The sequence below is a fragment of the Pseudonocardia broussonetiae genome (genome assembly GCF_013155125.1).
Classification (GTDB): domain Bacteria; phylum Actinomycetota; class Actinomycetes; order Mycobacteriales; family Pseudonocardiaceae; genus Pseudonocardia; species Pseudonocardia broussonetiae.
The window spans coordinates 453219-508531 of sequence record NZ_CP053564.1 but is presented as its reverse complement, the minus strand read 5'-3'; the positions used below and the strand labels follow the sequence as shown (position 1 = coordinate 508531).

At 73.2% G+C, this 55313-nt stretch carries 58 protein-coding genes, 1 tRNA gene, 1 other RNA gene and 1 pseudogene (2 of these 61 cut by a window edge); 24 read left to right on the top strand and 37 right to left on the bottom strand.

Going from position 1 to position 55313, the window contains the following annotated elements; all coding sequences use genetic code 11:
• The 7 genes from HOP40_RS02520 to HOP40_RS02490 form a co-directional block, all read right to left on the bottom strand.
• A protein-coding gene (locus tag HOP40_RS02520) for a cytochrome P450 (RefSeq protein WP_172167704.1) crosses the window boundary here: on the bottom strand, positions 1-47 show its 5' portion. Its footprint begins 1129 nt before the window's first position; the window shows 47 of its 1176 coding nt (coding positions 1-47); the start codon lies at positions 45-47; its stop codon lies beyond the left edge, outside the window.
• A 66-nt stretch (positions 48-113) separates the two neighbouring features.
• Entirely contained in the window at positions 114-896 is a 783-nt protein-coding gene (locus HOP40_RS02515; protein ID WP_172154262.1) for an ABC transporter permease, read from the bottom strand.
• Complete coding sequence (locus tag HOP40_RS02510; RefSeq protein WP_172154260.1) at positions 893-1828, bottom strand: ATP-binding cassette domain-containing protein; 936 nt, start codon at positions 1826-1828, stop codon at positions 893-895. Before HOP40_RS02510 ends, HOP40_RS02515 begins: the two co-directional genes overlap by 4 nt.
• Before the next feature lie 19 nt (positions 1829-1847).
• Positions 1848-2696, bottom strand: a complete 849-nt coding sequence (locus tag HOP40_RS02505; protein WP_172154258.1) for a DUF4097 family beta strand repeat-containing protein — start codon at positions 2694-2696, stop codon at positions 1848-1850.
• 55 nt (positions 2697-2751) lie between these two features.
• Positions 2752-3258: a hypothetical protein gene (locus tag HOP40_RS02500; protein WP_172154256.1), complete on the bottom strand. Its 507-nt coding sequence runs from the start codon at positions 3256-3258 to the stop codon at positions 2752-2754.
• 100 nt (positions 3259-3358) lie between these two features.
• Positions 3359-3988, bottom strand: coding sequence for a class I SAM-dependent DNA methyltransferase (locus tag HOP40_RS02495; protein ID WP_172154254.1), 630 nt, complete (start codon positions 3986-3988; stop codon positions 3359-3361).
• A 19-nt stretch (positions 3989-4007) separates the two neighbouring features.
• Positions 4008-5993, bottom strand: coding sequence for an acyltransferase family protein (locus HOP40_RS02490; protein ID WP_172154252.1), 1986 nt, complete (start codon positions 5991-5993; stop codon positions 4008-4010).
• A gap of 47 nt (positions 5994-6040) precedes the next feature.
• Between HOP40_RS02490 and HOP40_RS02485 the strand changes: the two genes are divergently transcribed.
• Entirely contained in the window at positions 6041-6262 is a 222-nt protein-coding gene (locus tag HOP40_RS02485; protein ID WP_172154250.1) for an RNA-binding S4 domain-containing protein, read from the top strand.
• Here the strand turns inward: HOP40_RS02485 and HOP40_RS35355 are convergent.
• The 3 genes from HOP40_RS35355 to HOP40_RS02470 form a co-directional block, all read right to left on the bottom strand.
• Positions 6256-6936 (bottom strand): transglycosylase SLT domain-containing protein, encoded by a 681-nt coding sequence (locus HOP40_RS35355; RefSeq protein WP_205347057.1) that lies wholly within the window; start codon positions 6934-6936, stop codon positions 6256-6258. The two genes, HOP40_RS02485 and HOP40_RS35355, sit on opposite strands and share 7 nt — an antisense overlap.
• Positions 6937-7286: 350 nt before the next feature.
• A complete protein-coding gene (locus HOP40_RS02475) occupies positions 7287-8342 on the bottom strand; it encodes an S-adenosylmethionine:tRNA ribosyltransferase-isomerase (protein ID WP_172154248.1) in 1056 nt (351 codons plus the stop codon).
• Positions 8339-9064: an SDR family NAD(P)-dependent oxidoreductase gene (locus HOP40_RS02470; RefSeq protein ID WP_172154247.1), complete on the bottom strand. Its 726-nt coding sequence runs from the start codon at positions 9062-9064 to the stop codon at positions 8339-8341. Before HOP40_RS02470 ends, HOP40_RS02475 begins: the two co-directional genes overlap by 4 nt.
• Positions 9065-9126: 62 nt before the next feature.
• On the opposite strand from HOP40_RS02470, the gene soxR reads away from it, so the two are divergent.
• Positions 9127-9597 (top strand): redox-sensitive transcriptional activator SoxR, encoded by a 471-nt coding sequence (gene soxR, locus HOP40_RS02465; protein ID WP_172154245.1) that lies wholly within the window; start codon positions 9127-9129, stop codon positions 9595-9597.
• A 97-nt stretch (positions 9598-9694) separates the two neighbouring features.
• Here the strand turns inward: soxR and HOP40_RS02460 are convergent, their stop codons facing one another.
• Both HOP40_RS02460 and HOP40_RS02455 read right to left on the bottom strand, forming a co-directional pair.
• Complete coding sequence (locus tag HOP40_RS02460) at positions 9695-10786, bottom strand: alpha/beta hydrolase (protein WP_172154243.1); 1092 nt, start codon at positions 10784-10786, stop codon at positions 9695-9697.
• Between the two features lie 117 nt (positions 10787-10903).
• Positions 10904-12355 carry an AMP-binding protein gene (locus tag HOP40_RS02455; protein ID WP_172154241.1) on the bottom strand — a complete coding sequence of 484 codons (1452 nt, stop codon included), beginning with the start codon at positions 12353-12355 and terminating at the stop codon, positions 10904-10906.
• 25 nt (positions 12356-12380) lie between these two features.
• Between HOP40_RS02455 and HOP40_RS02450 the strand changes: the two genes are divergently transcribed.
• Positions 12381-13142, top strand: a complete 762-nt coding sequence (locus HOP40_RS02450; RefSeq protein ID WP_240157471.1) for a tyrosine-protein phosphatase — start codon at positions 12381-12383, stop codon at positions 13140-13142.
• Positions 13143-13185: 43 nt separating this feature from the next.
• On the opposite strand, the gene HOP40_RS02445 is transcribed toward HOP40_RS02450, so the two are convergent.
• Positions 13186-13578: a PIN domain-containing protein gene (locus tag HOP40_RS02445; RefSeq protein WP_172154237.1), complete on the bottom strand. Its 393-nt coding sequence runs from the start codon at positions 13576-13578 to the stop codon at positions 13186-13188.
• Between the two features lie 26 nt (positions 13579-13604).
• Positions 13605-13847 (bottom strand): hypothetical protein, encoded by a 243-nt coding sequence (locus HOP40_RS02440; protein WP_172154235.1) that lies wholly within the window; start codon positions 13845-13847, stop codon positions 13605-13607.
• Positions 13848-13947: 100 nt separating this feature from the next.
• Between HOP40_RS02440 and HOP40_RS02435 the strand changes: the two genes are divergently transcribed.
• The 9 genes from HOP40_RS02435 to ssrA all read left to right on the top strand — a co-directional run bounded on the left by HOP40_RS02435 (position 13948) and on the right by ssrA (position 21565).
• A complete protein-coding gene (locus HOP40_RS02435) occupies positions 13948-15117 on the top strand; it encodes an acyl-CoA dehydrogenase family protein (RefSeq protein ID WP_172154233.1) in 1170 nt (389 codons plus the stop codon).
• Between the two features lie 8 nt (positions 15118-15125).
• Positions 15126-16142, top strand: coding sequence for an acyl-CoA dehydrogenase family protein (locus HOP40_RS02430; protein ID WP_172154231.1), 1017 nt, complete (start codon positions 15126-15128; stop codon positions 16140-16142).
• A gap of 138 nt (positions 16143-16280) precedes the next feature.
• Positions 16281-16796 carry a PadR family transcriptional regulator gene (locus tag HOP40_RS02425; protein ID WP_172154229.1) on the top strand — a complete coding sequence of 172 codons (516 nt, stop codon included), beginning with the start codon at positions 16281-16283 and terminating at the stop codon, positions 16794-16796.
• A 24-nt stretch (positions 16797-16820) separates the two neighbouring features.
• On the top strand, positions 16821-17933 hold the full coding sequence (gene prfB / locus HOP40_RS02420) for a peptide chain release factor 2 (protein ID WP_172154227.1): 1113 nt from the start codon (positions 16821-16823) through the stop codon (positions 17931-17933).
• A 51-nt stretch (positions 17934-17984) separates the two neighbouring features.
• Entirely contained in the window at positions 17985-18674 is a 690-nt protein-coding gene (gene ftsE, locus HOP40_RS02415) for a cell division ATP-binding protein FtsE (RefSeq protein ID WP_172154225.1), read from the top strand.
• Positions 18671-19573 carry a permease-like cell division protein FtsX gene (gene ftsX, locus HOP40_RS02410; protein WP_172154223.1) on the top strand — a complete coding sequence of 301 codons (903 nt, stop codon included), beginning with the start codon at positions 18671-18673 and terminating at the stop codon, positions 19571-19573. The genes ftsE and ftsX overlap by 4 nt, the downstream gene beginning before the upstream one ends.
• A 38-nt stretch (positions 19574-19611) precedes the next feature.
• Positions 19612-20100, top strand: coding sequence for an SsrA-binding protein SmpB (gene smpB, locus HOP40_RS02405; protein ID WP_172154221.1), 489 nt, complete (start codon positions 19612-19614; stop codon positions 20098-20100).
• Positions 20097-21011 (top strand): amidohydrolase family protein, encoded by a 915-nt coding sequence (locus HOP40_RS02400; RefSeq protein ID WP_172154211.1) that lies wholly within the window; start codon positions 20097-20099, stop codon positions 21009-21011. The genes smpB and HOP40_RS02400 overlap by 4 nt, the downstream gene beginning before the upstream one ends.
• Positions 21012-21193: 182 nt before the next feature.
• Positions 21194-21565, top strand: a transfer-messenger RNA (tmRNA) gene (ssrA, locus tag HOP40_RS02395).
• Positions 21566-21616: 51 nt separating this feature from the next.
• On the opposite strand, the gene HOP40_RS02390 is transcribed toward ssrA, so the two are convergent.
• Positions 21617-22069: an SRPBCC family protein gene (locus tag HOP40_RS02390; protein WP_172154209.1), complete on the bottom strand. Its 453-nt coding sequence runs from the start codon at positions 22067-22069 to the stop codon at positions 21617-21619.
• A 106-nt stretch (positions 22070-22175) separates the two neighbouring features.
• On the opposite strand from HOP40_RS02390, the gene HOP40_RS02385 reads away from it, so the two are divergent.
• Together HOP40_RS02385 and HOP40_RS02380 are read left to right on the top strand one after the other, a co-directional pair.
• The gene (locus HOP40_RS02385) at positions 22176-23732 is read left to right on the top strand and encodes an AIM24 family protein (protein ID WP_205347056.1); all 1557 of its coding nucleotides are present in this window, start codon (positions 22176-22178) and stop codon (positions 23730-23732) included.
• Positions 23733-23781: 49 nt separating this feature from the next.
• On the top strand, positions 23782-24996 hold the full coding sequence (locus HOP40_RS02380) for a saccharopine dehydrogenase family protein (protein ID WP_240157470.1): 1215 nt from the start codon (positions 23782-23784) through the stop codon (positions 24994-24996).
• 40 nt (positions 24997-25036) lie between these two features.
• On the opposite strand, the gene HOP40_RS02375 is transcribed toward HOP40_RS02380, so the two are convergent.
• From HOP40_RS02375 to HOP40_RS02345, 7 genes are all read right to left on the bottom strand, one after another.
• The gene (locus HOP40_RS02375) at positions 25037-25477 is read right to left on the bottom strand and encodes an allophanate hydrolase-related protein (protein WP_172154203.1); all 441 of its coding nucleotides are present in this window, start codon (positions 25475-25477) and stop codon (positions 25037-25039) included.
• On the bottom strand, positions 25474-25899 hold the full coding sequence (locus HOP40_RS02370; RefSeq protein WP_172154201.1) for an AtzH-like domain-containing protein: 426 nt from the start codon (positions 25897-25899) through the stop codon (positions 25474-25476). The genes HOP40_RS02375 and HOP40_RS02370 overlap by 4 nt, the downstream gene beginning before the upstream one ends.
• 17 nt (positions 25900-25916) lie before the next feature.
• Entirely contained in the window at positions 25917-27551 is a 1635-nt protein-coding gene (locus HOP40_RS02365) for a regulator (protein ID WP_172154200.1), read from the bottom strand.
• Entirely contained in the window at positions 27548-28228 is a 681-nt protein-coding gene (locus HOP40_RS02360; protein WP_205347055.1) for a cysteine hydrolase family protein, read from the bottom strand. The genes HOP40_RS02365 and HOP40_RS02360 overlap by 4 nt, the downstream gene beginning before the upstream one ends.
• Entirely contained in the window at positions 28225-28935 is a 711-nt protein-coding gene (gene biuH, locus HOP40_RS02355; RefSeq protein WP_172154199.1) for a biuret amidohydrolase, read from the bottom strand. Before biuH ends, HOP40_RS02360 begins: the two co-directional genes overlap by 4 nt.
• Positions 28932-30260 (bottom strand): allophanate hydrolase, encoded by a 1329-nt coding sequence (atzF, locus tag HOP40_RS02350; RefSeq protein ID WP_172154198.1) that lies wholly within the window; start codon positions 30258-30260, stop codon positions 28932-28934. Before atzF ends, biuH begins: the two co-directional genes overlap by 4 nt.
• Before the next feature lie 67 nt (positions 30261-30327).
• Positions 30328-31008 (bottom strand): GntR family transcriptional regulator, encoded by a 681-nt coding sequence (locus HOP40_RS02345; RefSeq protein WP_240157469.1) that lies wholly within the window; start codon positions 31006-31008, stop codon positions 30328-30330.
• A gap of 130 nt (positions 31009-31138) precedes the next feature.
• On the opposite strand from HOP40_RS02345, the gene HOP40_RS02340 reads away from it, so the two are divergent.
• Positions 31139-32380, top strand: coding sequence for an MFS transporter (locus tag HOP40_RS02340; RefSeq protein ID WP_172154196.1), 1242 nt, complete (start codon positions 31139-31141; stop codon positions 32378-32380).
• A 7-nt stretch (positions 32381-32387) separates the two neighbouring features.
• On the opposite strand, the gene HOP40_RS02335 is transcribed toward HOP40_RS02340, so the two are convergent.
• The gene (locus tag HOP40_RS02335; RefSeq protein ID WP_172154195.1) at positions 32388-33116 is read right to left on the bottom strand and encodes a VIT1/CCC1 transporter family protein; all 729 of its coding nucleotides are present in this window, start codon (positions 33114-33116) and stop codon (positions 32388-32390) included.
• A 53-nt stretch (positions 33117-33169) separates the two neighbouring features.
• On the opposite strand from HOP40_RS02335, the gene HOP40_RS02330 reads away from it, so the two are divergent.
• The 3 genes from HOP40_RS02330 to HOP40_RS02320 are packed head-to-tail and all read left to right on the top strand — an operon-like array spanning position 33170 to position 35883.
• Positions 33170-34648 (top strand): cryptochrome/photolyase family protein, encoded by a 1479-nt coding sequence (locus HOP40_RS02330; protein ID WP_172154194.1) that lies wholly within the window; start codon positions 33170-33172, stop codon positions 34646-34648.
• 21 nt (positions 34649-34669) lie between these two features.
• A complete protein-coding gene (locus tag HOP40_RS02325; RefSeq protein ID WP_172154193.1) occupies positions 34670-35122 on the top strand; it encodes a MauE/DoxX family redox-associated membrane protein in 453 nt (150 codons plus the stop codon).
• An 8-nt stretch (positions 35123-35130) separates the two neighbouring features.
• On the top strand, positions 35131-35883 hold the full coding sequence (locus HOP40_RS02320; protein ID WP_172154192.1) for a DsbA family protein: 753 nt from the start codon (positions 35131-35133) through the stop codon (positions 35881-35883).
• A gap of 7 nt (positions 35884-35890) precedes the next feature.
• Here HOP40_RS02320 and HOP40_RS02315 read toward each other — a convergent pair whose 3' ends face one another.
• The gene (locus HOP40_RS02315) at positions 35891-36295 is read right to left on the bottom strand and encodes a MarR family winged helix-turn-helix transcriptional regulator (RefSeq protein ID WP_240157738.1); all 405 of its coding nucleotides are present in this window, start codon (positions 36293-36295) and stop codon (positions 35891-35893) included.
• A 151-nt stretch (positions 36296-36446) separates the two neighbouring features.
• Between HOP40_RS02315 and HOP40_RS02310 the strand changes: the two genes are divergently transcribed.
• Complete coding sequence (locus tag HOP40_RS02310) at positions 36447-36851, top strand: RidA family protein (RefSeq protein ID WP_172154191.1); 405 nt, start codon at positions 36447-36449, stop codon at positions 36849-36851.
• Position 36852: 1 nt separating this feature from the next.
• Here HOP40_RS02310 and HOP40_RS02305 read toward each other — a convergent pair whose 3' ends face one another.
• A complete protein-coding gene (locus HOP40_RS02305; protein WP_172154190.1) occupies positions 36853-38817 on the bottom strand; it encodes a S9 family peptidase in 1965 nt (654 codons plus the stop codon).
• An 82-nt stretch (positions 38818-38899) separates the two neighbouring features.
• On the opposite strand from HOP40_RS02305, the gene HOP40_RS02300 reads away from it, so the two are divergent.
• Together HOP40_RS02300 and HOP40_RS02295 are read left to right on the top strand one after the other, a co-directional pair.
• Positions 38900-38972 (top strand) — tRNA-Ala (locus HOP40_RS02300).
• A 92-nt stretch (positions 38973-39064) separates the two neighbouring features.
• Complete coding sequence (locus HOP40_RS02295) at positions 39065-40882, top strand: tyrosine-type recombinase/integrase (protein WP_172154189.1); 1818 nt, start codon at positions 39065-39067, stop codon at positions 40880-40882.
• 362 nt (positions 40883-41244) lie between these two features.
• Here the strand turns inward: HOP40_RS02295 and HOP40_RS35350 are convergent, their stop codons facing one another.
• Positions 41245-42258, bottom strand: a complete 1014-nt coding sequence (locus HOP40_RS35350; protein ID WP_205347054.1) for a pentapeptide repeat-containing protein — start codon at positions 42256-42258, stop codon at positions 41245-41247.
• Between the two features lie 437 nt (positions 42259-42695).
• Here HOP40_RS35350 and HOP40_RS02285 point away from each other — a divergent pair, with 437 nt between their 5' ends.
• Positions 42696-43472, top strand: coding sequence for a DUF5131 family protein (locus HOP40_RS02285; RefSeq protein WP_172154188.1), 777 nt, complete (start codon positions 42696-42698; stop codon positions 43470-43472).
• Here HOP40_RS02285 and tcmP read toward each other — a convergent pair.
• Positions 43463-44710, bottom strand: coding sequence for a three-Cys-motif partner protein TcmP (gene tcmP / locus HOP40_RS02280; protein ID WP_172154187.1), 1248 nt, complete (start codon positions 44708-44710; stop codon positions 43463-43465). The two genes, HOP40_RS02285 and tcmP, sit on opposite strands and share 10 nt — an antisense overlap.
• A gap of 473 nt (positions 44711-45183) precedes the next feature.
• Here tcmP and HOP40_RS02275 point away from each other — a divergent pair, with 473 nt between their 5' ends.
• On the top strand, positions 45184-45678 hold the full coding sequence (locus tag HOP40_RS02275) for a hypothetical protein (protein ID WP_172154186.1): 495 nt from the start codon (positions 45184-45186) through the stop codon (positions 45676-45678).
• 6 nt (positions 45679-45684) lie between these two features.
• Here the strand turns inward: HOP40_RS02275 and mobF are convergent, their stop codons facing one another.
• The 10 genes and pseudogenes from mobF to HOP40_RS02225 all read right to left on the bottom strand — a co-directional run bounded on the left by mobF (position 45685) and on the right by HOP40_RS02225 (position 55015).
• A complete protein-coding gene (mobF, locus tag HOP40_RS02270; protein ID WP_172154185.1) occupies positions 45685-50031 on the bottom strand; it encodes a MobF family relaxase in 4347 nt (1448 codons plus the stop codon).
• Positions 50032-50293: 262 nt separating this feature from the next.
• A complete protein-coding gene (locus HOP40_RS02265; RefSeq protein ID WP_172154184.1) occupies positions 50294-50926 on the bottom strand; it encodes a hypothetical protein in 633 nt (210 codons plus the stop codon).
• Positions 50923-51159: a hypothetical protein gene (locus HOP40_RS02260; protein ID WP_172154183.1), complete on the bottom strand. Its 237-nt coding sequence runs from the start codon at positions 51157-51159 to the stop codon at positions 50923-50925. The genes HOP40_RS02265 and HOP40_RS02260 overlap by 4 nt, the downstream gene beginning before the upstream one ends.
• Entirely contained in the window at positions 51159-52928 is a 1770-nt protein-coding gene (locus HOP40_RS02255; RefSeq protein ID WP_172154182.1) for a type IV secretory system conjugative DNA transfer family protein, read from the bottom strand. Before HOP40_RS02255 ends, HOP40_RS02260 begins: the two co-directional genes overlap by 1 nt.
• On the bottom strand, positions 52925-53497 hold the full coding sequence (locus HOP40_RS02250; protein WP_172154181.1) for a DUF2637 domain-containing protein: 573 nt from the start codon (positions 53495-53497) through the stop codon (positions 52925-52927). The genes HOP40_RS02255 and HOP40_RS02250 overlap by 4 nt, the downstream gene beginning before the upstream one ends.
• Positions 53494-53841, bottom strand: coding sequence for a hypothetical protein (locus tag HOP40_RS02245; RefSeq protein ID WP_172154180.1), 348 nt, complete (start codon positions 53839-53841; stop codon positions 53494-53496). Before HOP40_RS02245 ends, HOP40_RS02250 begins: the two co-directional genes overlap by 4 nt.
• A gap of 155 nt (positions 53842-53996) precedes the next feature.
• Positions 53997-54242 (bottom strand): annotated as a pseudogene (locus HOP40_RS35750) (WhiB family transcriptional regulator); the annotation flags it as partial.
• On the bottom strand, positions 54239-54472 hold the full coding sequence (locus HOP40_RS02235) for a hypothetical protein (protein ID WP_172154178.1): 234 nt from the start codon (positions 54470-54472) through the stop codon (positions 54239-54241). The pseudogene HOP40_RS35750 and the gene HOP40_RS02235, both read right to left, overlap by 4 nt.
• Before the next feature lie 7 nt (positions 54473-54479).
• On the bottom strand, positions 54480-54800 hold the full coding sequence (locus HOP40_RS02230; protein ID WP_172154177.1) for a hypothetical protein: 321 nt from the start codon (positions 54798-54800) through the stop codon (positions 54480-54482).
• Complete coding sequence (locus HOP40_RS02225; RefSeq protein WP_240157468.1) at positions 54797-55015, bottom strand: helix-turn-helix domain-containing protein; 219 nt, start codon at positions 55013-55015, stop codon at positions 54797-54799. The genes HOP40_RS02230 and HOP40_RS02225 overlap by 4 nt, the downstream gene beginning before the upstream one ends.
• Positions 55016-55281: 266 nt before the next feature.
• Between HOP40_RS02225 and HOP40_RS02220 the strand changes: the two genes are divergently transcribed.
• A protein-coding gene (locus HOP40_RS02220; RefSeq protein ID WP_240157467.1) for an XRE family transcriptional regulator crosses the window boundary here: on the top strand, positions 55282-55313 show its 5' end (the start). The gene runs 670 nt beyond the window's last position; 32 of the gene's 702 nt are visible here — the first part of the coding sequence; the start codon lies at positions 55282-55284; its stop codon lies beyond the right edge, outside the window.

Here is a 55313-nt window from a genome sequence, read left to right as displayed (position 1 = left end):
TCCTCGGGCGGGTCGAAGGGGCGGTCGGGACGGCGGGTGGTCGGCATCGTCGTGACGGTGTGGTCCACGGTCGTTCCTCTCAGAAAGTGGAGTCCCTCAGTGGGTGGAGTCCCTCAGCGGGTGGAGTCGCGGGCGAAGAGCCGGATCGACCAGACGAAGCCGCCGAGGGCGATGACCAGGCACCACCCGACGGCGACCGCGGCGGTGCCGCCCGACGGCGTGCCCGCCAGGAGGCCGCGGACGGTCTCGATGAGCGGCGTGAACGGCTGGTGCTCGGCGAACCAGCGCAGTCCGGCGGGCATCGAGTCGGTCGGGACGAACCCGCTGCCCAGGAACGGCAGCAGGACCAGCGGCAGGCCGACGTTGCTCGCCGACTCCACCGTCCTGCTGGCCAGGCCGAGCGCGACCGACAGCCAGATGAACGCGAGCGACATCAGGGCGAGGAACCCGACGAGGGCGAGCCAGTGCCCGGGCCCCGCGGACGGCCGGAACCCGATGAGCACGGCCACCCCGAGCACGGCGGCGACGCTGAGCATCGTCTGCACCAGGCTGCCGACGACGTGCCCGGTCAGGATGGAGGCGCGGGCGATCGCCATCGTGCGGAGCCGGTCGACGATGCCGCCGGTCATGTCCATGGCGACCGAGATCGAGGTGCCCTGGACGGCGGCGGTGATCGCCATGAGCAGGATCGCCGGCGTCACGTACGCGACGTACTCCGCGCGGCCGCCGCCGAGCCCGGCGCCGAGCGTGCCGCCCAGGACGTAGACGAACAGCAGCAGGAAGACCACCGGCATGACGAGGAGCTGGAACGTCAGCGACGGGTAGCGGACCATCCGCCGGAGGTCGCGGCGCACCATCGTCGCCGAGTCGGTCAGGGCGAGGGACGCGGTGCTCATCGGGCAGCCGCCTTCCGGTCGGTGAGGGACAGGAACACGTCGTCGAGGTCCGGGGTGTGCGTGCTCAGCGCGTCGACGGCGACGCCGTTCCCGTCGAGCCGGTCGAGCAGCGCCTTCAGCGACCGGACGTCGCCGTCGTGGGGGACGCGCAGGGCGAGCGCGTCGCCCTCGCGCGAGGACGGGCCGACGACGCGCGCGGCGGCGTCGAGGTGGCGGGCGTCGGTGAAGCGCAGCAGGACGTGGCCGCCGGGGATGCGCCGCTTGAGCTCGTCGGAGGTGCCCTCGGCGACGATGCGGCCGCCGTCGAGCACGGCGATCCGGTCGGCGAGCTCGTCGGCCTCCTCCAGGTACTGGGTGGTGAGCAGGATCGTGACGCCGTCGGCCACGAGCCCCCGCACGACGTCCCACATCGCGCGGCGGCTGCGCGGGTCGAGCCCGGTGGTGGGCTCGTCGAGGAAGATCACCTGCGGCGTGCCGACGAGGGTCATCGCGAGGTCGAGCCGGCGCCGCATCCCGCCCGAGTACGTCGAGGCGGGCTTCCCGGCGGCGTCGACGAGGTCGAAGCGCTCGAGCAGCTCGGCGACCCGGCGCCGCCCCTCCGCGCGGCCGAGGTGGTGCAGGTCGGCCATGAGGACGAGGTTCTCGTGGCCGGTGAGCAGGTCGTCGACCGCCGAGAACTGGCCGGTCACGCCGATCGCGGCGCGGACCGCCCCGGGCTCGGCGTCGAGGTCGTGGCCCGCGATCCGGGCGCTGCCGGCGTCGGCGCGGATCAGCGTCGAGAGGATCTTCACGACGGTGGTCTTGCCGGCGCCGTTGGCGCCGAGCAGGGCGAGGACGCTGCCGCGGGGCACGTCGAGGTCGATCCCGTCGAGCACGACGCGGTCGCCGAACGAGCGGCGCAGCCCGCTCGCGGTGATGGCTGGTGCGGTCATCGCTGGTCTCCTCCGGGAGTCAGGAACGGTGGACGGTGATGTCGCCGAAGGAGGTCCGCGCGCGGACCTCGACGGTCCGGGCGGACGGGTCCGGGGCGCGGCCGGTGTCGTCGAGCTCGTTGACCACGCGCCCGTGGCCGGTCGTGAGGTCGAGCCAGGCGGTGGTGCCGTCGGCGACGCCGATCTCGAGGTCGCCGCTGGCGGTCTGCAGGCTGACGGCGTCGCGCACGGCCTCGCCGACGCGGATGCTGCCGTTGGACGTCCGGGCCTCGACCCGGGCGCCGGCGCGGTCGACGCCGATGTCGCCGTTGGCCGAGCGCACCCGCAGGTCCCCGTCGACGGTGCCGATCTCGGTGTCGCCGTTGGAGTTCTCGACGACCGCGGTGCCGGTGACCCCGCCGATCCGCACCCGTCCGCTGCCGGTCGTGACCTCGGCGTCGCCGTCGACCGCCTCCACCGAGACGTGGCCCCCGGAGGTGCGCAGGCGCAGCGGGCCGGTCCGGTCGAGGCGGAAGTGCCCGACCGACGCCGACAGCCGGCACTGCGCGAGCACACCGGTGCTGCGGACGTCGGCGGCCGACAGGGTGGCGTGCACCTGCGAGCCGGTGGGGAGCTCGACGAGGACGTGCACCGAGCGCGACTTCCTCGAGAAGTCCAGCGCCCGGCCCCGCGGGCCGCGGACGGTGAGCACGCCGTCGGCGTACTCGACGCGGGTCTGCCGCGCGGCCGTCACGTCGGAGTCGTCGGACGCGTCGGTCGGGCCCACCTCGACGGAGGTGTCGGTGCGGTCGGTCGCGACGATCTGGACGTCGCCGGCGGCGAGCTCGATGGTCGCGGAGATCGGTCCTGGTGTGGCGAAAACAGGCATGGCTGTCCCCTCGGAGGGTGTCGCGTCGACGTTCGTGCTGGTGGTGGGCTCGGCGCTAGCGCGCCCAGCCGGTGTAGCGCTGGGAGCCGCGGGCCGTGCGGCTCGTGGGGGCCGGGTCGCGCTGCGGGGCCCGCAGCGCGGTCGAGCCGGCCCGGACGAGCCAGGCGTTGAGCGAGCGGCCCTCCCGCCCGGCGGCCTCCTCGAACGCGGCCTTGAGCTGCTCGGGGAGGCGGAGGTTGACGCGCACGGCCGGGCCGTCCTCCAGGTCGTCGGCCGGGGCGTCGTCTGCGGCCGGGGCCTGCGGGGGCGGCTGCTCCGCGGGCGGCGGCGTCACGACGAACCGCGGGTCACGCCCGCGCAGCTGCACCTGGACCGCGCCGGGGGCGAGCTCGCGGGTGATCTCGTCCGCGGCGGCCGACAGCGCCTCCAGCAGCGCGAGCCGGATCGCCGACTCCATCGACGCCGTGAGCCGGTCGATCACCGCGCCGGCGTCCTCGCCGCCCGCCTCGACGGCGGTCAGCAGCTCGCGGCCGAGGGAGGCCACGTACGGGGTCAGGTCCATGGCACCACTGTGGCACAACACGGTGCCACTAGCAAGAACTACGGCACCACTCTGGCTCAGAAACGGCTCAGGCGTGGCTCAGAAATGGCTCAAGGGTGGCTCAGGTTCGCTCCGCCACCACGTAGCCCTGCGGCTGCGGCTCGTCGGGCCGCGCCGGCCGGGTGGCCGTGAAGACGACCCGGAACCCGGCGTCGGCGAGGCGGCGCTCGACCTCCGCCATCGAGAGCCACCAGATGTCGAACGCGACGCCGACGGCCGCCCCGCCGCGCCGGTGCGCGTCGTCGCCCATCTTGAAGGCGACCGCGACGACGCCGCCCGGTCGCACGACGCGCGCCACCTCCCCGAACGCGCGCTCCCGCTCCTCGGGCGGCAGGTACATGAGCGAGTACCAGCACAGCGCGCCCGCGAGCTCGCCGTCGGCGTAGGGGAGCCGGCGCAGGTCACCGACCTCGAACGGGATGCCGGGGTGGTCGCGACGGGCCACGCGCACCATCTCCGGGGAGAGGTCGACGCCGCGCGGCTCCAGCCCGAGCCGGGCGAGGTGGCCCGCCATCCGCCCCGTCCCGCACCCGATGTCCGCGACCTGCGTGCGCCCGTCGAGCAGCTCGTGGAACAGCGCGAGCACCGCCCGGTCCTGCGGGATCTCGTCGACGACCGAGTGCAACAGCTCGGCGTAGAGCTCCGCGAGCGAGTCGTGGGCGTGGCGCAGCTCGTCGGTCCGGTCGTCCACGGGGTGACCGTAGCGGGACCTACCAGCCCAGCGACCCGCGGATCCGGTCCTCCAGCAGCGGGGCCATCGAGGTGCTGAAGGTGGCGGTGAGGTGGTTGTCGTCCATGTAGACCAGGACGTTGCCGCGCTCCGCGGGGCACAGGGCGTCGTCGCAGACGGCGTCGGCGATGTCGAGGAACGAGACGTTCGGCGGCACGTCGCCGAGCTGCGCGTAGGGCGGCTCCGGGGAGTAGACCTCCTCGCGGGCCACTCCGCACACGACGCTGCCGCGCCCGAGCTGCTGGATGCAGTCGGCGGGGGAGTAGTCGAAGCGGGGGTTGTCGCGCACGGCGAGGACCGGGATGCCGAGGTCGTCGAGCTGGCGCCAGCGCTCCACGAAGCCGACGGGGGTCTGCTCGGTGAGGCCGGGGCGGACGTCGCGGCTGGCCAGGGTGACGACCGCGTCGGGTCGCAGGTCGGCGATCTCGGCGGCGGCGGCCTCGTTCCAGTCGAGGCAGGCCTGCTCGCCCGCGCCCTTGTCGACCTCCGACGCCGTCGAGTACGGGCAGGCGCCGAGCACCATCGAGATGAGCTGCCAGCCCGAGCGCTCGGCGATCGGGACGAGCGCGCCCGCGAGCTGCTGCACGTGCGAGTCGCCGACCAGCACGATCCGCCGCTCCGGCTCGTCCTCGACGGGGAGCCGGCACGCGTCCCACGCGATGCCGCGCAGCGGGGCGCAGTCCCACTGCTCCAGGCGCACCCAGTCCTCGGTGACGCCGGCGGGTGCGGGCAGCAGGTCGGCGAGCGGCACGTCGCCGCCCACGGCGCCCGGGTGCAGGTCGCTGCCCACGACGGCGTCGGAGGTGGTGCGGGAGACGGCCACGAACTGCCAGCACCCCGTGACGGCCAGGACGACCGCGAGCCCGGCCACTCCCACCCGGAACGGGTCCCTCGCGAGCTCCACGAGCCGCTCGGTGACCACCGACAGGCCCAGCGCCACCGCGATGACGGCCAGCCCGGCGCCGACGCCCAGCTGGTCCTCGCGCGACCACACCAGCGCGAGCACCAGCAGCGGCCAGTGCCACAGGTAGAGGGCGTAGCTGAGGTCGCCGAGGCGCCGCAGCGGCGCGCTCGCGAGGAACCGGTCGGCCCCCGAGCGCGATCCGGTGTCGCCCGCCAGCAGCACCAGCGCGGCGCACGTCGTCGGCCAGAGCGCGGCGTAGCCGGGGAACACGGCGTCGACCTGCAGGACCATCCCGCACGCCACCAGCCCGACGAGGCCGATCCAGCCCAGCCGCACCCGCAGCCGGGCGCCGAGCGGGACGCGGTCGATCACCAGCGCCAGCAGGCCGCCGAGCGCGAACTCCCACAACCGCGTGAGGGTGTGGAAGTAGGCGAAGGGCTGGTCGGTGGCCGTCAGCAGGACGGAGCAGCAGAGCGAGCCGAGCAGGACCGCGCCGAGCAGGGCCGCCAGCAGGCGGCGCGGCGACGTGCCGCGGGCCCGGGCCAGTGCCACGACGCCCAGCATCACCACCGGCGCGGCCAGCATGACCTGCACCTGGATCGACAGCGACCAGAAGTGCTGGACGATGCTCGCCCCGTCGTTGCGGGCGGCGTAGTCGACGGAGTCGGCCGCGAGCCGCCAGTTCTGCAGGAACAGCGACGACGCCAGCACCTCGCGCACGGCCTGCATCCAGCGCGACTCCGGCAGGACCAGCGCGCCGCCGACGACGGTGCCCAGGAGCACGACCAGCGCCGCCGGCAGCAGGCGCCCGAGCGTGCGCGCCCACTGCCGCAGCACCGGGACGGCGGTGCGGCCCGTCGCGCGCAGCAGCTGCCCGGTGAGCAGGAAGCCGGTGATGACGAAGAAGACGTCGACGCCGCCGGAGACCCGGTTGAACCAGACGTGGTAGACGACGACGAGGGCGACGGCGACCGCGCGCAGCCCCTGCAGTTCGGGGCGGAACCGCCGCGGCGCCGCGACGGAGGGCCCGGGCGCCGCGGGGGCGGGTCCGGTGCTGGTCATGCCGTGCGGAGTTCCTTCACTGCGTGGGGGGCGGGCACCATGGTCTCATGCGCATCGACGACGTCCCGCTCAGCGGTGAGCCCATCCGCCTGGGTCAGTTCCTCAAGCTGGCCGGGCTCGCCGAGGACGGCAGCCACGCGCGCGAGCTGATCGAGGCGGGAGAGGTGCAGGTCAACGGCCGTCCCGAGGCGCGCCGGGGCGCGCAGCTCAAGGCCGGTGACGTCGTGGCGGTCGGCGGGCGCAAGGCCCGCCCGGTGGCGGCTCAGTAGCCGACGTACCCGCCGCTGGAGTTGGTGCGGCCGCCGGCCTCGAGGGTGTCGAGGCCGTAGGTGTCGATCATGTAGCGGATGCCGGCGGTGATGTTCGCGACCGGGTGCGTGATCGACTCGTCGGCGAGGCTCGGGTGCACGTAGTGCTCGAAGGTCGAGGGGATCGTCTGCATGAGCCCCTGCGACGGCGTGCCGGCGCGGGCGTTGGAGTCCCAGTTGTTGATCGCGCGGGGGTTGCCGCCCGACTCCTTCATGATGATGTTCTTGACCGACGGGGCGAGCGACTGCGACAGGTCGAGGATGTCGAGCGCCTGCGCGATCCAGCCGTCGAGCCCGCCGCTGGCGATCAGCGCGTCGAGCTCGGCCCGCTCGGCGGCGATGCGCTGCTCCTCGGCCTGCCGCTCCGCGAGCTCCTGCGCCATCGCGTGGCCCTTGTCCAGGAACGCGAGCTCGGCGATCTCGGCGCCGTCGGCGGCGGTCGCGAAGGAGACCGGGGCGAGCATCCCGGTGGCCGTGGCCGGCAGGTCGGCGATGAAGGCCGAGTCGGCGGAGACGAGCGTGGCGTCGATGGTCTCCGCGGCGCCCGCGGTGGTGGCCGTGTCGCCGGGGGTGGGGAGCAGGGCGGTGAAGGTGCCGGTGGCGACCGCGCCGACGGCGGCGGCCGAGGCGACCACGGTGTTGCGGAGCGAGGGGCCGGTGGGCGCGGGGCGCTCGGCGGCGTGGTGCCGGGCCGCGCCGGAGGCGCGACGGGCGCGTGCGCCATGCGGAGAACGATGTCCAGCCACGGTCCAGCCTCTCAGCGCTCGGGGGAGCGAACCGATCACGACGGCCCGGTCGGGGGTCCGGTGGGCCGGATGGGGAGTTCCGGCCCGTGGCGTCGTGATCGGTTCGTAACGCTGAGGCAGGACCTTACGAGGTCCCGTTACGGCCCCACAAGGTGACACGCTGCCTGTCGGCGCAGCTGACGTGCCGTTCGTCGTGCCCGACAGGGTTGCGATGTGTGCCGGGCGGCGACGGCCAACGGTCACCGAGCGCGACGAGTGACGCTGCGTGGCGGAAGGAGCAGGCAGGAGTCGCCGAACTCGTGCCACCGGTACGGCCGCTCGGCGGAAGCCGCGTACGCCCGTCCCACGAGCTCCGGACCGGCCACCGCCTCGAGCAGCAGCAGGTGCGAGGCCTCCGGCTCGTGCCACCCGGTGACCAGCCCGTCGACGACCCGGGCCGGGCGGTCCGGGCCGAGCACCAGGTCGGTCCATCCCCCGGCCGCGACGACGGTGCCGTCCGGTCCGGCGGCCGACTCCAGCGCGCGGGTCGTGGTCGTGCCCACGGCGACCACCCGCCCGCCCGCCGCACGCGTCCGGCCCACGGCGTCGGCGGTGGCGGCGGGCACGCGGTACCGCTCGGGCAGCGGCACCTCGTCGGCCTCCGGGGACGAGAGGCCCGTGTGCAGCACGATCTCCGCGGTCCGCACGCCGCGGGCGCGCAGGGCGTCGAGGACGGCGCGGGTGAACGGGCGCCCGGCGCTCGGCATCTCGGCGCTGCCGAACTCGCCGGGGACGGGCCGCGCGAACACCGTGCGGTACTCGGCGAGCGGCCACGGCCGCGGCACGTAGGAGTAGCGGACGGGCGCGCCGACGGCCCCCAGGTAGGCGCGCAGCCCGCCCTCGACCGGGACCGTCGCCCGCCACATGCGCCCGGGCGTCGCCCCGGCGACGGGGGAGTGCAGCACCGCGACCACCCCGGCCGGCAGCGCCACGGCCTCGCCCGCGACGACGTCGGTGACGCGGCCGCCGTCGGGCGTGCGGAGCTCGACCACCAGGCCGCCCTCGCGGCCGGGCCCGGCGACGTGCAGCACGACCGGGCGCCCGTCGGCGCGGCGGCCGGGCACGGCGGCGGGCTCGGTGTCGGAGGTGTTGACGACGAGGAGGTCGCCCGGCTGCAGGGCGTCGGGCAGGTCGCGGAAGCGGCGGTGTGCGACGGCGTCGCCGGCGACCATCAGGCGCACCCCGTCGCGGACGGCGGGCGGGCGGGTCGCGGACGGCCCGGGGGTGAACCGGGTTGCCGGCTGCGCGCGGGTCACCGGGCCACCGCCCCGGCGGCCGGTGCCACCACGAGGTCCGCCGCCCGGTAGCGGCCGCTGGGCGGGCGCTCGTCGAGCAGGCGCAGGAACGCCGGCACGGCGGTCCCGGGCTCGGGCCGGTCGGAGATGTCCTCGCCGGGGAACGCGCGCTGGTGCATGGCCGTGCGCATGTCCCCGGGGTCGACGGCCCAGACCCGCACGCCGGGCTCCTCGACGCCGAGCACGGCGGCGAGGTGGTCGAGCGCGGCCTTCGCGCTGCCGTAGCCGCCCCAGCCCGGGTAGGCCTCGACGGCGGCGTCGGAGCTGAGGGTCACGACCGCGGGCGCCGCGGCGGTGCGCAGGAGCGGCAGCGCGAGCTGGGTGAGTGCGAGCGCGGCGACGACGGTGGTCTCGTGGACCGCGCGCAGGGCGTCGAGGGGGTAGGCGGCGAGGGGCGGCAGCGGCGACGGGCCGAGCTCGCCCGCGTTGTGCACCAGGAGGTCGAGCCCGCCCAGGCGGCGCGCGGTGGCGACCAGGTCGGCGCGGTGCGCGGGGTCGGTGACGTCGCCCGGGACGGCGACGACGCGGGGGAGGTCGGCGACGGCGGCGCGCAGGCGGGCGGCGTCGCGGCCGGTGGCGAGGACGGTGGTGCCGCGGGCGGCGAGCGCGGTGGCGAGGGCGAGCCCGAAGCCGGCGCCCGCGCCGGTGACGATGGCGGTGCCTGTGGTGGTCGTGGGTGTCATGGAGCTACCGTGCAAGCTGAAGTCAGCTTCAGGTCAAGTCGGGTTTCGTGATCGGGGGACGGATGGACGGGCACGACCTGCTCACGATCGGCGAGGTGGTGGCGCGCAGCGGCTTCCCGGCGTCGGCGCTGCGGTTCTACGAGCGGGAGGGGCTGCTGCGGACGACGCGGACATCGGGCGGGCAGCGGCGCTACGAGCGGTCGGTGCTGCGGCGGCTCGCGTTCATCCGCGCGGCCCGGACGATCGGGGTGGGGCTGGAGGAGGTGCGCGAGGGCCTCGACCGCCTGCCCGACGGCCGGACGCCGACGAAGGCCGACTGGTCGCGGCTGTCGAAGGCGTGGCGGGGGCGCCTGGACGAGCAGATCGACGCGCTCGTGGCGCTGCGCGACGGGCTCGACTCGTGCATCGGGTGCGGCTGCCTGTCCCTGGCCCGCTGCCGGCTCTACAACCCCGACGACCGGGCCGCCGCGGCCGGCCCCGGCGCCCGCCTGCTGCCCCCGATGCTGCGGAGGACGCCGGCGGAGGGGGTGTGAGCGCGACTCACGCGCAACGAGACCCCGACTCGCGGGGGAAAGCCCGCGAGTCGGGGTCTCGTGGTGACCGTGTCGGGGTCCGGTCGTGCCTGCTGGGCTAGCGGCAGGAGGGCAGTGCGCCGGGGCGGGCGGTGATCCAGTCCGCGACGTCCTGCGTGATCTCCGGGCCGTTGCGGTGGAACTCCACCCCGTGGCCGATGCCCGGGTAGCTGTTGAACGTGACGTCGTCGCTGCTCAGGAACGTCGCCTCGTCGATCGGGGCGCCGGCGGCGTTGAAGATCTCGTCCGCCTCCGCGATGAGGGTGAGCACCGGGACGTCGATGAGCGGCGCGACGGCGCGCGAGGGCTGCGGTCCGATCGAGAGGATCTCGCCGGCGGGGGTCTCGTTCACGAGCGGGTGCAGGGCCTTCACGAGCTCGGGGTCGGCGAGGTCGGTGAACAGGAAGCTGTCGCGGGTCTCGTGGTCGCCGAAGAAGAAGGGGTAGTCGTCGGTGAGGGTCCGCGGCACCTCCTGCGTGGCGATCTGCGCGGTGAAGCGCTCGGTGGCGAGGTGGGTGAACCCGGAGAGGATCAGGGCGTCGACGTCCTGGTAGAGCCCGGCCTGCAGCTCCGACTCCTCGCTGCCCGCGGAGTGCCCGATCAGGCCGACGTGCTCGTAGCCGTCCTCGCGCAGCTGCTGGGTGACCTGGTGGCTGGCGTCGGCCAGCGCCTCGACCGTGACGGTGTAGCCGTTGGGCCGGTCCGACGAGCGGTAGGGGTGGTCGGGCTGGCCGTAGCCGAGCTTGTTGAGCGCGAGGAACGAGATCCCCGACTCCTTCACGATGGTGCGGGCGATCGAGTAGCGGTCCTGCTCGAAAGGGATGTCCCAGTACCAGGCGCCGGTGGTGAGCGCGTGGTTCGCCTGCAGCACCGTGGTGCAGCCCTTTGCGTCCGCGGGCTCGTAGAGGAACCCGCGCAGCGTGTACGACGAGCCGGGCTCGAGCTGGTTGGAGACCTGGAAGTCGATCGGGGTGACCGTCACGTCCTCGTCGGACTCGGGGGCGCTGTAGTCCGACAGCGACGGGTCGCCGGGCAGCGCGTCCTCGGGGAGGGCGGACGCGGTGCCGGCGAAGACCGCCAGGGGGATCGCGGTGGCGCAGACGGTGAAGGCAGCGGCCATGAGGCGCAGCCGGGATCGCGAGGGGGACACGTGTTACTCCGAACGGACGCGGGGAGCGCGGACTCATCCACCATATGGAGTAACAAGTTGCCGAAGACGTCGACACGATGACAGCGCCGTAAATAAAGTCACACACCGTCACACTGGCTACTGTGAGTGCAACCGCGCCGCCCGCAGCGCCGACCGCCGGACCTTCCCCGTGTCCTCCCGCAGCGGCCCGTCCACCCGCTCCCACGTCCGCGGCACCTTGTTCGCGGTGAGCCGGGCGGCGACGTGGGCGCGCAGGTCCTCGTCGGTCACCTCCCCGTCCACCTGCACCAGCGCGTGCACCCGCGCCCCGAGGTCCTCGTCGGGCAGGCCGATGACGCAGCACGACAGCACCTGCGGGTGGTCGGCCAGCGCCGCCTCGACCTCGGCCGGGTATACGTTCGAGCCGCCGACGAGGATGAGGTCGCTGCGGCGGTCGGCGAGGTAGAGGTAGCCCTCCTCGTCGACGTGCCCGAGGTCGCCGATCGTCTCCCAGCCGTCGTGGGCCCGCGCCGTCGCCCCGAGGTAGCGGTAGGGCACGGCGTCGGGCGGGTAGCGCATCCACACCTCGCCGACCTCGCCCACCGGCAGCGGCCGCGCCTCCTCGTCGCCGATGCGGATCTCGCCCCACGTCGTGCGGCCGACCGAGCCCGGGTGTGCCAGCCACTCGACGCCGTCGATCTGGCAGCCGGCCTGTGACTCGGTCCCCGCGTACAGCTCGACCACCTTCTCCGGCCCCAGCCACGCGATCCAGGCGCGCTTCACCGGCTCCGGGCACGGCGCGCCGACGTGCAGCAGCGTCTGCACGCTCGACAGGTCGGCGGCCGCCCGCACCTCCTCGGGCAGGCGCAGGATCCGCCCCATCAGCGTCGGCACGGCGTAGAACCAGTGGACGCGGTGGCGGCTCACGGCCTCGAGCACGTGCGCCCCGTCGAACCGGTCGAGCACCAGCAGCGGGCACCCGCGCAGCAGCGCGATCAGCGAGAACATGAACGGCGCGTTGTGGTAGAGCGGGGCCGTCACGGCGAAGACGTCGCCCGGACCGCCGATCCGCAGGCGCTCCGCGCGCTCGGTCACGGCGTCGGTCCAGCCGGGCTGGCCCGCGACGATGATCTTCGGACGCCCGGTGCTGCCGCCCGACGTCGGCGCCTTCCAGCTGGGCGGCAGCGCCGGGGGGAGCGGGTCGGCCGACTGCGCCGGGTCGGGCCTCCAGTTCGGGGGCAGCGACGGGCGGTCGGCCGCCGCCAGCCCGACGACGACGGGCGAGTCCGCGATCTCCAGCAGCGCGGCGAGCTCCGCGGGCGGCAGCTTCGCCGACACCGGCTGCGGCACCGCCCCGAGCTTCCACGCCCCGAGCACGGCGGCGTAGAAGGGGAAGCCGTTGCCCAGGCCGATCGTGACCAGGTCGTCCTGCCGCACGCCGAGGGAGCGGAACTCCCGCGCGGCCCGGTTCGACGCGGCCGCCAGCTCCGCGCGGGTGACGTCGCCGTCGGGCGCGTGCAGGGCGACGGCGTCGGGGTCCAGCGCGGCGAGGCGGTCGAAACCCTGGCCCACGGGGATGTGGTCGTCCATCGTCCCTCCGGTTAGCGTTGAGCAAGTGATCGACGAGACGCCCGAGTACACCACGCGCACCCTGCCGTTCGAGGGCATCGACAACGTCCGCGACGTCGGCGGCCTCCCGCTCGCCGACGGCGGCACGACGCGCTCCGGCGTCCTGCTGCGCAGCGGGTCGCTGCACCACGCCACCGCCGACGACGTCACCCGCCTCGTCGACGGCTTCGGCCTGACGCTGGTCCTCGACCTCCGCACGCCCCGCGAGATCGACCGCGACGGCCCGACCCCGGTGTCGGCCGCGGGTGTCGAGACGGTGCCGCTGACGTTCATCGGCGAGAGCCGCGACTACCTGCCCGAGACCGGGGACGACACCGACCCGCTGCTGCGCAACTACCTCGGCTACCTGGGCGACCACCCGGCCAACGTCGCCGAGGCCGTGCGCCGCCTGGCCGCGGAGGACGCCGGGCCCGCGCTCGTGCACTGCGCCGCGGGCAAGGACCGCACCGGCGTCCTCGTCGCGCTCGTGCTCGACGCGGTCGGCGTGGAGCGGGAGGCGGTGGTGGCCGACTACGCGCTGTCGGCGGAGAACGTCGAGGCGATGTGGCGGCGCTGGACCACCGCGGCGGGCGAGGAGATGCCCGCCGACCTCACCCCGCACCTGCCCCGCGCCGTCGTGATGGAGGCCGTGCTGGCCCACCTCGACGCGGAGTACGGCACCGACGGGACGGGCGGCGCGGCCGGCTGGCTGCGCGCCAACGGCCTCGACGACGCCGCGCTCGAGCGCCTACGCGGGCGGCTCACCTAGCCGACCCGTGAGTGGATACGAGTGCCCTGGCACTCGTATCCACTCACGGCAGCTCTTCTATCGCCACCCCGGTGTCGAGCTTGCGCAGCGCCCACGGCTCGCCCGTGACCGCCGGCCACCCGCGCCGCCGGGCGCTCAGCGTGACCTGCCCGGCTGACAGGTCGTCGCCCCCGGACTCGGCCATCAGCAGGCCCGACTCCTGCGCGGCGCGCGGGTCGAGCTGGTCGATCACGGTGATGGGCAGGTCGAGCAGCACGCCCAGCGCGGCGTGGTGCTCGGGGGAGAGCACCGACCACGCTCGGCTGAGCGCGGCGCTGGGCACCGCCAGGACGATGTTGGCCTCGACGGCGGCCCAGACCAGCGCGCGGACGTAGACCGGGCGGCCGGTGGCGAAGGCGATGAGGGCGGAGGCGTCGAGGACGCGGCCGCCGATCACAGGGTGGTACCCATGCGCGGCCGCCCCTAGACCGCGGCCGCGGGCGGCGCGAGCCGCAGCGTGCGCCGGGCCTCGTCGAGCTCGTCGGGCGGCGGCGGGCCGCCGTAGAGGTCCTCGAGGGTGGCCAGGGTCCGCTCCCGCACCTGGCGCGCGGCCACGGCCTCGGCGATGTAGGCGGACATGCTCGACGCCGCGCCCCGGCGCACCGCGCCGCGGGCCTCGGCGACCAGTTCGGCCGGCAGGCTCACCGTCACACGCTCGCTGCGCATGGCCGGAGGGTACGGGGAGGCCACCGTTCACGCACACGGCGCTGCAGGGTTACTGCCGGGTATGCCAAGGTGGGCGGTACCGCGCGAGGAGGCCGTGAACATGGATCTGACCTACACCGCCGCCGAGGAGGAGTTCCGCAGCGAGCTGCGCTCCTGGCTCTCGGCGAACATCCCGAACGAGTGGACGCGTCCCGGCTTCTGGGAGTCCCTCGACGACGACGAGAGCTTCCGGCTGCGCCGCGACTGGGAGCGCGACAAGGCGCTCGCCGGCTTCGCGGGCATCCAGTGGCCCACCGAGTACGGCGGCCGGGGCGGCACGCCCGGCATGAAGGCGATCTACGACGCCGAGATGGTCCTGGCGAACGCGCCGCGCTCGGTCAACCCGCTGGCCCTGACGTTCCTCGCCCCGACCGTGATGGCGATCGGCACGGACGCGCAGAAGAAGGAGATCATCGGCCCGCTGCTGCGCAACGAGGTCATCTGGTGCCAGGGCTTCTCCGAGCCCGGCGCCGGCTCCGACCTCGCGGCCGTGGCCACGAAGGGCGTGCGCGACGGCGACGACTTCGTCGTCAACGGGCAGAAGGTGTGGACCACCAACGCCGTGCACGGCGACAAGATCTTCACGCTCGTGCGCACCGAGGCGGGCTCGCAGAAGCACCGCGGCATCTCGATGCTGCTCATCGACATGCACCAGGACGGCGTCGACGCCCGCCCGCTCAAGCAGATGAGCGGCGCGAGCGAGTTCGGCGAGGTCTTCTTCTCCGACGCCCGCGTGCCCGCCACCGAGGTCCTCGGCGAGATCGGCGAGGGCTGGCGCACCGCCATGCTCCTGCTGTCCTTCGAGCGCGGCGCCTCGGGCATCGCGCAGTACACCGAGTTCCGCCGCCAGTACGACGAGGTCGTCGACGTGGCGAAGCGGCTGGGCCGCGACACCGACCCCGTCATCAGGGGCAAGCTCGCCCGCGTCCTCACCGACCTGGAGTGCCTGCGCTACCACGCCATGCACGTGCAGACCCAGGTCGAGCAGGGTCGCGACCTCGGCTTCGAGGCGTCGATGACCAAGCTCATCTGGTCGGAGCCCTCGCAGGACCTCTGGGAGGTCTTCGACGAGATCCTGGGCGACGACGCCACGCTCGACTCCCTCGGCGACCTCGACCTCCGCCCGCTGCACGCCCAGGCGATGTGGTCGCGGTCGGTCACCATCTGGGGCGGCTCCTCGCAGGTCCAGCGCAACGTCACCGCCGAGCGCGTGCTCGGCCTGCCCCGATAGGAGTCACCGTGTTCTTCGCCCTCGATGAGGACCAGCAGGCGTTCGACGGCGCGGTCCGCTCCTACCTGGCCGGGCGGTTCGATCTCGAGGCCGTGCGCGGCGTGTTCGAGGACCCGTCCGGCGACGGTCACCCGGCCTCGCTGTGGAAGGCCGCCGCCGAGCAGGGCTGGCTCGCCGTCACCGTCCCCGAGGAGCACGACGGCCTCGGCCTCGGGCTCGTCGAGGCCCAGGTGATCGGCCGTGCGCTGGGCGCGGGCGCCGCGCCCGGGCCGTGGCGCGGCACCGTGCTGGCCGCGGAGGCGATCCGGCTCGCCGGCTCGCCCGAGCAGCAGGCCGCGTGGCTGCCGCGGCTCGCCTCCGGCGACGCCGTCGGCGCGTTCACCCTGCGCGGCAGCGCGCCGGGCACGCTCCCGGCCGTCGAGTACGGGGCGCTGGCCGACGTGGTCGTCGCCCGCTCCGGCGACGGGCTCGTGCTCGTCACCGGCGCCACCGCCACCCCGCAGGGCTCCTACGACGGCACGACGCGGCTCGCGTCCGTCGAGGCGGGCGAGGGGGAGGCGCTGCCCGGCGCCACCGCCGAGGTCGTCGCCGAGCTGGAGGCGCGGGCGGTCGTGCTCGTGGCCGCAGACCTGGCCGGCATCGCCCGCGAGGCGATCACGCGCACCGTTGCCTACGACAAGGACCGCCAGCAGTTCGGCGTGCCCGTCGGCTCGTTCCAGGCGATCAAGCACGCGCTGGCAGACCTGCACGTGGCGGTCACCCTGGCCGAGCACGCGGTGCTCTACGCGGCGCACGCCGTCGACACCGGGCTCGACGGGGCCGACCTCGCCGTCGCCGTCGCCAAGGCCAAGGCGGGCGACGCGGCCGTCGCGGCGACCCAGGCGATGATCCAGTACCACGGCGGCATCGGGTACACGTGGGAGCACGAGGCGCACTTCTTCTACAAGCGCGCCAAGCGCCTCGCCGGCCAGTTCGGCGACGCCGACGCCCACCGCGCCCGGATCGCGGAGCTGACCATCGGCTGACCCCTCGTGAGTGGCGATCGTGGCCAGGGCCACGATCGCCACTCACGGGCTGATCGCGGCGGGAGTGGTCCTCCGGGCGTTACGCCGTCCGGCCCCGGTCGGCCTGCAGGCGTGCCGAGGGGATGGCACGGTGGAGGGATGCCACCCGCCAGGGCGACGCCCGTCAACGCCACCGCCGCCGCACTGCTGGGCCTGCTGCACGCCGGTCCGATGAGCGGCGGCGAGCTCGTGGCGCAGGCGGGGGAGCGGTTCGGCGCGTTCTTCGCGGTCACCCGCAGCCAGGTCTACCGCGAGCTCCCCGCGCTCGCGGAGGCCGGGCTGCTCAAGCTCGGCAAGCAGGGCCCCCGGGCGTCGCAGCAGTACGCGATCACCGCCGCGGGCAGGCGCTCGTTCACCGCCTGGCTGGCGTCGGGGCCTCCGTCCGACCCGGTCCGCAGCCCCCTGGTGCTCCGGCTGCTGCACGCCGGGTCGCTCTCGCCCAAGCAGCGGGCCGCGCTCGTCGGCAGCGCCCGCGAGGCCTACAGCGAGCGGCTCGCCGCCGCGAAGGCCACCGCCAAGGGCGAGCAGGACCCGTACCGCAAGGCCGTCGCCGACTTCGTCGTCGCCCACACCCGGGCCGTGCTGCGCCTGCTGGACGCCGTCCCGGACGTCTGAGCCCGCCGCGTACCCTGGAGCGTTGTGAACCCCGACGCCGCGGCCGACCTCAAGGAACTCGCCACCACCCTGGAGAGCATCGAGGCGGTCACCGACCTGCCCGCGCTGCGCGTCGAGATCGCCGACCTCGAGGACCAGGCGGGCCAGCCCGACCTGTGGAACGACCCCGACGCCGCGCAGAAGGTCACCAGCCGCCTCGCGCACGCCTCGGGCGACCTGCGCCGGCTGGAGGAGCTGCGCCGCCGGCTCGAGGACCTCCCGCTGCTCTACGAGCTCGCCGAGGACGAGAGCGATGCCGAGGCCATCGCCGACGCCGAGGCCGAGCGCGTCAAGCTGCGCACCGACATCGAGTCGCTCGAGGTCCGCACGCTGCTCTCGGGCGAGTACGACCAGCGCGAGGCGCTCGTGACGATCCGGGCCGGCTCCGGCGGCGTCGACGCGGCCGACTTCGCCGAGATGCTCATGCGGATGTACCTGCGTTGGGCCGAGCAGCACAACTACCCCGTCGACGTCTACGACACCTCCTACGCCGAGGAGGCCGGGCTCAAGTCGGCCACCTTCGCCGTCCACACGCCCTACGCCTACGGCACGCTCTCGGTCGAGCAGGGCACGCACCGCCTGGTCCGCATCTCGCCGTTCGACAACCAGGGCCGCCGCCAGACCTCCTTCGCCGCCGTCGAGGTGGCGCCGGTCGTCGAGACCTCCGACCACGTGGAGATCGACGAGAAGGAGCTGCGCGTCGACGTCTACCGGTCCTCGGGGCCGGGAGGCCAGGGCGTCAACACCACCGACTCGGCGGTGCGCCTGACGCACCTGCCCACCGGCATCGTGGTGTCCTGCCAGAACGAGCGGTCGCAGATCCAGAACAAGGCCTCGGCGATGGTGGTGCTGCAGGCCAAGCTGCTGGAGCGGCGCCGGCAGGAGGAGCGGGCGCTGATGGACTCGCTCAAGGACACCGGCGACGCCTCGTTCGGCAACCAGATGCGCTCCTACGTGCTGCACCCGTACCAGATGGTCAAGGACCTGCGCACGAACTTCGAGGTCAACAACCCGGCGGCGGTGCTCGACGGCGCCATCGACGGCTTCATCGAGGCCGGCATCCGCTGGCGCCGCAACGAGGCCACCGCGTCGGACTGACCCGCGGGGCGGCGGCGGAACGTCGCGGGCACCTGCGTATCGTCACGCCGCGTGATCCGCCTCGAACGCGTCACCAAGACGTACAAGACGTCCACGCGGCCCGCGCTGGACCGGGTCTCGGTGAACGTCGAGAAGGGGGAGTTCGTCTTCCTCATCGGACCGTCCGGGTCCGGCAAGTCGACGTTCCTGAGGCTGCTCCTGCGCGAGGACGTCCCCACGCGCGGCAGCATCTTCGTGTCCGACATGGACGTGGCGAAGCTGCCGCGGCGCCGCGTGCCCAAGCTGCGGCAGCGGATCGGGTGCGTGTTCCAGGACTTCCGGCTGCTGCCCAACAAGACCGTCGGCGAGAACGTGGCGTTCGCGCTCGAGGTCATCGGCAAGAGCCAGGGCACGATCCGCAAGGTCGTGCCCGAGGTGCTCGACCTCGTCGGCCTCGGCGGCAAGGCCGAGCGCCTGCCCAACGAGCTCTCCGGCGGTGAGCAGCAGCGCGTGGCGATCGCGCGCGCGTTCGTCAACCGGCCGCTGGTGCTGCTGGCCGACGAGCCCACGGGCAACCTCGACCCCGACACCAGCCAGGACATCATGCTGCTGCTGGAGCGGATCAACCGCACCGGCACGACGGTCGTGATGGCCACCCACGACCACTCCATCGTCGACTCGATGCGCCGGCGCGTCGTCGAGCTGGACATGGGGCAGGTCGTGCGCGACGAGGTCCGGGGCGTGTACGGGGTGGGTCGGTGAGGGCCGACTTCGTCACGCGGGAGGTCCTCACCGGCCTGCGCCGCAACGTCACGATGACGATCGCGATGGTGCTGACCACCGCGATCTCGCTGGGCCTGGTCGGCACCGGCCTGCTCGCCGTGCGCACGATCGACCGCACCGAGCAGCTCTACAGCGACCGCGTCGAGGTGCAGGTCGCGCTCACCGCCGACGTGTCCGCCGCCGACACCGACTGCAGCCAGCCGGTGTGCTCGGGGCTGCGGGCGACGCTGGAGGGCTCGCCGCTCGTCGACTCCGTCCGGTTCGAGAGCCAGCAGCAGGCCTACGAGCGCTACCTGGAGCTGTTCGCCGGGCAGGCGCTGGCCGACGTCGTGCGGCCGCAGTCGCTGCCCGCCACCCTGCGGGTGCGGCTCGCCGACCAGGAGGCGGGCGCTACGGCCGTCACTCAGGCGATGACCGGGCAGGTCGGCGTCCGCAACGTCATCGACCAGCGCGCCGTCGTCGCCAAGCTGTTCGACTTCCTCGGCGGCGTCCGGAACGTGACGTTCGCGCTCGCGCTGGTGCAGGCCGTCGCGGCGCTGCTGCTGATCTCCAACACCGTGCAGGTCTCGGCGTACACGCGGCGCACGGAGGTCGGCGTCATGCGGCTGGTCGGCGCCACGCGCTGGTACACGCAGCTGCCGTTCCTCATCGAGGCCGTGGTCACCGGCGTCGTGGGTGCGCTGATCGCGTCGGCGGGGCTGGTCGCGGGCAAGTTCCTGTTCATCGACCAGCTGCTGTCGGGGATCGTCAGCAACGGCGTCGTGCCGCCGATCGAGCTGGCCGACATCGTGTGGGTCTCGCCGATCCTGCTCATGGTCGGCGCGGGCATCGCGGCCGTCACCGGCTACGTGACGCTGCGCCTCTACGTGCGCCTGTAGCGCGGCAACCGGGTGGCCCCTCCGCGTAAGCTGGAGGGGTGAAGGAAACGGGGCGCAAGGTGATCGCGCAGAACCGCCGCGCGCGCCACGACTACGCCGTGCTCGACGAGTACGAGGCCGGGGTGGCGCTGCTCGGCACCGAGGTGAAGAGCCTGCGGCTGGGCCGGGCGTCGCTGGTGGACGCGTTCGCCACCGTCGACGACGGCGAGATCTGGCTGCGCGGGCTGCACATCCCCGAGTACACGCAGGGCAGCTGGACCAACCACGAGCCGCGCCGCACGCGCAAGCTGCTGCTGCACCGCGGCGAGATCGACCGCCTGATCGGCAAGATCAAGGAGGGCGGGCTGTCGCTGGTGCCGCTCTCGCTGTACTTCTCCGACGGCAAGGTCAAGTGCGAGCTGGCGCTGGCGCGCGGCAAGAAGAGCTACGACAAGCGCACCGACCTGGCCAAGCGCGACGCGCAGCGCGAGATCCAGAAGGCGTTCGGCCGGGCCGCGAAGGGCCGTGCGCGCGAGCTGCGCAGGTGACGGTCCCCGCCCCTCCGCTCGACGACACCGACGTCCCGCGCTTCCTCGACGAGCTCGGCGTGCCCGGGCTCGTCGACGCGCACGTGCACTTCCTGCCCGACCGCGTGATGGACAAGGTGTGGGCCTTCTTCGACCGCGCCGCGGAGCACTACGGCACGGCCTGGCCGATCCACTACCGCACCACGCCCGACGAGCGGGTGGCCACGCTGGAGAAGCTCGGGGTGCGGGCGTTCGCGCCGCTGGTGTACCCGCACAAGCCGGGCATGGGCCGCTGGCTCACCGAGTGGGTCACCGACTTCGCCGCACGCACGCCCGGCGCGGTCCCCACGGCCACGCTCTACCCCGAGCCCGACGTCACCGACTACCTGGGCGCGGCGGTCTCCGCGGGCGCCCGCGTGGTGAAGGTGCACGTGCAGGTCGGCTCGTTCGACCCGCGCGACCCGCTGCTGCGCCCGGCCTGGGGTCTGCTCGCCGAGGCCGGCGTGCCCGCGGTGGTGCACTGCGGGCACGGCCCGATCCCCGGCGCGCACACCGGGCTCGACGTGTTCGGCGAGGTGCTGGCCGAGCACCCGACGCTGCCGGTCGTGCTCGCGCACGCCGGGATGCCCGACTTCGCCGGCGCGCTCGACCTCGTCGGCCGCCACCCGCGCGTGCACATCGACACGACGATGGTGGGCACCGCGTTCACGCAGGCGATGACGCCGCTGCCGGACGACTGGGCGTCGCGGCTGGTCGACGTCGCCGACCGCGTGGTCTACGGCAGCGACTTCCCGAACATCCCCTACGGCGTGCACGAGCAGGTGGCGGCCGTCGCGGGGTGGGCGGCGGCCGACGAGCGGCTCGGCGCCCCGTTCCTGCGCGCGGTGCTGCACGACACGCCGGCGCGGCTGCTCGGCGTCGCGTCCACCTGACCCGCCCCGCCGCGACCCGCCCCACCCCGCCCACCCCCGGCGGCTCGCACACAGGATCCGGTGGTCGCACACAGGTCCGGCCCTGTGTGCGGACCCCGGGAGGTGTGTGCGGGCCAACCGGGATGATGTCGGCGGCGATAGGCGTTAGGCTGTACGAACGTCCGAAGGCCGGGCGTGCTCCAGGGGGTGAACGGTTTCGACTTCGTTCGTCGATCAAGGGGAAGCGTGCCGAGGAAGGCGACGATGATCTCGTTAACCACCCGTCGCAAACCTATAAGCGCCGACTCCAGTCAGCGCGAGTTCGCCCTCGCCGCCTGAGGCGAGTGCGACTCTGTCGGCCCGCGGGCGCTCCCGCCGCGGATCCCGGCATCAGCTAGGGAGCTCACCCGTCCGCCCGGTCGCGGGGTGGACGGGGACAGCAAACAGCGACTGGGATCGTCACACCGGCTTGTTCGCGTGACCGGTGGATCCGAGTAGAGGCATTGCGGACTGCGCACGGAGAAGCCCTTGTGGAGCGACGGAGGACCCGGGTTCGATTCCCGGCACCTCCACCCCGTGGAGAGCCCCCGCCGACACCGTCGGCGGGGGCTCTCCCGTGTCCGGGCTCAGGTCGCGCGCTCGGCCAGCATCCGCGCGAGGTTGTCCAGGCCCGTGTCGAGGCCGCGGCGGACCTCGTCGGCGGCCTGCTCGGTGCGCGTCTCGGGCTGGTCGCCGAGGAAGGACAGGTGCAGCAGCACCGACGAGCGGTCCGGGTCGTCGCCCATGACCTGCAGGTAGCCGGCGTAGTCGGTGGAGTCGCCGCCGCCCCACTCGACGCGCATCTGGTCGGGGCGCACCCGGACGAGCCCGTGGGCGTCGACGTGGCGCGGCTCCACCTCGGCGTGCACCTCGGTCACGTCGCCGCCCGCGCGGGCCGGGTCGCTGCCCGGGTCGTCGTGGGTGGGCCGCACGCGGATCTCGTGGGGCAGCCACTCGGTCAGCCGTTCCAGGTCGGACACCACGGCGAACACCGCGTCCGGGCCCGCCGGCATCGTGCGCTCGGTCTCGAACTCCGTCATGGCTCCGGGGTGCCCCGTCCGGCGCCTCACAACCTGGTCACGGTGCTGTCACCGCGCCCCCGCGCGGGCTACCGGTGGTCCGGGCGCCGGTGGCACACTCCGCGGTGTGACGCCCCTGACCCGCGGCGAGAACCGGCCGCTGACCGTCGACCTGGTCACGGTCGCGGTGACCTGCGCCGCCCCGGTCGACGTCTCCGCGCTGCTGCTCGGCCCCGCCGGCCGGGTGCGCAGCGACGGCGACTTCGTGTTCTTCAACAACCCGCTCGGCGACGGCGTCTCCCACCACCACGGCCGCGGCCGGGGCGACCTGGTCCAGATGGACCTGCGGGCGGTCCCGGCCGACGTCGGCTCGGTCGTCGTCACCGCCAGCCTCGACGGCAGCGGCCCGGCGACGTTCGGGCAGGTGCCGCCGCCGGTCGCCACGGTCGGGGAGTCGACGTTCGAGATGACCGGGCTCGGCAGCGAGTCCGCCGTCGTGTGCATCGAGGTCTACCGCCGCCAGGGCGGCTGGCGGGTGCGCGCGGTCGGGCAGGGCTACGACTCCGGACTGGCCGGGATCGCGGCGGAGTACGGCGTGAACCTCGACGACGACGCGCCGGCCACCCCGCCTGCTGCGCCCGCCCCGCCCTCCGCGCCGCCCCGTCAAGCCCCGCCGGCCGCCGCCCCGCCGCCCTCGTCCTGGCCCCCGGTCGTGCCGCCGCCCTCCGCTCCCTCCGCTCAGGACCCGGACCGGTTCGCCCTCCCGCTGCCCGACGCGCCCCGGGCCCCCGCCGCGCCACCGCCGTCCGCGCCGGCCGCGGCCTGGCCGTCCGCACCACCCGTTCCCCCGGCTCCGGCGTTCCCGCCGTCCGCCCCACCCACCCCCCAGCCGTTCGCGCCGTCGCCCGAAGGAGCCCCTCCCATGCAGAGCGACCTGTTCAGCCCCCAGCACGCCGAAGTCGCCGGCATGGGCATCCAGAAGCAGGGCGGCAAGATGGCGCGCGTCTCGATGGGCGGCGGCGACCTGATGGCCCGCGCCGGGTCGATGGTCGCCTACCAGGGCGACCTGCGCTTCGAGGCGCTGGGCTCCGGCGGCATCGGCAACATGATCCGCCGGCGGCTCACCGGGGAGGGCGTGCCGCTGATGAAGGTCAGCGGCCGGGGCGACCTGTTCCTGGCCAACGCGGCCAGCGACGTCCACCTCATCGACCTCGACGGCTCCGACGGCCTCACCATCAACGGCGCCAACGTCCTCGCGTTCGACTCGACGCTGACCTACCGCATCGCGCGGGTCTCCGGCGCCGCCGGGTTCGCCAGCAACGCCGGACTGTTCAACTGCGAGTTCACCGGCCGCGGCCGGATCGCGATCACCACGGAGGGCACGCCGGTCGTCCTCAACGTCGACCAGCCCACCTACGCCGACCCGCAGGCTGCCGTCGCGTGGTCGGCGAGCCTGCAGACCGGCCTCACCAGCAACGACACCTTCAACATCGGCACGCTGATGGGCCGCAGCACGGGGGAGCGGTTCACGCTGTCGTTCACCGGACGCGGCTTCGTCATCGTGCAGCCCTCGGAGCTGCCGCCCGGCGGGCTCGTGGCGGGTGCCGGCGGCGGCGAGCAGGCCGGGCACGGCGGGCAGGGCGGCGTCGGCGGCGTGCTGGGCGGTCTGCTGGGCGGTCGCTGACGACGCCCGGGGCGTGCCGGACCCCGGCACGTGCGGCAGGGTGGGCGGCATGGACCGGCCACACGATCTCGTCGTCTACGGCGCCACCGGCTTCGTCGGGGAGCTGACCGCCGCCTACCTGGCCGAGCACGCGCCCGCCGGGGTCCGGATCGGGCTCGCGGGCCGCTCGCGGGAGAAGCTGGAGGCGGTGCGCCGCCGGCTGCCCGCGGCGGCGCGCGACTGGCCGCTGCTGGTGGCCGACACCGGCGACGCCGACGCGCTCCGCGCGCTCGCCGAGGGCACGCGCGTGCTGGCCACGACGGTCGGCCCCTACGCCCGCTACGGGCTGCCGGTCGTCGAGGCCTGCGCGCGCGCCGGCACGCACTACGCCGACCTCACCGGCGAGGTGCTGTTCCACCGCGACGCGATCGACGGGTTCGACAAGGTCGCGCAGGACACCGGCGCGAAGATCGTGCACTCCTGCGGCTACGACTCGATCCCGTCGGACCTGGGCGTGTTCGTGCTGCACGAGCGCGCCGCGGCCGACGGCGCGGGCGAGCTCGTCGACGTCGACCTCGTGGCCACGGCCCGCGGCGGGTTCAGCGGCGGCACGATCGACTCGATGCGGGCGCAGCTCGAGGCCGTCGGGGCCGATCGGTCGCGGCGGAAGATCGTCGGTGACCCCCACTCGCTGAGCCCCGACCGCGCCGCCGAGCCGACCCCGCGCCAGCCGTCGGACGCGCCGCTGCCCGGGCGTCGCGGGTCGCGCGGCACGTGGACGGCCCCGTTCGTCATGGCGTCGTACAACACCCGCGTGGTGCGGCGCAGCAACGCCCTGCTCGGCTTCGCCTACGGCCGCGGCCTGCGCTACGGCGAGACGATGGGCTTCGGTTCGAGCCCGGTGGGGGCCGTCGCCGCGGTCGGCACGACGGTCGGGCTCGCGGCCGGGCTCGCCGGGATGACGCTGCCGCCCACCCGCGCCCTGCTCGACCGCGTCCTGCCGAAGCCTGGGTCGGGGCCGAGCGCGGAGGCACGGGCGAAGGGCTGGTTCCGGATGGACGTCGAGGCCACGACGACGAGCGGCCGCCGCTACCACGCGCGGGTGTCGGGGAAGGGCGACCCGGGCTACGCGGCCACCGCCGTCATGCTGGGGGAGAGCGGCCTGTGCCTGGCGCTCGACGACCTGCCCGACCGCGCCGGCTCGCTCACCCCGGCGACCGCGATGGGTGCGGCGCTGGTGGAGCGGCTGGTGACGGCCGGGCACACGTACTCGGTGACCGGCTAGCGCTCCGCGCTCGTGAGTGGAAAACGTTGCTCCAGCACTGTTATCCACTCACGGGTGCTGTGAGCGAGGCCAGGTAGGCGGGCCAGCTGCCGTGCGCGCTGACGTCGATCGCGCCCGGGGGCCTGCGGACGCAGACGATCCCCAGCGCCTCGCCGTCGGCCAGCTCGACCGGACCGATCCCCAGCGGCGCGGGCAGGGCGCACACGAGCGCGCCCAGCGCGGCCACCGGGAGCCGGTGCAGCTCGACCTCGACGGCCGCGCCCCCGTCGTCGACGGCCACCAGCCCGCCCCGCGGCACCCCCGGACCGGGCAGCGCCACGAGCCGGTAGACCGGCGCGGTGCGCGCCCGCCGCACGAACTCCGCCCCGAGCGCGACGAGCTCGGGATGCAGCGGCTGACCCGTGCGGTGGGCGGCCACCACGGCGAGCAGGGCGGGGCGGGAGGCCGGGGGAGCCCCCCGCCCCTGATCGCGGGCCGTCATCCGAGGGGCACCTCGGACACGTGCGCCGCGACGATCCGCCAGCCCTCGGGGAAGCGGAACCAGGTCTGGCTCTGCCTGCCCTCGGTGCCGGAGCCGGGGTGGTCGAACAGGGTCGTGACCACCGCCGTGTCCGCGCCCAGCGCCAGCACCGCGGTCTCGCGGAGCCGGCGCCCGGCGGGCACGGTCGGGTGGGCGCGGCGCCACGCCGCGATCTCCGCGGCGCCGTCCTGGCGGTCGGCGACGCCGAAGCGGCGGCAGCGGGGGTCGTCCCAGAACAGCTCGGTGAGGACGGGGACGTCGCCGTCGAGCAGGGCCTGCTCGTAGCGCTCGAAGGCGGCGCGGACCTCGTCGGTCGGGCTCGGCCCCGTTGCAGGAAAGCCACGTTCCTGCCCCGTGGTTGCGGGAACGTGGCTTTCCTGCAATCCGGGAGCCTGCGACGTCACGCCGTCGCCGGGCGGGTCGTGTCGATCGGCGCCAGCACCGGGGCCGGGGCCTCCTCCTCCGCGCGCGGGGCCGGGACCTCCGACGGGTCGTCGGTCTCCCCGTCCACCGGCGTGCCCCGGGTGAAGGCCGCGAAGGCCAGCAGGATGATCCCGGCGAACAGGTAGCCCAGCGCGATCTGCCCGCCGACGTTCCAGCCCACCGACTCGGCGTGGATGAGCCCGACGAAGCCGAGCGCGGCGCCCACGAAGCAGTAGATCGCGGCCGGCACGAACTTCTTGTCGATGATGAACACGACGATCGAGCCGAGCACCATGCCGGCCAGGATCGCGCCGCCGCCCAGCAGCAGCGTGCCGTGGTAGACGAGCCCGGCGTTCGCGAAGCCCTCCTCGCCGACCTCGGCCGGTGTGCTCCCGGCGGCCCCGACGGCGTTGGTCATCAGCCCGCCCGCCCAGGACGCGATGTTCGGGATGATCGCGAAGACCACGGCGATCGCGTGCCGCTTGGGCACCTCCTGGAACGCCTGCGCGCCGATCAGCAGGCCGATGTAGAGCAGGATCGGGACGATCGCCGGCAGCGGCAGCAGGGCCCCGAGCAGCGAGAACATGCCCAGGAAGCACATCAGGGCGATGAAGACGCCCGACGCGAGCGAGTAGCTCGTGCGGCCGCCCGCGGCCTTCCAGCCCGGGTGGCCGATGTAGACGGCGGGCGGGAACGGGCAGCCCAGCGCCGCGCCGACGATCGCGCCCGCGCCGTCGGCACCGAGGATCGCGCGCAGGTTGTACTCGTCGCCCGCGGCGGCCGCGCTCTCGACGTTGGCCATGCCCTCGGTGAAGTTGTAGATGCCCAGCGGGATGGCGGTGGCGAGCAGCGGGGCGACGTTGGCGAGGCCGTCGACCAGGCGGGGGATGTCGAACGTCGGCAGCGAGAGCGCGACGTTGCCGGCGGCGTCGATCACGTCGGGCACCGACATGTACCCGCCGATCCAGCCGATCGCCGAGCCGACGAGCAGGGCCGCGAGCCCGACAGGGATGTTGCCGGGCAGCTTCAGGTCGGTGAAGAAGCCGATCAGGATGATCACCATGACCGGGAACGCGATCCAGAGCGCCTCCCACATCTGGGCGGCCGGGCGCATCGAGATGAACGCGATCGAGATGCCGGCGAGCGTGCCGAGCATGGCGGCCTGCGGCGTGTACTTGCGGATGTAGGGGCCGACGAACGCCCCGATCAGCACGATGACGCCGATGATGAACGACCAGGCGAGCCCGGAGGTCCACGCGACGATCGGGTCGCCCGTCGCCAGGTAGATCGGCAGCATGATCACGAAGACGACGATGAACATGTGCGGCACGGACGGCCCGTAGGGCATCGCGCAGACGTCGGTGCGGTTCTCCCTCCTCGCCAGCCGCCGCGCGAGGTAGGTGTAGTAGACGTTGCCGATCAGCAGCTGGACGCCCAGCGCCGGGAGGATCACCCCGAACACGTCGGCGCCCGGGATGTTCACGACGCCCAGGCAGAGCCCGGACAGCACCAGCACGTTCACCAGGGTGTTGAACCCCAGCCCGAAGAACGCGTTGGTGTCACCCGCTACCCACCAGGACAGCTTCACGGGTTCGGCTTCGGTGGTCGTCATGACGGGATCTCCTGGGGGGTGAGGGCGTGCAGGAACGACTCCGAGGGGGCGACCCAGCCGAAGATCCCGCCCTGGGCGGAGATCATCTCGAGGCCGACGCGCTGGAACTCCGGGAAGTACGAGCCGACGCAGTCCGACAGCACGAGGCACTCGTAGCCGCGGTCGTTGGCCTCGCGGACGGTGGTGTGCACGCACACCTCGGTGGTGACGCCGGTGACGACGAGGCTGGTGATGCCCCGCTGGGCGAGCTCCGCGCCGAGCGCGGTGCCGTGGAACGAGCCCTTGCCCGGCTTGTCGATGACGAGCTCGCCCGGGACCGGCCGCAGCTCGTCGATGATGTCGTGGCCGTACTCGCCGCGGATCAGGATGCGGCCCTTGGGCCCGGGCGCCCCGATCCGCAGCGACGGGTCGCCGCGGTTGAGCTTGGCGGGCGGGCAGTCCGACAGGTCGGGGACGTGACCCTCACGCGTGTGGATCACCGTGAGGCCGACGTCGCGGGCGGTGGCCAGGACCTTCTGCAGCGGCGGCACGACGGCCTGCAGCCACGAGACGTCGTTGCCCAGCGTCTCGCCGAACCCGCCGGGCTCCACGAAGTCGCGCTGCATGTCGATGATCACCAGCGCGGTCGACGCCGGGTCGAACACGAAGGGGTAGGGGTCGGCGGGCACGGTGCTCACGTGGTGGTCCCCTCGATGACGGCGGTCGACGTGGCGACGGCGCCGAACACCCCGCCCTGCATGGTCACCATGTGCAGGGCCGCGGTGTGGTTGGACGGGTCGGTGGCGCCGGTGCAGTCGGACAGGACCAGGCACTCGTAGCCGCGGTCGTTGGCCTCGCGCATGGTCGTGTGCACGCAGACGTCGGTCGTGATGCCGGTGAGGATCAGGTGCGTGATCCCCCTCGTGCGCAGGACCAGGTCGAGGTTGGTGGCGTAGAAGGCGCCCTTGCCCGGCTTGTCGAGCAGCACCTCGCCCTCGACCGGCGCGACCTCCGGCACGATCTCCCAGCCCGGTTCGCCGCGCACGAGGATCCGCCCGGTGGGCCCGGGCGAGCCGATCTCGGCGCCGATCCGGGCGCTGCGCCAGCGCTTGTTGGCCGGCAGGTCCGACAGGTCCGGCGCGTGCCCCTCCCGGGTGTGGACGACGAGCATCCCGGTGGCGCGGGCGTGCGCGAGCATCGCCGCGGTGGCCGGCAGCCCGGCGCGGGTGAGCCCGATGTCGTAGCCCATCCGGTCGACGTAGCCGCCGGGTCCGCAGAAGTCGACCTGCCAGTCGATGCAGACCAGCGCGGTGCGGGCGGCGTCGACGCTGCCGTCGTAGGGCCACGGGTAGGGGTTGGCGGCGACGGGCCCGATGCGGGCCCTCGTGGTGACTGACGCGGTCATGCGGCCTCCCAGGTGGTCATCCGGCGTGCGGTGGCGATCAGGCGGTCCTCGGAGAAGGCGGGACCGAGCAGGGTGACGCCGACGGGACGGCCGTCGGCGGTCGTGCCGGCGGGCACCGCGACGGCGGCGAGGTCGAGCAGGTTGGCGAACTGCGTGTAGCGGCCCAGGACGAGGTTGCGGGCGACGGGCTGCTCGGCGAGCTGCGCGCGCGTGAACGTCGTCGGGACGGTGGGGAGCAGGAGGGCGTCGGCGCGGTCCCAGAGGCGGTCGCACCAGGCGCGGAGCTCCTGGAGGCGGTGGCGGCCGCGGAAGGCGTCGACGGCGCTGAACCCGTGGCCGGCCTCGATCACGGCGCGCGTCACGGGGAGCACGTCGTCGGGGTGCTCGGCCAGGAACGACTCCAGCCCGGCGAGCCGCTCCGCCACCCACGGCCCGGTGTAGAGCAGGTCACCCGCCTCCTGCAGCGGCCCGACCGGGGTGGTGCCGACGGGCTCCGCGCGCTCGGCGACGGCGGCGAAGGCCGCCTCCATGGCGGTGTCGCCCTCGAAGTCGAGTCCGGTGGGGACGAGCACCCGTGAGTGGATACGAGTGCTGGAGCACTCGTATCCACTCACGGGGCGCGACCAGGGATCCGCCGGATCGGGGTGCGCCAGGACCGCGAGCACGTCGGCCGCGTCGTCGAGGTCGTGGGTGAACACGCTGACGCAGTCCAGCGAGCGGCACGCGGGCAGCACTCCCGCCGTGCTCACCAGGCCGCGCGTCGGCTTGAGCCCGACGATCCCGTTCATCGCGGCCGGGACGCGCCCGGACCCGGCGGTGTCGGTGCCCAGGGAGAACGCGACCTCGCCCGCGGCGACGGCGACGGCGCTGCCCGAGCTGGAGCCGCCCGAGACGAGGTCGCCGCCGAACACCGACTCGGGCGCGCCGTAGGGGGAGCGGCCGCCGTTGAGCCCGGTCGCGAACTGGTCGAGGTTGGTCTTGCCCACGACGATCGCCCCCGCCTCCCGCAGCAGCCGCACGGCGGTGGCGTCGGCGGCCGGGTCGTGGGTGAAGGCGGGGCAGGCGGCGGTCGTCGGGAGGCCGGCGACGTCGATGTTGTCCTTGACGGCGAACGGCACGCCGTAGAGGGGCTGGTCCACCGAGCGCAGCGCAGCGGCCTGCTCGTGCAGCTCGGCGCGCGTGGACCGGGAGATCCAGACGCCGTCGTCGCCGCGGGCGGCGATGCGCGCGAGGACCTCGTCGACGACGTCGTGCGGGGTCAGCGCACCCGACCGGTAGGCGGCGCGCAGGGAGCGCACTCCGAGGGCGACGGTCGCGATCTGCATTCTGTCGATTGTCGACCGTTTGGTGTCGACGGCAGGTCTGCTGCGTTAAGCCCGTGTGACGGGTCCCTCAGCCGTCCAGCTCGGGGGCGAGGTAGGTGCGGGCGCCGTGGTGGCCGAGCTCGGCGAGGACGGCGTCGAGGTCGCCGGAGTCGACGGCGTCGCACAGCCGGCGGTGGCGGTGCGCGCCCTCCTGCGGCGACGCGGCGACGGCCTCGCGCCGCAGGTTCGTGGCCATGTAGAGCTGCAGCTGGGTGAGCACGGGCTCATAGGTGCGCAGGAGCTGGCGGTGGTCGGCCAGCCCGACCAGGGCCAGGTGGAACGCGCGGTGCCCGGCGGCCTGCTCGGCGGCGTCGCCCCCCTGCGCGGCCCGCTCCATCTGCTCGGTGGCGGCGCGCAGGGCCGCGGTGGACGGGCGGGCGCCGGAACGCAGAGCGCGCTCGACGGCGAAGCGCTCGAGGGCGTCGCGCAGGCTGAACAGCTCGTCGATGTCGCGCGCCGACAGCTCCGTGACGCGCACCCCGCGCCGCGGCAGGTGCTCGACGAGGCCCTGCTGCCCGAGCAGGCGCAGCGCCTCCCGCAGGGGTGCGCGGCTCGTGCCGAAGCGGCGCGTGAGCTGCTCCTCGACCAGCCGCTCGCCGGGCGCCAGCGCTCCGCTGAGGATCTCGCCGCGCAGCCGCCGCACGGCGAGCTCGACGAGGCTGCTCGCCCCCAACCCGTCCTCGACGGCCGGCCCTGCGGTCACTGCCACGCCCCTGTCGGTCTGCTCCGTGTGGCTCCACAGTGACAGATGGGCGAGATCGATGGGCGGAGCGGGCGGGCCACGGCGGGGCGTAGGGTCGTTTCCGTTAGCAGTGGCACGGATGTGAGAGGAGTCGCGGGTGGTCGAGGTCGACGCCCCGCGCGCCCCCGCGCGCCTGCCGCGCGAGATCTGGGTGCTGGTCGGCGCCTCGTTCCTGATCGCCATCGGCTTCGGCCTCGTCGCGCCGACGCTGCCGGTCTTCGTCCGCAGCTTCGACGTCGGCATCGCCGCGGCCGGGCTCGTCATCAGCGTGTTCGCCCTGGCCCGGCTGGTGTTCGCGCCGTCGAGCGGGTGGCTGGTCGGCCGGATCGGCGAGCTGAGGGTGTTCAACGCCGGGCTGCTGATCGTCGCGGTGTCGACGGCGGCGATGGCGTTCGCCGGCGAGTACTGGCACCTGCTCGCGCTGCGCGCGTTCGGCGGCATCGGATCGACGATGTTCACGATCTCGGCGGTCTCGCTGCTGATCCGCCTGTCCCCGCCGGAGATCCGCGGACGCGCGTCGGGCATGTGGGCCACCGGGTTCCTGCTCGGCAACATCGTCGGGCCGCTGGCCGGCGGCGGGCTCGTCGCGATCAGCCTGCGCGCGCCGTTCCTCGTGTACGCGGCGGTGCTCGTCGTCGTGGTGGTCGTCAGCGCGGTGCTGCTGCGCGGGCGGACCGACGTGGCGGCGCCCGTTCCCGGTGCGGCCCCGATCCCCACGGTCACGTTCCGCGAGGCGCTGCGCCACCGCACGTACCGCGCCGCGCTGGTGGCCAACTTCGGCGTCGGCTGGGCGGTGTTCGGGGCGCGCGTCGCGCTGGTGCCGCTGTTCGTCGTCGAGGCGCTGGGGCAGCCGGAGGCCTGGTCGGGCATCGCGCTCGCCGTCTTCGCGGCCGGCAACGCGGCCACGCTCGTCGTGTCCGGCCGGTTCGCCGACCGCTTCGGCCGCCGCCCGCCGATGCTCGTCGGGCTGGCCGTCGCCGCCGTGGGCACGGGCGTGCTCGGCTACATCGCGGACCCGGTGCTGTTCCTCGCGGCGAGCCTGGTCGCCGGGCTGGGCAGCGGACTGGTCAACCCGCCGCTGCAGGCCGCCGTCGGTGACGTCATCGGCACGGGTGGGCGCGGCGGCACCGTGCTCGCCGGGTTCCAGATGGCGTCGGACACCGGCGCGATCCTCGGCCCGGTGCTGGCCGGCGGCCTGGCCGAGCTGGTCGGCTACGGGCCGGCCTTCGGGATCACCGGCGTCGTGCTGGCCGTGGGCTGGGCCTTCTGGCTCCGCGCCCCGGAGACCCTGCCGCGGCTCGTCGAACCGCCCGTCACGGTGTCGTGCCCCGAGACGTGAACCGGTCCTAACCGGCCACGTTCACCCCGATCAGCGCGCCGACGAGGAACGTCGCCCCCGCCGCGATCGCCCCGAACGCGAGCTGGCGCAGCCCGGCGAGCCACCACGGACGGGTGGTGAACCGGGCCGTCAGCGCACCGGCGACGACCAGCCCGACCCCGCCGACGAGCAGCCCCAGCACCAGCGACGACGAGCCCAGCAGGAACGGCACCAGCGGCACGATCCCGCCGACGGCGAAGCACAGGAACGACGACAGCGCGGCGACCCAGGGCGAGGGCTTGTCGTCCGGGTCGACGCCCAGCTCCTGGGTGATGTGGACGCGCACCGCGAGCTCGGGGTCGCCGTGGACCTCGCGGGCGACCGCCTCCGCGGTGGGCTGCGTCAGCCCCATCTCCTCGTACATCCCGGCCAGCTCGGCCCGCTCGGCGTCGGGGTGCAGGCGGATCTCGGCGCGCTCGACGTCGACCTCGTGGCGGACGGCGTCATTCTGGGTGTCGACCGACGCGAACTCGCCCAGCGCCATCGAGAACGCCCCCGCGACGAGCCCGGCCATCCCGGTGAGGATCACGAGCGACCGGTCGCCCCCGCCGCCGCCGACGCCCGCGACCAGCGCGATGTTGGTGACGAGCCCGTCCATCGCGCCGAACACGGCCGCGCGCAGCCAGCCGCCGCTGACGTCGGAGTGGTGGGCGTGCTCGTGCGCGGCGAACTCGGCGGGGCCGGGGGCCTGGGTCATGGCGACATCCTGCTCCGGTCGCGCCCCCGGCGCCCGGCACCGACACTGGCGCCGTGCCCGCTCCGCTCTGGCTGTTCGCCGACCAGCTCGGCCCGCACGTGCACGACACCGACGCGCACCGCGACCGCGAGGTCGTGCTCGTCGAGTCCGCCCGCGTCCTGCGCAGCCGCCCGTTCCACCGCCAGAAGCTGCACATCGTGCTCTCCGGCATGCGCCACCTCGCCGACGAGCTGGGCGACCGCGCCACCTACCTGCGCACCGACACCTACCGCGAGGCGCTGGAGCAGGTGGGGCGCCCGGTCGTCGTGCACGAGCCGACGTCGTTCGCCGCGGTCGACCTCGTCGAGCGGCTGCGGGCGGAGGGGCTGGTGGAGGAGGTCCTGCCGACGCCGACGTTCGCGCTGCCCCGCGCCGACTTCGACGAGTGGGCGGGCGACCGCGACACGTTCCGCATGGAGGACTTCTACCGCTCCCAGCGCCGCCGCTTCGACGTGCTGATGGAGGCGGGGGAGCCGGTCGGCGGCACGTGGAACTACGACAAGGAGAACCGGGAGCCGCCGCCGAAGGGCGTCGAGCGCCTGGACGTCGCCGGGCCGTGGCAGCCGCCGGAGGACGCGATCGACGACGGGGTCCGCCGCGACCTCGACGCGCTCGACCTGCCCACGGTCGGCGCCGACGGCCCGCGCTGGTTCGCCGTCACCGCCGCGGAGGCCCGCCGCGCGCTCGCGCACTTCGTCCAGGAGCGGCTGCCGCACTTCGGCCCGCCCGAGGACGCGATGCTCACCGGGGACTGGGCGATGGCGCACTCGCTGCTCTCGGTCCCGCTCAACCTCGGCCTGCTGCACCCGCTCGACGTGGCGCGCGAGGCCGAGTCGGCCTACCGCTCGGGCGACGTGCCGCTGCCGAGCGCGGAGGGCTTCGTCCGCCAGGTGCTCGGGTGGCGCGAGTACATGTGGCAGCTCTACTGGCGCTTCGGCCGCGACTACATGGACAACAACGCCCTGCGCGCGCACACGCCGCTGCCGGAGTGGTGGGCGACGCTGGACGCCGACGCCGTCACCGCGAAGTGCCTGTCGACGGCACTGGCCGGCGTCCGCGACCGCGGCTGGGCCCACCACATCCAGCGGCTCATGATCCTCGGCAACCACGCCCTGCAGCGCGGCTACGACCCCCGTGCGCTGTCGGACTGGTTCCGCGAGACATTCGTCGACGGGTTCGAGTGGGTGATGCCGCCGAACGTGATCGGGATGAGCCAGCACGCCGACGGCGGGCGGCTCGCGACGAAGCCCTACAGCTCCGGCGGCGCGTACGTGAACCGCATGTCCGACCACTGCGGCGGCTGCGCCTACGACCCGAAGAAGCGCCTGGGCGACGACGCCTGCCCGTACACCGCCGGGTACTGGGCCTGGACGCACCGCCACCGGGACCTGCTCGCCGCCAACAACCGCACCTCCCGCGCCGTGGCGTCGATGAACCGGCTGGGCGACCTCGAGGCCGTGCTGGAGCAGGAGTCCGCGCGCGAGGAGTTCTGAGGGGGTCCCTAGGCTGGTCGCGTGCAGCGATCGCTCGACGTCGTCGGCACGCTCGCGCGTCTGGGGCTGGCCGCGGTCTGGTTGCTGTCCGGGATCCCGAAGGCGCTCGACCCCGACCAGACCTACGTCGCGGTCCGGGCGTACGACGTGCTCCCGCGGCTGGGCGTCGAGCTGGTGGCCGGGATCCTGCCGTGGCTGGAGATCGCGCTGGCCGTGCTCCTGCTGCTCGGGCTGGGCACGCGGGCGGTCGCGGTGGCGTCGGCGCTGCTGCTGCTGGTGTTCCTCGCCGGGGTGGCGCAGGCGTGGGCGCGCGGGCTCTCGATCGACTGCGGCTGCTTCGGCGGCGGCGGCCAGGTCGAGCCCGGGCAGACGGCGTACCTGCAGGAGATCGTCCGCGACACGGGCTTCCTGGCCCTCGCGGTGTGGTTGGTGGTGCGGCCGCGGACGGTGGCCGCGGTGGACTCACGGGTGTAGGGAGAGGCATGGGCGGCGCGTCGCGCAACGAGAAGAAGCGCAGGCAGGAGGCGGCGAACGCGCGGTTGCGGGCGGCCGGCATCACGCCCCCGACGCAGGCGCGCGACTCGAAGCGCACGACGTTCATCGCGGTGGCCGCGCTGGCGGTCGTCGCGCTGGTGGTGGGTGTGGTCGTGCTGCTCACGCGCGACTCCGGCGAGACCGCGGCCGTGCCGACGTACACCACGACCGCGGCGGGCGGCGTCGTCACCGCGGGCACCGGGCCGATGGTCGTCGACGTCTACGAGGACTTCCTCTGCCCGGTCTGCGAGCGCTTCGAGGAGCGCTACGGCGAGGAGCTGACCGAGGCGCTCAACGCCGGCCGGATCACCGTCCGGTACCACTCGGTGGCGATCCTCGACCAGCAGACCGACCCCGTCGGCTACTCCTCGCGCGCGGCCAACGCGGCGCTCTGCGCGGTGCCCGCCGGCATCCACCCCGCCTACCACCAGCGCCTGTTCGCCGAGCAGCCCGCCGAGGGCAGTGCCGGCCTCACCGACGTGCAGCTCGTCGCGTTCGGCACGGAGCTTGGCGCCGACATGGGCGCCTGCATCACCGGCGGCGCCAACGCCGACGCCGTGACGGCCATGACCCGCGCCGCGGTCGACGACCCCGCGCTGCGCAACGCCGACGGCAACTTCGGGACGCCGACCGTCCTGCTCGACGGCGCCCGCGTCGACATCAGCGACACCGGCTGGCTGCAGAAGGCGCTCGGCGCCTGAGCGGGCGTCAGCGCGGCTGGTCGCCGGGACGGACCCTCAGCTTCGCGGCGATGCGGACGAGCGCCTGCCGGTCGGCCTTCGTGAGGGGGTCGAGCACGAGCTCCCGCACCGACCGCACGTGCACCGGCGCCGCGGCGACGACCACCTCCTGCCCGGCGTCGGTGAGCACGGCGAGCGTGTAGCGGCCGTCGTCGGGGTCCGGCGTGCGCCGCACCCAGCCCCGCCGCTCGAGCCGCGTGACGACGTTCGACAGGCGCGAGAGCGAGCCGTTGGCGAGGAACGCCAGCCCGCTCATCCGGATCCGGCGCTCGGGGGCCTCGGACAGGTGGCTCAGCGTCATGTACTCGAACAGCGTCAGGCCCGCCTCGTGCTGCAGCGGCGCCTCGAGCTGCCCGGGCAGCAGCAGGACCATCGAGATCAGCCCGGTCCAGGCCTCCTTCTCCTCGGGGCCGAGCCAGGGCGTCGCGGTCACCGGGTCACTGTACCGGCGCCGTTTGACTTCAAGTCTGAAGTGATGGAGGGTGGGGATCACTTCAAGCATGAAGTCCAGTCGAGGAGTGACGATGACGGTCTCGCTGATCAACCCCGATGGGCACGTGGCGGTCCCGCTCTACCACCACGTCGCCGTGGCGACCGGGAGCAGGCAGGTCCACGTCGCCGGGCAGGTGGCGTGGGACGGCGCCGGCGAGCTCGTCGCGCCCGGGGACCTCACCGGCCAGGTGGTGCAGGTCTACCGCAACGTGGCCCGCGCGCTGGCCGCCGCGGGGGCGACGTTCGACGACGTCGTCCGCTTCACCTGGTACGCGGCGGGCTGGAAGCGTGAGATGTACGACGCGTTCAGCGCCGGCGTCGAGCAGGCGCGGCGGGAGCTGGGCATCACGACCCCGCCCGCGGCGCTGATCGGCGTCGAGATCCTGTTCGAGCCGGGGATCCTGGTCGAGGCCGAGGTGACCGCGGTCGTCGACTGAGTCACCCGGAGAGCCAGTCCGCCTCCGGGCGTCGACCGCCGAGGTGGCGTCCGAAGAAGTCGAGGATGAGCTCGGCGCGCTGGATCCGGTGGCGCGGCGAGCCGTTGCGCGAGAGCTCGTGGCCCTCCTCCGGGAACCGCCAGTACTCCACCTCGCGCCCGAGCAGGCGCAGCGCGACGAAGAGCTGGTCGGCCTGGCTCGGGGGGCAGCGCAGGTCGTCGTCGGAGTGCACGATCAGCAGCGGCGTGCGGATCTCGCGCACCCGGTGCACCGGCGACTGCGCACGGTAGACCTCCGGCGCGTCGACGTGGCCCACGCCGATCTCGTGGCGGAACAGGCCCGCGGCGTCGGAGTCCCACTCCAGCGACTCCAGGTTGTTCGCGGCGCGCTCGCTGCAGGCGGCGGCGAAGCGGTCGGTGTGCGCGACGAGCCACGTCGTCAGGTAGCCGCCGTAGGAGCCGCCGAGGACGCCGACGCGGTCGCGGTCGAGGCCGGGGTCGCGGTCGAGCGCGGCGTCGAGGACGGCGAGGACGTCCTGCGCGGCGCGCCCGCCCCATCCCGAGCCCGGGTGCTCGGCCGCCTCGGGCGCGCGGATCTCCCGGGAGAACGCCTGCGTGTCGCCCGTGGAGCCGTGCGGGTTGCACCAGACGACGGCGTACCCGGCGCCGGCCCAGAGCTGGAACTCGTCGAACCAGGCGGTGGCGTACTGCGTCATCGGGCCGCCGTGGATCGACAGCAGGACCGGGAGGTCGCCGCCCTCGGGTCGGATGACCCATGCGTCGATCCCGTCGACGGTGAAGGGCTCGGGCGCGAACGGCACGACGTCGGCGTGGAACGGCGCGGCCAGGTGCGTGAGCTGCCGCTCGGTGCCGTCGGCGTCGCGGACGAACAGCTCGCCCAGCGCGGTGGGCGTGGAAGCGACGAACGCGACGGTGTCGCCGACGGCGTCGAACGCGCGGACCGCCCGGGTGCCGCCGAGCACCGCCTCCGGCGCGCGCGTGCCGTCGGCCGGGGCGCGCAGGACCGGCACGGTGCCGTGGTCCTCGATCGGGAACAGCAGGTCCTCGCCCACCCACAGCGGCGGGCGGGCGCCGGGGAACGGGGCGCACTGGCGGTCCAGCGCCGCGCTGACCGGCTTCTCCGCGCCGGTGGCGACGTCGACCACGACGACCTGGTGGTGCGACGGCACGATCCGCGCGTCGCCGGCGAGCACGGCGATCCGCGTGCCGTCGGGGGAGAAGGCGGGCATCCACAGCGACAGCGCGGAGTCGGTGAGCGGGCGCGGGTCGGTGCGGCCGGTGGGGTCGAGCTCGTGGAGGTCGGCGCGCTCGTCGAGGTCACCGCCGGGCCGGCGGACCGCCGACACGACGAGCCGCCCCCCGTCCGGCGCCCACACCGGGTCGCCGTGCTCGTACGGCCCGCCCGCGACGAGCACCGGCGCGCCCGTCCCGTCGGCGGCCACGACGAACACCCCGCGCGGCCGGTCGATCGTCCAGCCCGTGCCGTCGACGCGGGAGAGCAGGCGGTCGATGCGGCGCGGGGGCCGGGCGCGCTCGTCGTCGCCGTGGCGGTAGCGCGCGGCCCGCTCCCGGGAGGCGAACGCGATCCGCGAGCCGTCGGGCGACCACACCGGCGCCTCCACGGCCTCGTTCCGCGCGCACACCGTCACGGTCTCCCCGGGGCCGTCGACGGGCACGACCCGCAACGACCCACCGCCGTCGGCGTCCCCGCTCGTGTACGCCAGCCGCCGCCCGTCCGGCGACCACGCCGGCGCCCCGTCCCCGTGCTCCCCGGCCGTCAGGGGGTACGGCGCCGTCGCCCCGTCGACGTCGGCCAGCCACACGGCGCTGCGCTGGCGGTTGGCGTCGAGGTCGATCCGGCCGACGACGAACGCCACCCGCCGCCCGTCCGGGGAGAGCGCGGGGGAGGAGACGGAGACGATGCGGGCGATGTCGGCGGGCTGCACGCCGAGAACGTAGGGGGAGGGGCCGACGGAGTCGACCCGGTTGTCGTGGGGTGCCGGGGCTCGTGTAACTTCTTCGGGGCAAGGGGCTGTGGCGCAGCTGGTAGCGCACTTGACTGGCAGTCAAGGGGTCAGGGGTTCGAATCCCCTCAGCTCCACCCTTCCTCACCAGCGGAAACACTCCGCTCGAGTTATCCATACCGACGGTCATGGTGCCGTTCGTGGTGCGAACCCGCTCTAGCGTTGCACCATGACCTCCACGGCGCCGCGACGCCGGGCCCGCTCCAAGGGCCGCATCGAGCAGCTCCCCAGCGGGTCCCTACGCGTCGTCGTCTACGCCGGCCAGGACCCGCTCACGAAGCGTCGGCACTACCTGCGCGAGATCATCCCAGCCGGCCCCCGCGCGGCCATCGAGGCGGACAAGGCCCTGCGCCGGCTCGCCGTCCAGGTCGACGAGCAGCGCAACCCGCGCACCACGGCGACGGTCGAGCAGCTGCTGACCGAGCACTTCGAGCTGCTCGAGGTCGAGCCCAGCACGCTGTCGACGTACCGGACGCTCTCCCGGACCCACATCGTGCCGCTGATCGGCAAGCAGAAGGTCGGCGCGCTGCGGGCCGCGGTGTTCGACTCCTTCTACGCGGAGCTCCGCCGCTGCCGGGCGCACTGCGACCGCCGGCCCTTCGTCGAGCACCGGACTGTGCGACCGCACAACTGCGACCACAGGTGCGGCCCGCACCGCTGCCGTGGCCTGTCCCGGTCGACCATCCGGCAGATCCACGTCATCCTCAGCGGTGCCCTGAAACGGGCCGTGCGCTGGCGCTGGCTCTCGACCAACCCCATCGAGCACGCCCAGGCCCCGCCGCAGCCGGCGGCCAAGCCGCAGCCGCCCAGCGCGGACGAGGCGGCCCGCATCCTGAACGAGGCGTGGTCGGATCCGGACTGGGCCGTGCTCGTGTGGTTGACGATGGTGACCGGCTTTCGCCGCGGCGAGCTGTGTGCCCTGCGCTGGAACGACCTGGACGTCGTGAACGGGGTGCTGACGGTCGCCCGCTCGATCGCCCAGCTCGACGGGGAGACGTGGGAGAAGGACACCAAGACCCACCAGCACCGCCGGATCGCCCTGGACCCGGACACGGTGATGCTGCTGGCCGGCCACCGGCAGCGCTACATGGACCTGTGCGCCGGCCTGGGCTTCGAGCTTCCCGCCGACGGGTTCATGTTCTCCCGCGACGTGGACGGCTCGACGCACCTGAAGCCGGCGACAGTGGGGCAGCGGTACTCGCGCCTGGCGCGCCGGATCGGCATCAAGACAACGATCCACAAGCTGCGGCACTACTCGGCGACGGAGCTGATCGCGGGTGGCGTCGACGTGCGGACGGTGGCGGGCCGGCTCGGGCACGGGGGCGGCGGGACGACAACGCTACGGGTTTACGCGGCGTGGGTGTCGGAGGCGGACCAGAGGGCGTCTGCTGGACTCCTCGATCGCCTGCCTCAGCGGCCGTCGAGTTCGCCGGGTTCGACCAACTCGGCCGAGCGTGGGGCGCGCAGTCCATACGAACTCGTCGCCGCTGAGTTGCGTGCGCAGATCCTGGATGGCCGGCTACCCTCAGGCTCGCTGCTCCCCAGCAACGTCGAGCTGGCCCGTCAGTACGGAGTGGCTACTGGGACTGCACATCGCGCGACTGCGCTACTCAGTGAGTGGGGAATTGTCGATGTCCGTCAAGGGCGTCGCGCAGTCGTGCTCGATGTCGTCGAGTGTGGCGAGGTCGCGCAACCTGTGACGACGATGAGTCTGATTCGTGGAAGCGGTCTGGATCGGCAGTTGACAGTAGGCGAGTTCCCGGCCGTGGAGCGTTTCATGGCAGATATGCACGTTCGGCACCTTGGGGCGGACTTTGCTCGGTTCTCCGCGGAGGTCGATCTGAACTCCGGAGCAGACCTGCGGAAACTGCTCGTCGCCGCGGTACGTCGGCGCGGCGGAGATCCAGCCCAGATCGATGAGTACGAGATGGACGTACGACTGCCCACCGATATGGCAGCGGTAATAACCTTTGTGGCTTTCGCATAGATGTGGAGCGTGCTCCATAGAACACCTGCGGCCGGGAGGTTCCTGGATCGTGTCCCGTACGGCGCCGGTCGCCGTCGAAGCACTGCTGAGCACTGGCGTTCAAGCCGCGGTGGTGTCGTTTCAGGCTTCCTGAGGGACTGAGATGTGATCTTGGGGAACTACGTCCTTGTCCTGGCTGCTCTGGTCGCAAGGTGGTTGTGTTGGGGATGACGCAGCCATCACGTAGATCGCGTTGCTACGCCGCAGGGTGCCATGTACTGCGCCAGTGCGGCGTTGGGGATTCTCGTCGGAGTGTGACACGTCAGAGCGCGCGCGTCCGGCGATGAGCTTTCACAAGTCATTCCATCTGCATTGGTGGATAGCTAGTTTGATTCCGAGACGAAGTACCATCTGCTATCGCGATCCTGATCCTGATGGAGTCTCCAGCCGTCCGGAGCATCGCGGAAGGCCCCGTCCGGCGAGTCTTTCATCGACGAGCCATAGAGATCAGGCGGAACGCGAAAGTTTCCGGACAGCTCAGTGGTGTCCGGTAGGCGTGTGTCGCGGATGCTCGCGGCGGTCGTCCAATTGAAATCGGCGTCGTCGAAGAAGGCCATCATTTCAATCTCGGTCTCGCTTATTAAGAAGGGTCCGTTGAACGTGCACCCCGAGGCGCTTAGGATGTTCAGTTTGCATCTACGAAGAGAGAGGCCCTTGTCGAAAGTGGCATGATCAATATTTAGGATCCTGAGCTCGGCATCCATCCAGTTCAGCGCTAGCAATCGGGCACCCTGTAGGTCGAGGACTTGTCCTGGCCAGAACTTCTCGGACTCGTTAGAGTTCCTGTTGGACACATGCCTCCCAATAATGCTGAATACAGCTAGTCGAACCTCTGCCTCTTCTCTTGTTTCTGGAGAGGATTCGAACGGCATGCGAAGGTATGCACAAAGGATACTCATGACAAGCTCGCGTTGATCTGGATTATTCTGACCTAGTCGCTCTAGTGCGTAGGCGCCGGCAAGGCGGACCGGGGCCTTGTCACTTCCCAGTTGTTCGGCAGCTTTGGTGTACAGCTCGGTAATTCTGCGCTCGATATTGTCTCGATCTGTCGCAGCCGCAACCTCGCGTTGGTGTTCGAGGGTTTGCTCTGTCGATCTCTGCCGCCGCGCGGCGAGGAGTAGGGCGGCGGCACCGCCCGTTCCGAGGACGATGTTGGCTGTCGTTCGTATCGCGTCGAGTCTGGCGGAATCGGTGGCTGTGCCCCCGCCATAGAAGCTCAGCAGAGCCCACGCCGACGCGATCGCCACGACCAGTAACAGGAGGGAGCCAAGCACGATCGAGCGCACGGACAGAACACGCTCGGGCTTCACGGTCGGGTTCGGGTTGTTAACGGCCACGGCTGATTATCGCTCCCGCCGCCTGCTGCACTACGGGCGGGCCAGGATCGAGTGGCTGCCGCTACAGGAGCGAGCTCGCGCTCCTGCGGAGTTGCATCCACCAGTCCCGCCGAACTGATCCTTCTGGGGCCTGGCATTTGCTGGCTCAGTCGACCTGTGATCCGCAATAGTCCGCAAACGGTCGCCCGCCTCTACGAGGGCCAACGGCGGTCATGCACCAATCTCAGCAGCATGCCCGTCGCGTGCCGAGGGCGGGCATGCTGGTCAGTCGTGCTCGGTGCCACGCAGGCCGCCGTCCGCGAGCGCGGGCGTGCAGCGCTGCAGCGGGGGTCGGCAACGAGCGAGTCTCTGTGTCCGGGGAGGTCGTTTGGACTGATTCGAACATGTGTTCGGCGGGTCTGCGCGCCTCGGGTTGATCCGGCTGCGAGACTGTAGGGGTGGCAGACAAGAGTTCGATCGAGTGGACCGAAGCCACGTGGAATCCGACGACGGGGTGCGACCGCATCACCTCAGGCTGCGACAACTGCTACGCCCTGACCCTGGCGAAGCGGCTCAAGGCGATGGGGAACCCGAAGTATCAGGTCGACGGCGATCCGCGCACGAGCGGTCCCGGCTTCGGCGTGCAGATCCACGAGGATGCGCTCGAGGTGCCAAAGCGGTGGGCGGCGCCGCGGGTGGTCTTTGTCAACTCGATGTCGGACCTCTTTCACGCCCGCGTGCCCGACGCCTTCGTTCGCCGCGTCTTTGACGTGATGGCCGAGACGCCTCGCCACACCTACCAGCTACTTACGAAGCGGCCGAAGCGGCTGGCCCGGATGGCCAACTCGCTGCCGTGGCCGAGTAACGTGTGGATGGGTGTAAGCGTCGAGAGGATCGAGCAGGGCTGGCGTGCCGACCGGCTGCGCGAGGTGCCTGCAGCGGTCCGCTTCGTCTCTGCAGAGCCGCTGCTCGGCCCGCTCGACGACCTCGACCTCGACGGGATCGACTGGCTGATCGCCGGCGGCGAGTCCGGTCCGAATCACAGAATCGTCGATCCGCTGTGGATCGAGGGCCTCCGCGCCGCGTGCGGCGACGCCGGCGTCGCGTTCTTCTTCAAGCAGTGGGGCGGGCGCACCCCCAAGGCCGGCGGACGGCTGCTAGGCGGCCGGACCTTTGACGAGATGCCGGTCGCAAGCTCGCGCTGGGCGGAGTCGATTCTCGCGGGTCATGGCTGAGCACCGGGCCGACGGATCACCTGCTTTGAGTAGACGTCGCCGACCTGGTTCGAAGTGGTGATGCCGGCGTCATGCAGTCTCTTGAGCGCCTTACGCAGATGCGTCGTACGTGCAATTCCCTCGACGCTCTTGTAGACCTCCTCAAACTTGGTTCGAACGATGAACCTCTCGTGATCCCGCAATAGTGCACGAAGATTTAGCTCGATTTGGTCCTGTAATTGCTCCGTGAGTTCGGCCTCCTGGCGCTTGAAGATCGCGTCGGCATCGAGTGTGATCAATGCATCCTGGCCGCCGTCTTGCCTCGCGGCGAAAGCTTCGTCAAACACGGCGCGCCGCCATGTCTCCTGCGCCTTGCTGAGCGTCTCGCCGAAAACCTCCATTCCGTCACGGTGACGGGTGAGGAACACAAGCCAGTAGGCCGGCTGCAAGTCCTCCCGCTGCTTGACAACGGCGGTCCATCCGGCACACTTTGCGCGGCTGGTAATCTCAGTGAGCAGGCGCTGCTCGAACCACTCAAGGTACTGGGTGTTATTGAGGGTCGGGTCATCCTCGTCCCGCCACCAGGTACCGCCGGCGGCGTGGTCCAGCCTTTCGAGCGTCTTCTCTCGACCCTTATTGGTGCCGTCGTTCTTATGTAGCACGCCACGGATGCGGCGGACCGCATTCGCATCGAAGCGGAACAGCACTTCCGTCGCGGGCACGTACTGGCCCGACGGCCTGCCGTCAAAGATGTCGACGATGACATCGAACGGCAGGCCGAGTCCGAACGGGTCAAGGAACAGGAATAGTGGTACTCCCTCGGCGCAAGCGAGCAGTTCGTCGAGGTGCTCGGCGACGTTGCCGTGCCGCGCCTTCCACACGAGGGTGCTGCCGTCGGTGTCGACCTCCTCAAGCACCTCGCGCAAGCCCCTGTAGGTGGCGGCGTCCTGCTCGACGAAGTGGCACTCGACGATGCGCCCGCTCAACGCGGGGCTGCGAGCTGCCTCCGCGATGAGGGCCGGCGACCCGGGTGAGCCGTCCTCGTAGCGGCCTGCGCCGGCATAGCCGTCCACGATGACGACACGCTTGCCGGTCGAGGTCGATCCGGTCTTCGATGCAAAGGGGACGACGTACTTCGCGAGGATCGCGTGCTTGAGCACGGCGGCTGCGCGCCTGCTCCTGAAGAACGGCTGCTGGGAGTCGACCGTCGTCTCAGCGTTGTCCTGATCATCGGACGATTCGTCGTGCGGCTCCAACACGTACCCCCTCGATCGAAGTCCGCGGCAGTGGCGCGGAGTGCTCCAAGGGTAGTAGGTGTCTCCTGGCGGTTGCACGCTCCGTTACGGCGCGCCTCTTTTGGGTGAGCAGCGGTCGGCCTCCGTACGTGGATGAGCGGCGCGCACAGATCTCTGCCACAGATGTTCCGCCGTCGGTCGGGCGTGCGTAGCAAGGCCGCGCCGGCGGTAGGGGTGCAAGCGCGCACTTTGCTTGCGGCCCTACCGGTGGTGTGGCATCCCTTCAGGGCGACCGATCGACGGCGGAACCACCCGCGCCACCCCGAACCGCGAGCTGATGCCGTGGCCGCCGCCGCCGCCGGAGGGAGGGACGGGTCTGGGCGGAGCCCAGCTTGTTGCTTGTCGTTCTTGTCGGTGGTCGTAGGCACACTGTGTGAATGACGAGGGCGGGAGTCGCTGACGTCGCCGGGGTGGTGAACCGGATCGCGGAGTCTGCGGTGGCCAGCGCCGACGAGCTGCTTCGAGCCGGCGCAGGACTGCCGCTGCCGACAGTCCACATTCTCTGTGCGGACTTGGAAGGCCCTTACGTCGGCTACCTGACCTGTCGAGCGTCGGCAGCGGGCCGGGATACGGCGAGCGCGGTCGGGCTGCTGGGTCGGCTTCCGGCGGTCGTGGCGGCGACGCACCTCGTCATCGTGTGGGAGTACGCCTCGCTGCATGCCGCGCTGGAGCCGTCCGGCGTCCGGGCGCCGACGGGGCTTGTCGTCGTCGAGGCGTCGATGACCGACCACGCGGTCCGGTGGCAGCCGTTCCGGGTTGCGTCCGGCCTGGCGGAGTGGGGCTCAGTTGGCCGGTTCCCGGAGGCGCCCCTGCCGCTGCCCGTTGAGGATTTGCTGAGCACGTGGCGGCGCGGCATCGACGACGACGTGGCGGCCACCGCGGAAATGTTGGAGCAGGCCGGCTACTTCGTGAGGTGGGCAGCCCGCTCCTGATGGCGGTCAGCGTTCGAGGGCCTGGCTGTCGTCGACCTCCGCGGTGTCGGTGACGGTCTGGTTGTCCTCCTGCGACCACTGGGTGAGCTGGGCTGCGCGGGCTTCCTCTTCGGCGACCCGACTTGCTTCGTGGGCAGCCTGTTCGACCTCGGCGGCGCGGCGCTCCTCGATCATGCGCAGGGTCTCCTGGGCCTGCGCGACCATCTCGGCCGTCTGGTCGACCTCCCGGATCGGCTGGCGCTCCCGGGGCTCCAGGACGGCGGTACGGGGGTCGTCGTGTTCGTTGGCCAGGTCGTCGGGGTGGATCTCGCGGTGCTGGTCGTCGTCGGCCTGGGCGGCGCGGTGGGCGTCGAGCCAGTCGTCACCGGTGACGTGGTCGCTGGTGTCGTGGGGGTCGATGCCGCGGGCGCGGAGTTCGGAGGCGGAGCGGTGGGCGTAGTCACGGGTGACCACCGAGTCGAGGTACCACTGCCCGCGGGCCTCGTCGGCGGCCTCGAGTCCGTTGATGCGGTCGGCCGTCTCGGCGGCGGTGCGGGCCGCTTGCTCGGCGGCGGCCTGGAGCTGCTCGCGGTCGGGGCCGGTGGCGGCCTCGGCGCGGGCGGCCCAGACCGTGGCGTCGACGCGGGCCTTGTCTGCCAGCTCGTGCGCGGCGGCCAGCTCGTCTGCTACGTCGGCGGGGGCGCGTTCCTCCTCCAGTTGCATCGCACGGACGCGAGCGCGTAGGCGGCCGTCGGACATGTCGGCCTCCTCTGCTCCGACGTCAAGCAGCCGCAGCTCCTCGTGCGCCTTGCGGAACAGCGCGGACTTCTCGATCAGCCCGCGGGCGGGTGCGCGGCCGAGCGGGTCGTCTTCGTCGGTGTGGCCGGCCAGCTCGCGCCACGCGGCGGCCCAGCCGGCGCGGCGCTCCCACTCCAGGCGGGCTGTCACGTCGTCGCCCTCGCCGGGGACCGGGCCGAGTGCGTCGAGGGCCCAGCGCGGGGGATCGGCGGCGGCCTGGGCGCCGAGCTCGTGGCGGCGGGTCTCGGCGTCGTCGGCGCGGGCCTGGAGCCAGTCGCGGCGGCGGCCGGGGTCGACCTGGGTGGGGATGAGGTCGGTGGCGCTGTCGATCCGCGGGGTGAGCTGACCGTGCAGGGCATGGGTGATGCGGTGGTGCAGCACCTTCGCCGGGGACGTCGCGCCGTCGAGGCTGCGGGCCTCGGCGGCGGTGGTGAGGACCTGGGCGGGGTCGTGGCCGGCCAGCTCGGCGGTGCGCAGCAGCCGCTCCAGGCTGCCGAGCGCCTCGTCGGCGGCCAGGGCGCGACGGTCGGCGGGGGAGAGGGCGCCGTTCGCGGCGAGCTGGTCGAGGGTGGCGGCGGTGCGGCCGGCAGTGACCTGTGCGGAGAGGTCGATGAGGCGGTCAAGGTGGGTCATGGTCGAGCGGGTGGCGAGTTCGGCGGCCTCGCGGTCGGCGGTCGCAGTGCGTTCGGCGCGGTCGTTGTCGAGCACCTCGGCCAGGACGGCGCGTGGGGTGCGGGCCATCGTCGTCGTGGCCTCGCCGGTCGGTGCGTCGGCGGCGAGTGCGGTCGTCACGACCCACGCGGTGTTGGCGTCGCGGCCGCGGGTCATCGGGACGAGCAGGCCGGCGGTGTCGGTCCCGGCGCCGAACACCCCGTGCGCGGTGTCGACGGTGCGTCCCTCGGCGGCGTGGGCGGTCGCGGCGTAGGCGAGGGTGACGTGCTCGGTGACGTAGCGGGCGGGCAGCTGCATCGGGGTGCCCAGGGCCTCGCCGAATGCGCTCACCTGCTCGGGCGGGGTGTCGTCTGCGGCGCGGCCGGTGATCGGAGCGACGGTCAGCCCGCCGTCGGCGCGAACGGCGACGACGCGGAAGGTGTCGCGGTTGATCGGAGCGCGCTCGTTGCCCTCGAACCCGGCGAGGTGCCAGGCGTTGCGTCGGGCCTGGACGAGGTCGCCGACCCCGGCGGTGACTCCCTCCCAGCCGGCCATCCCCAGCGACACGCCGGCCTCGTCGACCTTGCCCAGGTCGACCAGCTCTGCGCGCAGCTGCGCCGAGACTCGGGCGGCGGTGGCGTTGTCGCGCACCATCAGCAGCGACTCCCGCCCGGACAGGGTGTCGGCGAGCCACGCCCGCCCCGCGGCGGCTTCGGCTTGCTCGGCGGTGCCGCCGTCGCGCAGCCGGCCGTGCTTGGCGTACTCGTCGAGCACGGACGCGTCCCCGGCGCGCAACCGCAGCGACGCCGCGCGCTCCCACTCGGCGGAGAACCGGCGCACCTCGGCCAGCTCGTAGCGCAGCCCGTGCTCGGCGACGTCGGCCAACGCTCCGCCCGGCCCGACCGCGGCGAGCTGGCGAGGGTCGCCCACCAGCAGCAGCTTCGCGCCCGCCGCGCCACAGCGGCGCTGGATCTCGGCAAGCTGGTCGGTACCGGCCATGTTCGCCTCGTCGACGACTACCAGGTCCCCGCCGCGCAGCCGCCACGCCTCGTCCGCGGCGGACCCGCCGTCAAGCCGGCGCTGCGCGCCCAGCCACGCGGTGGTGTTGGCCGCGGCGGACACACCCTCCTCGGTCAGCACTCGGGCGGCGATCTGGGACGGCGCGAGCCCGAACACCCGCCGTTGCTCCCCGTCGGCGGTCGGGGTGGTCCATGACTCGGCCAGTGCGCCGACGACGAACGACTTGCCGGTGCCGGGCGCGGCAGAGAGCACCTCGACCCACGCGCCGGAGGTCAGCACGCCGTGCAGCGCGGCGGCCTGGTCGACGCCCAGCGCGCGGCCGGCTGCGGTGTAGCTCTCCACGACGGCGGTCGCCTGCACGTCGCTCAGCGCCGTGGCGCCTCGCGTGACTGCCGCGGCGCGCAGCGCGGCCTCGGCCCGGAACTGCTCGTCGGTGCTGTAGCGGGCGGAGCCCGGCCCGTCGAACGCCGACCGGCCGTCGCGCAGCCGCAGCTCCTCGGGCCACTCGCTCACATCCGTCTCCTGCACGTGGCACACCGCGCCGGCCAGGGCGTCGTCGCTCACTCCGTCGAGCAACGCCCGCACCTCCTCGGGAGCCACGCCCAGGTGGGCGGGCAGCTCGTCGGACACCGCCCGGATCAGGTCGGAGCGGGTGAACGAGGACCCGGTCTGCGCCACCCGCGCCAGAGCGCGGTCGATGACGTCCTGTGGTGACCAGGTGGCCGCCGGGTCGGCCTGCTGGCGCAGCGAGAGCACATCGCGGGCCACCTGGCCCAGCGTCGTGCCCACCTCGGCCTCAAGCGCAGCGGCCCACCGGTCGAGCTGCTGGTCGCGGGTCTCGCCCTCGTGCGACTTGGCCGCGCGGGTGCTGAGCGTGGCCTGCATGGCGAGGCGGGTCCGTTGCAGCGCGTTCGGCTTATGCCCGTACCGGGTCTGGAAGGCGTCGACCAGCTCCCGGGTGCGGGCGGACACCGCCCGGCGGCGGGAGGAGAACAGGTCCATGACCTCCTGTTGCACCCCGACGACCTCGCGGGCCTTGCCGTCGGCGCGGGTCTGGAACCGCACGCCGAGCGCCTGCGTCAGGTGGGCCTCCATCACCCGTTCCGCGATGGCCCCGGCGGCAGCGCGCATGGCGTGGATCGCGCGGGAGTCGAGCGTGCGCCACTCCCCGTCGGCGCACAGGATGCGGTTGAGGATCGCCTGGTGCACGTGCAGCTGCGGGTCGCGGTCGCGGGAGTCGTGCTGCAGGAACTGCGCGACGACGAACCCCTCGGTGTCGATCCACCGCCCGGCGCCGCCGCCGTGGTGCCCCACGCGGGAGTAGCCGGCTTCGTCCTCCAGGTAGCGGATCGCCGCGGTCGCGCCGGCCAGCACCGCGTCCTCGACGGCCTTGGCGTGCGCCGCCCACGCCGCGGCGGCCTCGTGGTCGCCGGCTGCGGCAGCGTCGCTGGCGGCCCGCTCGAACGCGACGGCCAGGACGGTGACCGACTTCGGCGCGGAGAACGTGGCGTCGATGAACGACACGGCCTGTCGGGCGGACCGCTCAGCCTGGGCCAGCAATGTGGCGCGCTCCTCGGGGCCGGCCTCCGGCTGAGCCTCCAGCAGCTGCTCGTAAATCTGCTCCGGCGTCCGGTACTTGCGGTGTGGGGCAGCCAGCGCGGCCGCCTCGTTCCACGTTGCCCGCGAGTGCGTCGCGGCGTCGCGGGGGTCGAGGAGGTGCGTGTAGACCGCTTCCATCAGGTCGGCGTCGACCGTGCCGTGCAGGCCCAGTCGCTCGGCCCCGGCGCCGGCCCACCGCCCCGGCGGCTCGCCGGCGTCGACGGCGCCGGTGTAGTAGCTCTCCCGGCCAGCCGCGACGGCTCCGGTCAGGTAGCCGACGTCGTGGCCGGTCGCCAGGCTCAGCACGACGACACCCGGCCGATCCGGTGACCGTCCGTAGTCGAGCGCGAGGCGTCGCACCGGGCCCTGCAGTTGATCTTCGCCGCGGCCCGCCAGGGCTCGCGGCGGGTACCAGGGGATCCGGATGCCTGGGTGTGCTGGAAATTCGGATCTTGGTCTTTGTCTGTCGATTGATCTTCGGGTGCTTGGTGGTCGTCGTTCGTGTGTGTCGTGGTCGTGAGTGATCGGGTCGTGTGGTTCTGATCGGTAGTCGCGTTCGGTGAGGTCGTCATCGTTGGCTCCGGTACTGGTCGTGATCGTGTCGTTCGGCTGCTGCCAGCTGGTCGGGCGTCGGTACGGGTGCCGGGGCGTGTCGGCCGGAGTCGATCCAGGACGCGGCGATCTGCGCGGCGGCTGGAGCCAGCGGGACCGGCGTGGGTGGTACCGCGCGGCGGGCGCCGGGGAGGTGCAGCGACAGCTCGCAGCTGCCGATCTCCTTCGTGAGGCGCCGGACGACGCCGGGGCGCTGGCGGTCGTGCCAGTCGGCGGCGCGCTGCCAGGAACCGCGGTCGGGGTCGTAGGCGTCGGCGTGCGCGCAGCGCAGCCACCACAGCTCCTCGACGGCGTCGGCGTGCCAGAGCCAGCATGTCGGCAGCCAGGTGCCCTGGTAGCGGAGATAGACCCGGTACAGCCACTCCACGAGTTCGCCCAGTTGGGCCGCGGCGCCGACAGGGTCGTCGGCGAGCAGCCAGGACCCCGGTACCTGCTTCGCCTCCGGCTCGGCCGCACCGCCGACACGGCGGGCGATCGTGTGGACGTCGGCGCAGAGCTGCTGGACGAGCGTCTCCAGCTCGCTGACGCGGCGCACGGTGCGGGCGTGCTCCCGGCCCATCGCGGCGTCATGGGCGTCCGGCGCGGTCATGTCGGCTCCCGGTAGTCGCCGGTCTCGGTGGTGGTGTCGTCGATGTGCCAGATCGCGAGCTGCTCGGCGCGTTCCTGCTCCTCCTCGTTGGTGGCGATGCGGGCCAGCAGCGCCTCCTTGTCGGCCAGGAACTCGGCCCGGGCGGCATCGTCGGCGACAGCACCGGGGCGGGTCAGGTCGCGAAGGCGGGCGGTGAGCGCGGCGATCTCGCGCACGGTCGGCTTGTCAGTCATCAGTTGCACCAGCCGTCATCGGGTCGGGCGGTGGCCCACGGCGGGAGGTCCCGGGCGACCGGCGCCACCTGGTGGGCGGGGGAGAGGGGCGGGCGGGTGAGCCACGCCCACGCGCGGCGCGACCGCTCCCACCGCCCGCCTGGACGGGACAGTGCGCGGACGTCGCGGCGTCGCCACGCCATGTCGACGGTCCCGACGACCGGGGGCATCCCGCGGCGGAAGGTCACCACGCGCCCGGCGGGCAGGTTCGCGATCTGCGCGGGTGCCACGACCGGGACCTTGCGCACGGTGCGGGAGGCGACCCGCCCGTGCAGGTCGGTGGTCGTGATCGGCTCGTCGCGCTCTCCGCCGAGCGTGGCCCAGAAGTTGAGGTCGTCCCGGTCACGGGTGCCGCCGAACACCATGACCGACCCGGCGTTGTTGAGGGTCGTCGCGGCGTCGTGCTGGCCGTAGCGGGCGAGTAGCTGCGCCCGGGACTGGAACGCGCTGATGATCGTCACCCCGCGCCCGCCCATGTCGGCGCTCCACGATTGGAGCGGGACCGGCGAGATCAGCGCGGCCTCGTCGAGCGCGAGGGTCAGCGGCGGGTCGAGCCGCCCACCCGGGCAGCCGGCAGCGATCCGGCGGGCCTCGCGGGCGACGTGCCCGGTCAGTGCGCACACCAGCGGCGCGGCCTGGGTCTCCTCGGCACCCAGCAGGTACACCGTCGCGCGGGAGGCCAGCAGCTCGGCGACGTCGAACGGCGTCGAGCCCTCGGCGGCGGCTGCGGCGGCGGAGCTGGTCAGCCAACCGAGCGCGGGCATGATCGTGGAGGTGATCGAGCTGCGGGTGCGGTCGTTGGTCGAGATGAACTGCCGGGCCTCCTGCACGAACGCGTCCTCGGGCGAGCGGCGCAGCAGCGACTCCACCCGTCCGGCGCTGTCCGGGTCGGCGACCCAGCCCAGCACGTCGCGCATGTGCAGCCCGCCCAGCGCGGCAGCGTGCATCAGCGCGGCCAACACCCGCCGGCCCTGGGCGTCCCAGAACTCCCGGTCGCCGCTCCCGCCGCGGGAGGCGCCGAGCATGTCGGCCGCCCGCTCCGCCGCGGTCGTGGGATCGGTGCACCCGGTGAGCGGGTCGAACGTGATCGTGGACGGCAGGCCAGCCAGCCCAACGGCGTTGAACACGTAGACCGGGCCCTTGCGGGCGCGCAGCAATGCGGTGATGTCGAGCAGGTCGGTCCGGGTGCTGGTGACCAGCAGCGCTCCGGAGGCGTCGATGATCCGCCCGGCGAGCCACTGGGTCTTGCCCGTCCGCGGCCCGCCGAACACGACGATGAAGTCCTCGACCGACGCCCACACCGACTGCGCACCGACGCGGCACAGCCGCACCGCCACCTCGACGGCCGGGAGCCGAACGAGCTGGAGCCACCGCGCGAGCCGGGTCGTCTGCGCGAGGGATGGGCGGACGCTGGCTGCCTTGCGGCGCATGGCCGGCGCGCTCGCCACCCGGGCGATGTCCATCGTCGAGGCGACGCCCGCCTTGCGCCGGGACATGGCGCTCCAGCGGGTGATCGTGGCGGCGGTGCGGGCGTGCCGGTGCCACAGCACGCCCACCAGGACGACGCCGACGGCGACGACCGCCCAGATCGGCGTCTGCTTGAGCAGAGTGACGGCTGGGAGCGCTGCCACGAGGACCAGTGCGGTCGCCAGGGCGCGCGCACCGCGCCGCCAGGCCAGGGCCGACCCGGCGAGCAGGGCCAGCAGGATCACGAGCGTCGAGCCGTTCATTCTGGATCTCCTGAGTCGAGGACGTGCCCGTTGGTGGTGGCACGGGTGCGTTGCAGCAGCTGCCGCGCTTCGTGCTCGGTGACGCCCAACTCCCGGGAGAGCCGGCGCCGTCCTGCCCCAGCCGCGATGAGGTCGCCGGCCAAGTCGTGCGGTTGTTCCTGTCGGGACTCAGGCGGGGTGTCGGCCGGTCGGCCCACGAGGACGGCCAGGTGCACGACCGCCCCGAGGACGGCCGGCGCGACGGAGGAGACCGCGACGACCACCCACCACGCGGGCGCGACGGTGTAGGCGGCCAAGCCGTGCCCGAGCGCGTTGGCCGCGACCGACAGCGCGAGCAGCGTCAGCGCGAGAGTGCGGGCGAACCGCCGTGCGGCGTCGGCGGCCGGACCGCCCAGCCAGACCAGCGATCCGGCCGCGGCGCCCGCGTCGACGACCACCGGCAGCAGCCAGGCCAGCGCCGGGGCGAAGCCGCACAGCAGGGCCAGGTCGCGCAGTGCAGCGAACGACAGCACCGCTGCGGCGCTCGCCACCACCGCGAGCAGTCCGTAGAGCACGGCCCGGGCCCTCACGAGGGCACCTCGACGCCGATGTGCGAGATCGACGCCCAAAACGCGTGCGTCCTCCGCAGGGCGGGGGTGAGGTCGTCGCGCAGCAGCGCCAGCAGCTCGGCGGCCTCGGCCAACCGCGTGTGCGGGTCCACGGTCCGGGTGTCGTCGTAGACGTCGCGGCCCTCGCCGTAGTGGGCCACCTGGCGGCGCAGCACGTTCACGCCGTCCTGCAGGGCCGACAGCGTCGCCGCCATCTCCCCGGCCAGCGCGTAGAAGTCGGCGTGGTCCGGCGCGGCGTCGAGCTGGGCCCGCACCGCCTCGACCCACGACGTGGCGCCCAGGTCGGCATGCTCGGCCGCGTTCACGCCGCACCCCGCTGCCTGGCGGCGCGGACGTCCTGCGCCCACCGCTCCGCCGTCCGCACCGTCACCCCGAAGGCCGCAGCCACCTCGACGACGCGGCCACCGGCCCGGATGGCGGCGCGGCCTGCGTCCGCCGACCCACGAACGACCCTGGGGCGGCCACCCGCGGCCAGGCGCCGGCTGTGTCGACGGCGTTCGGCCGGGGTCAAGCCACCGGCGATCCCGTCGGCCAGTGCGCCGAGCGCGAACGCCAGGCACTCCGCGCGGACCGGGCAGCCGGCGCATACCGCCTTGGCCTCCTGCACCTGGCGCTCCACGAGCGGTCCCGAGTCGGCGACGGGGAAGAACAGCTCCGGGTCGACGTCTCGGCACGCGGCCCGTGACCGCCACTCCCGCGCGGTCACCCGACCGCTCCCGTCTCGGCGGGAGCGTTGGTCAGGGCCGGCGTCGCGGCGTCGTCGACGACACCCACGAACGTCGCGACCGCGCCGGGCAGGCCCTCGCCGACCGGCGTGCCCACGAACAGCACGAGCGCGATCAGGGCGAACACGACCGCCCCGGCCGGAACCCGCGCCTTCGCGCAGATGAACGCGGCCAGCACCGCGAAGAAGATGAGTGCTCCGACGTTCTCCATGGCCCCGTCACCCCTGCCCGATGTGTGCGAGCGACCGGACGGCGCTCACGTCCTCTGGCGGGTGCACGCGAATCGCCCGCTCGACGGCGGCGCGCTCGCGCCACCGCGCGGCCTGCTGCCGCGCCAGCAGCTCGGCGGCCAGCGCCGCCCGCCACACCGGCCGCAGCCGGGTGAGCTCGAACAGCTGCGACCACGCCCGCGCCTCGGACTCGAACAGCAGCGCCAGGCGCTCCGCCCGTGCCTCGGCGAACGGGTCGGCCAGAAGGCGCTCCCGCAGTCGGATGACCCGCTCCAGCGCCTCGTCGAGGTGCATCAGGACGCTGCTCATCGCTCCACCACCCAGCTGGCGGCGTCGATGACGACGCCCTCGGCCATCGCGGCCTCGGTCATCTCGTCGACGACCTTCGCCGGGACGATCAGGCGACCCCGCACCTTCAGCGCAGGGAACTGCCCGTCCGCGATCGCGCGGTAGACCGTCATCGACGACATGCCGAAGATTCGGGCCACCTGCGCCACGCTGTAGAACCGCGGTGCGGTGCTCACTGCTCGTGCGTCACGCCCGGCCCGGGTGGGCATCCACCTCGGCTTCTCGGTTTCGTTCGGTTGCATCTGCCCGACCCCTGTCGAGTCCGCGGACTCGGCCAACCCGGGTCCGTCGGCTCCCTACTCTCAACAGATCGCTGGGATTTCCACACCGCACATCAGGACTTCTACAGACGTCCTTGCTACGATAAGTCGTCCCTATACGTCCACGGGAGGCAGTCGTGCCAGTAAATGAACGCCTGCGCGACGCGCTGCAACGCGCTGGTATGAGCGCCGACAACGTCGCCGAGGAGTTGAA

Excerpts from the sequence above, each read along its gene's own strand:
- HOP40_RS02310 (WP_172154191.1), top strand. The coding sequence starts at position 36,447 with ATGACGGTCTCGCTGATCAACCCCGATGGGCACGTGGCGGTCCCGCTC.
- HOP40_RS02425 (WP_172154229.1), top strand. The coding sequence starts at position 16,281 with ATGCCACCCGCCAGGGCGACGCCCGTCAACGCCACCGCCGCCGCACTG.
- HOP40_RS02470 (WP_172154247.1), bottom strand. The coding sequence starts at position 9,064 with ATGACACCCACGACCACCACAGGCACCGCCATCGTCACCGGCGCGGGC.
- HOP40_RS02500 (WP_172154256.1), bottom strand. The coding sequence starts at position 3,258 with ATGGACCTGACCCCGTACGTGGCCTCCCTCGGCCGCGAGCTGCTGACC.
- HOP40_RS02510 (WP_172154260.1), bottom strand. The coding sequence starts at position 1,828 with ATGACCGCACCAGCCATCACCGCGAGCGGGCTGCGCCGCTCGTTCGGC.
- HOP40_RS02335 (WP_172154195.1), bottom strand. The coding sequence starts at position 33,116 with ATGACCCAGGCCCCCGGCCCCGCCGAGTTCGCCGCGCACGAGCACGCC.
- HOP40_RS02255 (WP_172154182.1), bottom strand. The coding sequence starts at position 52,928 with ATGAACGGCTCGACGCTCGTGATCCTGCTGGCCCTGCTCGCCGGGTCG.
- HOP40_RS02320 (WP_172154192.1), top strand. The coding sequence starts at position 35,131 with ATGGGCGGCGCGTCGCGCAACGAGAAGAAGCGCAGGCAGGAGGCGGCG.
- HOP40_RS02315 (WP_240157738.1), bottom strand. The coding sequence starts at position 36,295 with ATGGTCCTGCTGCTGCCCGGGCAGCTCGAGGCGCCGCTGCAGCACGAG.
- HOP40_RS02365 (WP_172154200.1), bottom strand. The coding sequence starts at position 27,551 with ATGACGACCACCGAAGCCGAACCCGTGAAGCTGTCCTGGTGGGTAGCG.
- HOP40_RS02235 (WP_172154178.1), bottom strand. The coding sequence starts at position 54,472 with ATGGAGAACGTCGGAGCACTCATCTTCTTCGCGGTGCTGGCCGCGTTC.
- HOP40_RS02295 (WP_172154189.1), top strand. The coding sequence starts at position 39,065 with ATGACCTCCACGGCGCCGCGACGCCGGGCCCGCTCCAAGGGCCGCATC.
- HOP40_RS02390 (WP_172154209.1), bottom strand. The coding sequence starts at position 22,069 with ATGACGGAGTTCGAGACCGAGCGCACGATGCCGGCGGGCCCGGACGCG.
- HOP40_RS02485 (WP_172154250.1), top strand. The coding sequence starts at position 6,041 with ATGCGCATCGACGACGTCCCGCTCAGCGGTGAGCCCATCCGCCTGGGT.
- soxR (WP_172154245.1), top strand. The coding sequence starts at position 9,127 with ATGGACGGGCACGACCTGCTCACGATCGGCGAGGTGGTGGCGCGCAGC.
- HOP40_RS02490 (WP_172154252.1), bottom strand. The coding sequence starts at position 5,993 with ATGACCAGCACCGGACCCGCCCCCGCGGCGCCCGGGCCCTCCGTCGCG.
- HOP40_RS02455 (WP_172154241.1), bottom strand. The coding sequence starts at position 12,355 with ATGGACGACCACATCCCCGTGGGCCAGGGTTTCGACCGCCTCGCCGCG.
- HOP40_RS02230 (WP_172154177.1), bottom strand. The coding sequence starts at position 54,800 with ATGAGCAGCGTCCTGATGCACCTCGACGAGGCGCTGGAGCGGGTCATC.
- HOP40_RS02440 (WP_172154235.1), bottom strand. The coding sequence starts at position 13,847 with ATGCGCAGCGAGCGTGTGACGGTGAGCCTGCCGGCCGAACTGGTCGCC.
- HOP40_RS02265 (WP_172154184.1), bottom strand. The coding sequence starts at position 50,926 with ATGACCGCGCCGGACGCCCATGACGCCGCGATGGGCCGGGAGCACGCC.
- HOP40_RS02380 (WP_240157470.1), top strand. The coding sequence starts at position 23,782 with ATGGACCGGCCACACGATCTCGTCGTCTACGGCGCCACCGGCTTCGTC.
- HOP40_RS02505 (WP_172154258.1), bottom strand. The coding sequence starts at position 2,696 with ATGCCTGTTTTCGCCACACCAGGACCGATCTCCGCGACCATCGAGCTC.
- HOP40_RS02435 (WP_172154233.1), top strand. The coding sequence starts at position 13,948 with ATGGATCTGACCTACACCGCCGCCGAGGAGGAGTTCCGCAGCGAGCTG.
- HOP40_RS02515 (WP_172154262.1), bottom strand. The coding sequence starts at position 896 with ATGAGCACCGCGTCCCTCGCCCTGACCGACTCGGCGACGATGGTGCGC.
- atzF (WP_172154198.1), bottom strand. The coding sequence starts at position 30,260 with ATGCAGATCGCGACCGTCGCCCTCGGAGTGCGCTCCCTGCGCGCCGCC.
- HOP40_RS02375 (WP_172154203.1), bottom strand. The coding sequence starts at position 25,477 with ATGACGGCCCGCGATCAGGGGCGGGGGGCTCCCCCGGCCTCCCGCCCC.
- HOP40_RS02260 (WP_172154183.1), bottom strand. The coding sequence starts at position 51,159 with ATGACTGACAAGCCGACCGTGCGCGAGATCGCCGCGCTCACCGCCCGC.
- biuH (WP_172154199.1), bottom strand. The coding sequence starts at position 28,935 with ATGACCGCGTCAGTCACCACGAGGGCCCGCATCGGGCCCGTCGCCGCC.